Below are 43,418 nucleotides of genomic sequence, written 5' to 3'. Positions count from 1 at the left end.
GGCCGCTGTGGCCGCCGCCTCCGTCCCGCACGCGCGGGCGGAACCCGCCCCGCTGCCCGCGGGGGCGCGGCAGGCGGCCGGGCTGGTCGGCGGGCCTGACGATCTGCTCCCCGCCGTCCGCCGTCTCCTGCGTGACACGGTCGTCGTGGAGAGCCTCGACGACGCGGAGGCTCTCGTGGCCGCGCACCCGGAACTCACCGCCGTCACCGCCGAAGGCGATGTGCTCGCCGCGCACTTCGCGCACGGTGGGTCGGCGGGCGTGCCCAGCCTGCTGGAGGTGCGGGCCGCCGTCGACGAGGCGGCCCGTGAGCTGGAGCGGCTGGCGGCGCTGTGCGAGTCGCTCGCGGAGGAGCAGCGGGAGACGAAGGAGCGGCGCACGGCGTGCGCGCGGACCGTGGACTCGCTGGCGCAGGCGCGGCGGGCGGCGGAGAAGGAGAAGTCGTCGGTCGCCCAGCAGCTGGGGCGGCTCGCCGGCCAGGCACGCGCCGCCGGGGGAGAGGCCGAGCGCAGCGCCGCCGCCGTGGGGCGGGCGGAGGAGTCGCTGGCCGCGGCGATGGAGGAGTTCGAGGAACTGTCGGTGCGGCTGGGGGAGGCCGTGGAGGCACCCGGCGAGGAGGAGCCGGACACCTCCGTACGGGACCGGCTGTCCGCCGACGGGGCCAACGCGCGGCAGACCGAGATGGAGGCGCGGCTCCAGCTGCGCACCCACGAGGAGCGGGTGAAGGGCCTGGCCGGGCGGGCGGACGGGCTGGACCGCGCGGCCCGTATCGAGCGTGAGACCCGGGCCCGCGCCGAGCAGCGCCGGGCCCGGCTGGAGTACGAGGCCCGGGTGGCCGCCGCGGTGCTGGCCGGTGCGCGAGCCCTGCTGGAGTACGTGACGGTGTCGCTGGGCCGCGCCGACGAGGAGCGCGGGGCGGCCGAGCGGGCCCGCTCGGAGCGTGAGGCGCAGCTGGGGGAGGAGCGCCGGCAGGGCCGGGAGCTCAAGGCGGAACTGGACAAGCTGACCGACTTCGTCCACAAGGGCGAGGTGCTGGGCGCCGAGAAGCGGCTGCGCATCGAGCAGTTGGAGACCCGGTCGCTGGAGGAGCACGGCATCGAGCCGTCCGGGCTGGTCGACGAGTACGGCCCGCACCATCCGGTGCCGCCGTCACTGCCCGCCGAGGGCGAGGAGCTGCCCGAGGATCCGGAGCACCCGCGCAACCGGCCGAAGCCGTTCGTGCGCGCGGAGCAGGAGAAGCGGCTGAAGTCCGCGGAGAAGGCGTACCAGCAGCTGGGGAAGGTCAACCCGCTGGCACTGGAGGAGTTCTCCGCGCTGGAGGAGCGCCACAAGTTCCTGACGGAGCAGCTGGAGGACCTGAAGAAGACCCGGCTGGATCTCCTGCAGGTCGCCAAGGAGGTCGACGAGCGCGTCGAGCAGGTCTTCTCCGCGGCCTACCACGACACGGCGCGGGAGTTCGAGGGGGTGTTCTCCCGGCTCTTCCCCGGTGGCGAGGGCCGGCTGATGCTGACAGATCCGGACAATATGCTCACCACAGGTGTGGAGGTTGAAGCGCGGCCGCCCGGGAAGAAGGTCAAGCGGTTGTCGCTGCTGTCGGGTGGTGAGCGCTCGCTGACCGCGGTGGCGCTGCTGGTGTCGATCTTCAAGGCCCGGCCGAGTCCGTTCTATGTGATGGACGAGGTCGAGGCGGCGTTGGACGACACCAATCTGCAGCGGCTGATCGGGCTGATGGAGGAGCTTCAGGAGAGTTCACAGCTTGTCGTCATCACGCACCAGAAGCGGACGATGGAGGTCGCCGATGCCCTGTACGGCGTATCGATGCAGGGCGATGGGGTCTCCAAAGTGATCAGCCAGCGGCTGCGTGAGGGCAAGCGCAAGCTGGCCTAGGCCCATATGCATTCAAGTGCTGAACTCAAGCGGCTGAGCCATGTGCTCATCTGCGCCAGATGGGTTGATAGGCCCCTGTTGACTTCGAAACTTGAAGGCATAGTCTCTGCAGCGTCACTTTTATCTTCGAGTGGTGGCCGTCCGGGGGGCGGCTGACACTGGAGGATCCAGCCCCTCATGTGAGGGCTCACCGCCGAGCCCCAGGAGTCCACGTTGACCAGTACCGAACCTGTGGCCGGTCGGGAAGGCCGTCTGGCCCATCCGGATCACCTCGGCCATGTCATCTTCATCACCGCGGCGGCCGCCATGGGCGGCTTCCTATTCGGCTACGACAGTGCCGTGATCAACGGCGCTGTCGAGGGCATCCGCGGCAAGTACGACATCGGCTCCGGCACCCTCGCCCAGGTCATCGCGATCGCCCTGATCGGCTGCGCCATCGGCGCCGCCACGGCCGGCCGGATCGCCGACCGCATCGGCCGTATCCGCGTCATGCAGATCGCCGCCTCGCTCTTCACGGTCAGCGCCGTGGGCTCCGCGCTGCCGTTCGCCCTCTGGGACCTCGCCATGTGGCGGGTGCTCGGCGGTATCGCCATCGGTATGGCCTCGGTGATCGGCCCGGCGTACATCGCCGAGGTCTCCCCGCCCGCCTACCGCGGCCGGCTCGGTTCCTTCCAGCAGGCAGCCATCGTCATCGGCATCGCCGTCTCGCAGCTCGTCAACTGGGGCCTGCTGAACGCGGCCGGCGGCGACCAGCGCGGGCAGCTGATGGGCCTGGAGGTCTGGCAGGTCATGCTCGGCGTGATGGTCGTCCCGGCCGTCCTCTACGGGCTGCTCTCCTTCGCGATCCCCGAGTCGCCGCGCTTCCTGATCTCCGCGGGCAGGACCGCCCACGCCAAGAAGGTGCTCGAAGACGTCGAAGGCAAGCACATCGACCTCGACGCACGGGTGGCCGAGATCGAACACGCCATGCGCAGCGAGCACAAGTCGACCTTCCGTGACCTGCTCGGCAGCCGGATGGGCTTCCTGCCGATCGTCTGGATCGGTATCGGACTCTCGGTCTTCCAGCAGCTCGTCGGCATCAACGTGGCCTTCTACTACTCGTCCACGCTGTGGCAGTCGGTGGGCATCGACCCGAGCAGCTCCTTCCTGTACTCGTTCACCACCTCGATCGTGAACATCATCGGCACCGTGATCGCCATCCTCCTCGTCGACCGGATCGGCCGCAGGCCGCTCGCCCTGATCGGTTCTGCGGGTATGACCGTCTCCCTGGCACTGGAGGCATGGGCCTTCGCCGCCAAGACCGCCGACGGGACGCTCCCGAACACCCAGGGCACCGTGGCGCTCATCGCGGCCCACGTCTTCGTGCTCTTCTTCGCCCTCTCCTGGGGTGTCGTCGTCTGGGTCTTCCTCGGCGAGATGTTCCCGAACCGGATCCGCGCCGCGGCGCTCGGCGTGGCGGCCTCCGCCCAGTGGATCGCCAACTGGGCGATCACCGCGAGCTTCCCGAGCCTGGCGGACTGGAACCTGTCGGGGACGTACGTCATCTACGCCTGCTTCGCCCTGCTCTCGATCCCCTTTGTGCTCAAGTTCGTGAAGGAGACCAAGGGCAAGACCCTGGAGGAGATGGGTTAGTCCTTGAGACGCGGCAGCACCTGCTCCGCCAGCAGATGCAGACTGCGCCAGCCCTCGTCGACCGGCATGCCCCCGCACAGGGGGTGCAGGACCAGGCTCGCCTGGTCCCCGCCGGCCTCGGCGAGGGCGACGCATTCGTCGGGCGTGACGATCCGGTAGACCCCCTCGCGGCGCAGTTCCTCGACGCCGGTGGCGGCCGAGCGCACGGCGGAGCGGATGTCGGCCGACTGCCAGGAGGCGTACATCCGCGCCTCGTGCAGCAGATGCTCGCCGTACTGCGCCCAGGCGCGGTCGGGGTCCTCGGCGATGTGCAGCAGCGGGACCTTCGCCGGCGGCATCATGCACCAGCCCTCGGTGCCGTACTCGGCGAGCCGCTCCTGGTAGTACGCCTCCAGCTCCGGCAGGTACGCGCTGGGGAAGAGCGGCAGACCGAGCCGGGCGGCACGGCGGGCGGCCGCCTTCGAGCTGCCGCCGACCAGCAGCAGCGGATGCGGCTGGGTGAACGGTCGCGGCGTGACCTGCACCGTCCTGCCGCGGTATTCGAAGGGCTCCCCGGTCCACGCGGTGAGCAGTGTCTCCAGGACCTCGTCCTGGAGCTTGCCGCGGTGCGTCCAGTCCCGGCCGTGCGCGTCGTACTCCGCCTGCCGGTAGCCGATCCCCGCCACCGTGACGAGCCGGCCGCCGCTGAGCAGGTCCAGTACGGCGATGTCCTCGGCCAGCCGCAGCGGATCGTAGAGCGGGCCGATCAGGGCGGAGACGGTGACCGCGATCCGCCGGGTGGCACCGAAGACCGCTCCCGCGAACGTGAGGGGCGAGGGCAGCCACCCATTGGCGGCGCCGTGGTGCTCCTCGGTCTGGACGGTGCCGACGCCGCGGTCGTCCGCGTAGGCCGCCATCTCGAGGGCCGCCTTGTAGCGGGCACTGAGCGACGCGGGCTCGGCAGCGGGATCGACGAGGTTGAAACGGATGACCGTGACGGGCATGGCGGACGCTTCCCTTCGCCGGGATGGACCAGACGGACGCTAACTGACGCAGCGTCAGATTGATAGAGGAGTGGACCCGCGGGACCACGCACGGTTCGCCCGCCCCGGCCCGGCCCGGCCCGGATCGGACGCATGGGGTCGGGATCGCAGTTGGGGGCACCCCCGGCCGAAGGTCGGGGGACCGTAAATAGTCGATTTCGGACCCCCACGCCGGAGAGCCCGGCCCCGACCCGGCAACGGCCCGCACGGGCCGGCACCCGGGACCGGCCCGGAGGGCCACGTTGTCGCGGCCACCCGCGCACGTGACCGATACTGGGAAAGATATGGAAACCGTCATCCTTGCTGTAGTCATCGCCCTGGTCGCGGTCGTCGCCGCCGGCGGACTGGTGGTCGGCAGCCGCCGCAAGAAGCAGCTGCCGCCCGCGCCGCCGAGCACGCCGACCATCACCGCGCCGCCCGCCGAGCCACGCGTCGGGGACGAAGCGGAGGTCCCTCGGGACGAGCCGCGCCGGACGATCGAAGAGGTCGTCCTCCCCGAGACGCCTGGCGCGCCGGTCGCCGTGGAGGAGCTGCCGGTACCCGCGGCTCCCGAACTCGAACAGCCGGAACCCAGCGCCGGCCGCCTGGTGCGGCTGCGCTCCCGGCTGTCCCGCTCGCAGAACACGCTCGGTAAGGGGCTGCTCGCGCTGCTCTCCCGCGAGCACCTCGACGAGGACACCTGGGAGGAGATCGAGGACATCCTCATCACCGCCGATGTGGGTGTCACTCCGACCCAGGAGCTGGTGGACCGGCTGCGTACCCGGGTGAAGGTGCTCGGCACCCGCACCCCCGCCGATCTGCGCGCCCTGCTCCGCGAGGAGCTGCTGACCCTGGTCGACCCCTCGCTGGACCGCGAGCTGAAGACCGAGAGCCACGAGACGACCCCGGCCGTCGTGCTGGTCGTCGGTGTCAACGGCACCGGCAAGACCACGACCACCGGCAAGCTCGCCCGCGTCCTGGTGGCCGACGGCCGCAGTGTGGTGCTCGGCGCGGCGGACACCTTCCGTGCCGCCGCCGCCGACCAGCTGCAGACCTGGGGCGAGCGGGTGGGCGCCCGGACCGTGCGCGGTCCCGAGGGCGGCGACCCGGCGTCGATCGCCTTCGACGCCGTGAAGGAAGGTATCGCCGAGGGCGCGGACACCGTCCTGATCGACACCGCGGGCCGGCTGCACACCAAGACCGGTCTGATGGACGAGCTGGGCAAGGTCAAGCGGGTCATCGAGAAGCACGGCCCGGTCGACGAGGTGCTGCTGGTGCTCGACGCGACCACCGGGCAGAACGGGCTGGTCCAGGCCCGGGTCTTCGCCGAGGTCGTCGACATCACCGGCATCGTGCTGACCAAGCTGGACGGCACCGCCAAGGGCGGCATCGTGATCGCGGTCCAGCGCGAGCTGGGCGTTCCGGTGAAGCTGATCGGGCTGGGCGAGGGCCCGGACGATCTGGCGCCCTTCGAGCCGGAGGCGTTCGTCGACGCCCTGATCGGCGACTGACCCGCACCGACGCGAGCGGTGTACGAGCGGTTGTATACGTAAGGGGCGCCCTTCCCTGGAGGGCGCCCCTTACGCACCTCCCCGGGTGATGGCTTCTCTCCGTGCCGGGTGCGGTGCGGGCTCAGGTCCGTACGAGCCAGGGGCCGGGCGTGCGGTCGCGGTGGCAGACGTACGCCAGGGTGCCGAGCAGTAACCGCGCCTCGGGCGGCTGGTGCACCGAGTCGAGCAGCGGTGACCGCAGCCAGCGCACCGGGCCGAGCCCGCCGAGGTCGGACGGCGGGGCCGTGACGTGGTCGCCGAGCCCCAGGCAGCGCAGGTCGAGGTCGGCGTCGTCCCAGCCCATCCGGTAGAGCAGGTGCGGGAGTTCGGCCGCGGCGCCCGGCGCCACGAAGAACTGCGCGCGGCCCGTGGGGGTGGCCAGCACCGGACCGAGCCGCAGACCCATCCGCTCCAGCCGCACCAGGGCGCGCCGTCCGGACTGCTCCGCCACGTCGATGACGTCGAACGTCCGGCCCACCGGCAGCAGTACGGCCGCTCCCGGCACCTGGTCCCACGCCTCGGTGGCCTGCTCCAGGGTCGCGCCGGCCGGGATCTCGTCGGCGAACACCAGGGGATGCGCCCCCGGTTCCTTGCAGCCGGGGTCACCGCACGAGCAGGCCCCGCCGCCCCGGACGGCGCGCGCTCCCGGCGTGACCGCCCAACCGCACAACCCCGTGTACTCCGCCACCGTGGTGCACGCCGTGGCGCGTTCCCGGCGGCGCGAGCCGGCCCGGATATCCCGAATGCCGCCGATCGTGAAACCCATGACACCCCCAACGGATCGCAGTCGCCGATGGTTACGCCCCTGCCTGACCGGGGTGTGTCAAGTGAATCGTGTACAGCCGCAGACGAGTTCATTCGAAGGGGTGGCGAATGGTGGCGTTTCCGCTGTGGCACTCGCCGGATGGGTGATCGTAGGATTACTTTCGGTTCGTGAGCGCCAGACATGTGTCCCCTCCGGGTATGCCGGAGGCAAGGCAGCAGGGCCTGGACTCAGCGGGCCTTGGCCGTAAGGGCGTTGGGCGACTCGGATGGGGGCCTACCGGTGGGCGGCACACAGGACAAGCAGCCCAACGCGCAGTTGAACTCGTGGTTCGTGCGCAGTGGCTGGTCGAAGGGCGAGTTGGCCCGTCAGGTCAACCGCAGGGCGCGGCAGATGGGCGCCCACCACATCAGCACCGACACCTCCCGGGTGCGGCGCTGGCTCGACGGTGAGCAGCCGCGCGAGCCGATCCCGCGCATCATGTCCGAGCTGTTCTCCGAACGGTTCGGCTGCGTGGTCCCGGTCGAGGACCTGGGACTGCGGTCAGCGCACCAGTCACCGTCGGAATCGGGCGTGGACCTGCCCTGGGCGGGCCCCCAGACGGTCCAGCTGATCAACGAGTTCTCCCGCAGCGACCTGATGCTCGGCCGCCGCGGCTTCCTCGGGGCCTCGTTGGCCCTCTCGGCGGGACCTGCCCTCGTCGAGCCGATGCAGCGGTGGCTGGTGCCCCCCTCGCTCGGCGGCTTCCCGGCGCCGGCCGCCAGTGTGCCCCGGGACACCGGCAACCGGCCGAACCGGCTGTCCGAGCCGGAGCTGCAGCTGCTGGAGACCACCACCGTGATGTTCCGCACCTGGGACAGCCAGTGCGGTGGCGGACTGCGCCGCAAGGCGGTCGTCGGCCAGCTGCACGAGGTGACCGACCTGCTCCAGGAGTCGCACCCGGACGCGGTCGCCAAGCGGCTCTACCGGGTCACCGGCGACCTCGCGGCGCTGGCCGGCTGGATGAGCTACGACGTCGGTCTGCAGCCCACCGCGCAGAAGTACTTCGTGCTCGCGCTGCACGCCGCCAAGGAGGCCGCCGACCGGCCGCTGGGCGCGTTCATCCTCTCCAGCATGAGCCGCCAGATGATCCATCTGAACCGGCCGGACGACGCGCTGGAACTCATCCACCTCGCCCAGTACGGCAGCCGGGACTCGGCCACCGCCACCACCCAGGCGATGCTGCACGCCGTCGAGGCGCGCGCCTACGCCAACATGGGCCAGGTCAGCAAGTGCCACCGGGCCGTCCGGATGGCCGAGGACTCCTTCACCGAGGCCCGCAAGGGCGAGGACCCGGACTGGATCAGCTTCTTCAACGAGGCCGAGCTGAACGCGGAGAACGCCCACTCCTACCGTGACCTCGCCTACGTCGCCGGCCGCAGTTCCACCTACGCCTCGCTCGCCCACCCCGTGATGGAGCGGGCGGTCGAGCTGTTCGGCCAGGACTCCGTCCACCAGCGGGCGTACGCCCTCAACCTCATCGGTATGGCCACCGTCCACCTCCTGGAGCGGAACCCGGAACAGGCCGCCGACATGACGCACAAGGCCATCTCCGTGGCCAGAAAAGTGCGCTCCGAGCGGGTGAACACCCGGATCCGCAAGACCGCCGACACCGCGATGCGCGACTTCGGAGACATCGCGGAGGTCATCGATCTCTCCGAGCGGCTGGCGGTCGAGCTCCCGGAAGTGGCCGAAACCGCCTGACCGGCGGATCCCTCCAGAACCCCGGCCGCGGCAGGCCACCCGATCAGCCCGACTCGGCTCCCCCACGCCTGGTCAACCGGGTGCCTTCCGCGGCCGGTCCCGTATACGGCGCCCGCGCCTGCCGGGAGCGGTTCATCTTCACGTAACACATAGGACTTCTTCGTCACCGCGTCGAAACACCCTGCGGCATCGGGCGAAACCCGGCTGGGACAACCTCTGGGCGATAACCGGCCCACCCAGCACCGTCCCGCAGGGCCGCTCGGATGACGAGGAGACGCCGATGGCACCAGCCATCCTGACGCTTGCCGCTGATGCGCCCAAGCTCGATACCGGAAATACGGCGTTCATGCTGCTCAGCGCCGCCCTGGTCATGGTGATGACACCGGGCCTGGCCTTCTTCTACGGGGGCATGGTCCGCGTCAAGAGTGCGCTGAACATGTTGATGATGAGCTTCATCAGCCTCGGCATCATCACCATTCTGTGGACGCTCTACGGATTCAGTTTCGCCTTCGACTCCGGCAACGGATTCATGGGCGGCACCGACTGGCTCGGGATGCGCAACATCGGCATCGCCGAGCTGTGGCCCGGATACGGGATCCCGGTCTACGTCTTCGCCGTCTTCCAGCTGATGTTCGCGATCATCACCCCGGCGCTGATAAGCGGTGCGCTCGCGGACCGCGTGAAGTTCACCGCCTGGGCGCTCTTCATCACCCTGTGGGCGACGGTCGTGTACTTCCCGGTCGCGCACTGGGTCTGGGGCTCGGACGGCTGGCTCTTCAAGTACGGCGTGATCGACTTCGCCGGTGGTACCGCGGTCCACATCAACGCGGGCGCCGCCGCCCTCGGTGTGATCCTGGTCATCGGCAAGCGGGTCGGCTTCAAGCGGGACCCGATGCGGCCGCACAGCCTGCCGCTGGTCATGCTCGGCGCGGGCCTGCTGTGGTTCGGCTGGTTCGGCTTCAATGCCGGCTCCTGGCTCGGTGCCGACGGCGTCGCCGCCGTCGCGTTCACCAACACGCAGGTCGCCACCGCCGCCGCGATGCTCGGCTGGCTCGCCTACGAGAAGATCCGGCACGGCTCCTTCACCACCCTGGGCGCCGCCTCCGGCGCGGTCTCCGGGCTGGTCGCCATCACCCCCGCCTGCGGTTCCGTCTCCCCGCTCGGCGCGATCGCCGTCGGCCTGATCGCCGGTGTGCTGTGCGCCGCCGCAGTCGGCCTGAAGTACAAGTTCGGCTACGACGACTCGCTGGACGTCGTCGGTGTCCACATGGTCGGCGGCATCGTCGGCTCCCTGCTCATCGGCCTCTTCGCCACCGGCGGCGTCGGCCAGACCGCCAAGGGCCTGTTCTACGGCGGCGGCCTCGACCAGCTCGGCAAGCAGGCGGTCGGCGTCGGCGCGGTCCTGGGGTACTCCCTGGTCGCCTCCGCGATCCTCGCCAAGCTCATCGACCTGGTCATGGGCTTCCGGGTCACCGAGGACGACGAGATCACCGGCATCGACCAGATCGAACACGCCGAGACGGCGTACGACTTCGCGGGAGCGGGCGGCGGCACGGTCCGCACCACCGCGGTACCCGTCCCCGGCAGCACGAGCAGCGAGGCCGGCGCCTCGGACAAGAAGGTGGACGCGTGAAGCTCATCACGGCAGTTGTGAAGCCGCACCGGCTGGACGAGATCAAGGAAGCCCTGTCGGCCTTCGGGGTGCACGGCCTGACGGTCACCGAGGCCAGCGGCTACGGCCGGCAGCGCGGCCACACCGAGGTCTACCGTGGCGCCGAGTACACCGTCGACCTGGTGCCGAAGATCCGTATAGAGGTCCTGGTCGAGGACAGTGACGCCGATCAGCTGATCGAAGTCATCGTCAAGGCCGCCCGCACCGGCAAGATCGGTGATGGCAAGGTGTGGAGTATCCCGGTCGAGACAGCGGTCCGCGTACGCACCGGCGAACGCGGCCCGGACGCCCTCTAGAACTGGTCCGTGCTCATTCGGACCGGATCTGGCAACAAGCGCCCAGCGCTGGAGCACAAGTGACGGAAAGCGTCGAAGCGAAAGCGGACGACGAATCCGCCGCCGGAACCCCTGAGGGTCCCAGCGGCTACGCGGCGGCCCGGCTGCGTCTCCTCAACGAGGAGGCGCGGTCCGGGCCGCCGCGCCGTTCCGCCCTGTCGGGACTCACCGACAGATGGCTGGCGGGGCTGGCCGCGGGCGCGGCCGGGGAGACCGGCGTCGCCGGATACGCCCTGGTCGCCGTCGGCGGCTACGGGCGCGGCGAGCTCTCCCCGCGCAGCGACCTCGACCTCCTGCTGCTCTACGACTCCTCCGTCGCCAAGGACCGGATCTCCGCGCTCGCCGACCGGATCTGGTACCCGGTCTGGGACCTGGGCCTGGACCTGGACCACTCGGTCCGCACCGCCGCCGAGGCCCGCGGGACCGCCGCCGAGGACCTCAAGGTCCAGCTCGGGCTGCTCGACGCCCGGCACATCGCGGGCGATCCGTCCCTCACCGCGTCCCTGCGGACCGCGACGCTGGCCGACTGGCGCAACCAGGCCCCCAAGCGGCTGCCCGCCCTGCACGAGCTGTGCCAGGAACGGGCCGAACGCCAGGGCGAGCTCTCCTACCTGCTCGAACCCGACCTCAAGGAGGCCAGGGGCGGGCTGCGCGACGCCACCGCGCTGCGCGCCGTCGCCGCGTCCTGGCTCGCCGACGCCCCCCGCGAAGGGTTGGAGGAGGCCCGCACCCGGCTGCTCGACGCCCGTGACGCCCTGCACCGGCTCACCGTGCGCGCCGCCGACCTGCGGTCCGTCGACCCGATCGGGGAGGGCCCGGTGACGCTGCTCAGCTGGCGGGTCGCCGCCGAGTACGGTGCGCTGCCGGAGGCCGCCCGGCTCCGTGCCGACCTGGGGCGGGCCTTCGACGGTTCGCTCGACATCGAGGCACGTCTCGCCGAACGCGAGGCGGCCTATCCGCGCCGTCGCACGCTCGCCGCGCCGCCGCCCCGGGTGACGGTCGCCGCCGGCAGCTCCCAGGTCGCCACGGTGATCGAGATCCGCGCCCAGGACGCACCGGGACTGCTGCACCGGATCGGGTACGCCCTGGCCGCGACCGGGGTGAACGTGCGCTCCGCCCGCATCAGCACGCTCGGCGCGAACGCGGTCGACGCGTTCTACGTCGTCGGCGCGGACGGCGCTCCGCTGGGCGAGGTGCGGGCGGCGGAGGTCGCCCGCGAGGTCGAGCGGGCGCTGCGCTGAGCCCCGCGGTCGTCCGTCGCCGGGCAGGCTCAATCCCGCCTGCCCGGCGATGGAGGGCACACCAGCGGATACCCTGGGGGACGACCACCGCCAACCCCTGACGCGAGGACCCGCAACCACCGTGTTCGATACCCTCTCCGATCGCCTTGCAGCGACGTTCAAGAACCTCCGGGGCAAGGGCCGCCTCTCCGAGGCGGACATCGACGCCACCGCGCGCGAGATCCGTATCGCCCTGCTGGAAGCGGATGTCGCGCTCCCGGTGGTCCGTGCGTTCATCAAGCAGGTCAAGGAGCGGGCCTCCGGGCTCGAGGTCTCGCAGGCGCTGAACCCGGCGCAGCAGGTCATCAAGATCGTCAACGAGGAGCTCGTCGGCATCCTCGGCGGTGAGACCCGCCGGCTGCGGTTCTCCAAGCAGCCGCCGACCGTGATCATGCTCGCGGGTCTGCAGGGTGCCGGTAAGACCACCCTGGCCGGAAAGCTCGGCCACTGGCTGAAGAGCCAGGGCCACGCCCCGCTGCTCGTCGCCTGTGACCTCCAGCGCCCGAACGCCGTGACCCAGCTCTCCGTCGTCGCGGAGCGCGCGGGTGTCGCGGTCTTCGCGCCCGAGGCGGGCAACGGCGTCGGTGACCCGGTCAAGGTCGCCAAGGACTCCATCGAGTTCGCGAAGTCCAAGCAGTACGACGTGGTCGTCGTCGACACCGCCGGCCGGCTGGGTGTCGACGAGGAGCTGATGCGGCAGGCCGCCGACATCCGTGACGCCGTCAGCCCGGACGAGATCCTCTTCGTCGTCGACGCGATGATCGGCCAGGACGCGGTCAACACCGCCGAGGCGTTCCGCGACGGCGTCGGCTTCGACGGTGTGGTGCTCTCCAAGCTCGACGGTGACGCCCGCGGTGGTGCCGCGCTCTCCATCGCGCATGTGACCGGCAAGCAGATCATGTTCGCCTCCAACGGCGAGAAGCTCGACGAGTTCGACACCTTCCACCCGGACCGGATGGCGTCCCGCATCCTCGGCATGGGCGACATGCTCAGCCTGATCGAGAAGGCCGAACAGACCTTCTCGCAGGCCGAGGCCCAGAAGATGGCCGAGAAGCTGGCCAAGGGTCCGAAGGAGTTCACGCTCGACGACTTCCTGTCCCAGATGGAGCAGGTCCGCAAGATGGGCTCCATCTCCAAGCTGCTCGGCATGCTGCCCGGCATGGGGCAGATCAAGGACCAGATCGCCAACCTGGACGAGCGCGACGTCGACCGCACCGCCGCGATCATCAAGTCGATGACCCCGGCCGAGCGCCAGGACCCGACGATCCTCAACGGATCGCGCCGGGTCCGCGTCGCCAAGGGCTCCGGCACCGAGGTCAGCGCGGTCAAGAGCCTCGTCGAGCGGTTCTTCGAGGCCCGCAAGATGATGTCGCGGATGGCCCAGGGCGGCGGCATGCCCGGGATGCCGGGGATGCCCGGCATGGGCGGCGGCAACAAGAAGAAGAAGCAGGTCAAGCAGGCCAAGGGCAAGCAGCGCAGCGGCAACCCCATGAAGCGCAAGGCGGACGAGGCGGCGGAGGCCGCCCGCCGTGCCGAGCAGGCCGACAACCCCTTCGGCGCGGCAGCCGCTCCGGAGGCGCAGAACTTCGAACTCCCCGACGAGTTCAAGAAGTTCATGGGCTGACGCCCTCCCGCACCGCAGCGGAAGAGCGCCCCCAGCAGGGGGCGCTCTTCGCGTCCGGGGCATGATGGCGCCATGCGCGTATCCATCCGAGAACCACGACCGGGCGACGCCGACGCGTACGCCACGGCCGTCCTGCGGTCCGCCGATCATCTGAGCCCGTGGAACCCTGTGGATCCGGACGGTTTCCACGAGCTGCTGCGCCGCCAGGGTCCGTCGTTGCGCACGTTTCTGATCATCAACGACGAGGACGGCGGCATCGTCGGCAAGGTCAATGTCGCGAACATCGTCCGGGCCCGGTTCCGCAATGGCGTTCTCGGTTACGACAGCTACCTCCCGTACGCGGGCACCGGCCGGATGACCGAGGGTCTGCGGCAGGTCGTCGACCGCTGCTTCACCAGCTATCCCGACGGTCTCGGGCTGCACCGGCTGGAGATCAACGTGCAGCCGGACAACGGCCGCTCCCTCGCCATGGCCAAGCGGCTCGGCTTCCGCCATGAGGGCTTCTCACCGCGCATGCTCTATCTGAACGACGACTGGCGTGACCACGAGCGCTTCGCGCTCACCGCCGAGGAGTGGCCCGGCGCCTGACCCGTCCCGCCGCCCGTCCGGGCACGGCGCGGCCGCGGACGGCGTCAGCGGAAGTCGGCGGCGTGGTCGGCGGCCCATTCGCGGAACGTGCGCGGGGCGGTGCCGGTGAGCTCCTCGACGGTGGAGGTGACCGGCTCGGGGGACCCTGCCATACCGGCCCAGGCCGTCAGGACCGCGTCCACCCCCGACGGCGGCAGCCAGGCCAGCATCTGCTGCCGCTTCTCCGCGACCGTCATCTCCTCGAACCGCACCGGGCGGCCGATCGCCTCGCCGATGGCGTGCGCCTGCTCGGCCTGGGTCACCAGGGCGGGGCCGGTGAGCACGTACGCGGCGCCCGCGTGCCCGGCGTCCGGGCCGTCCGTCAGTACGCGGACGGCGGCCGCCGCGATGTCCCGCTCGTGGATCAGCGGCCGGGCCAGTGCCCCGTTCAGATCACGGACGACGCTGTCGGCACGGACCTGCTCCGCCCAGCCGAGGGTGTTGGACGCGAAGCCGACCGGGTGCAGGAAGGTCCATTCGAGGCCGGACCGTTCGATCAGCCGTTCCATCCCGCCGTGGAACGCGGTGATCGGATCCGTCGGCCCGTCCGTCCGCTCCTGCGCTCCCGGCATCGAGAGGTAGACGATGCGGCGCGCGTGCTTCCCGACCCGCTCCAGGACGCCGGGCGCCGCCTCGGTGGTGAGGAACGGCCAGACCAGGAAGACGGCGTCGACGCCGTCGAGCGCCGCGTCCAGGCTCCCCGGATCCGACAGGTCCCCGGCCACGGCCTCGACGCCGGCGGGCAGCCGGGCCGCGCCGGGGTCGCGGGTCAGGGCGCGGAAGGCCGCGCCCCGGCCCAGCAGTTGGGACACGACCTGCCCGCCGACTTTGCCGGTTGCTCCGGTGACCAGGATCATGACGCTCTCCTTGATGATCTCTCGCGTGCTGCTCGGTATGTGGTGTTCAGCCTGCGAGTTGAACCAAGGTTGAAGTCAAGCGCCGGGCAGCCGGGACTTTGACGACACGGCCTAGGCGTCGTGGTACGCCTCGACCTCCCACAGTGAGTAGCCGTAGACGGTGCCGCGCCTGGTCAGATAGATCCGCAGGTACCGCCCGGAACCGCTGAGGCCGGTCAGGTTCTGGGTGCCGCCGGAGGCGCTGGTGGTGGAGTAGACCGTGCTCCAGGACGTGCCGTCGTCGGACAGCTGGATCTGGAACGCCGTGGCGTGGGCCGTCTCCCAGGTGAGCTTGACGCGGTTGACGGCCCGGCTGCTGCCCAGGTCGATCCGCAGCCACTGCGGATCGGAATAGGCGCTGGACCAGCGACTGGCGTAGCTGCCGTCCACCGCGCCCTCCGCGGGGAAGGCGGGCGTCTCGGTGCTGGAGACGGTCACCGGGCGGCCCAGGGCCAGGTCGCCGGCGGCGGTGTCGGTGGGCCAGCCGGGCGGGCGGCCGACGGTGGTGACGATCGGCTGGAACTCCGCCAGCGTCGGGACGAGTCCTGGGGAGCCCCAGGTCTGCTGCGCGAGGGCACGCATCGGGGTCATGATGCCGGCCGCCGTCTGCTGCTCGGTCTCGGCGTTGGGGTTGTCGCACCAGACGTGCAGCACCGAACCCCGGTTGCGGGACGGGTCGGTGAGGGTGGTGCCGCCCTGGAAGATCTCGGGGTTCCAGGTCTCGTACATGTACGGGGTGTTGGGCTTGTCGCCGCCGTACACGTAGTAGGTCGGCGTCCAGCTGGAGTTCATGACGGTGTGGCCCGCCGCGACGAGCTGCTGCGGGGTGAGCCCGTAGTTGAACCAGTAGTCGACGGTGATGTCGGCGTTCGGGGTGATCGTGCCGTCGCCCTGCTTGATGCCGTCGTTCCACATCCGCATCGTCTTGCCGCCGGCCCGGACGATGCCGTCGGCCCAGTTGACGAAGCCGTAGTAGACGTCCTTGGCGGTGGCGGCGGGCCCGTAGTGGGCGCGGGCGTAGCTGAGCAGCTGCGGGTAACTGGCGTAGTTGGTGACGTACTCGTCCGCGCCCAGGTGCCAGTACTTGGCGGGGAACAGCGGCAGGTACTCGGTGATCAGATCCTGGATGAGGGTGTAGGCCGCCGGGTTGGACAGGTCGATGTACTGGTTGCTCGGTGTGCCCGCGCTGTTGACGAGCCGCAGTTCGGGATGGGCGGTCAGCGTCGTGTTCATATGGCCCGGCACGTCGATCTCGGGCACGACGGTGACGTGGTACCGGGCGCCGAGCGCGATGAGATCGGTGATCTCCCGCTTCGTGTAGTGCGCGGCGGAGGTGATCTCGGGGTGGCTGGTGCTCTCCAGCCGGAAGCCGTAGGTGTCGGACAGGTGCAGGTGGAAGTAGTTCATCTTCAGATAGGCGAGGTCCCTGATCTGGCCCTGGAGCCAGGGCACGGTGAAGTACTTGCGCCCGACGTCGACCATCAGCCCGCGCTCGGCCTTGGCGGGCCAGTCGCGTGCCGTCCCGGCCGCGATGGTGGGGGACTGCTTGAGGAGCTGGAGCACCGAGCGGGTGCCGTAGAAGGCCCCGGCGTCGGCCCGGGCCCGGACGGTGACGGACGAGCCGACGGTGAGGGCGTAGCCCTCGGTGCCGAGCGTGGTGTCCGTGGAGCCGAGGGTGAGGAACAGGTCACCGGGCCGCACGGCGGAGGCCGGGCCGCTGACCAGGGTGACGGTCCGCCCGGTGAGCTGTGTCAGATCGTCGGCGAAGACCCGCCCGGTGGTGCCGAGCGCGGACGAGTAGGCGCTGTCGGCCACGACCCGGCTGGCGGGGCCGAAGGTGTACGCACCGCTGCCGGCGGTCCACTGCTGGAGGGCGGGGATGGTGCGTGGCACGGCGCCGGCGGCGTGCGCCGGCCCCTGTGCGAGCGGTACGGCGAGGGCGAGCAGCAGGCCGAACAGCACGCCGAGAACGGCGGCCGGCCCGCGGGAGAAGCGGGCGTGGGGGGAGAACCGCATGGTCGAGGACTCCTGCCTGAGAGGGATGACGCGGGAGTGGTCTGGACAACTCGGTGCCTCACCAAGTGCAGCGATGCCTCCTGTACATGTCAAGAGTCCCGGATATGCGGGCGTCGGTGGTCAGACCGGCGGACTGCCGGGGATCTTCGGCGCCAGATAGCGGGCGGTGATGCTCCGCGGCGACCGGGCGACGAGCGCGGGAACCCCTTCCGCGACGATCCGCCCGCCCCGGTCGCCGCCCCCCGGACCCATGTCGATGATCCAGTCGGCACCGGCCGCCACATCCATGTCGTGCTCGACCACGACGACGGAGTTCCCCGCGTCGACGAGCCCGTGCAGCCGGCGCATGAGCAGTTCGGTGTCGGCCGGGTGCAGCCCGGTGGTCGGCTCGTCCAGCAGATAGAGGGTGTGCGAGCGCGCCCCGCGGCCCGCGCGCTGCAGTTCGGCCGCCAGCTTGATCCGCTGGGCCTCCCCGCCGGACAGCTCGGTGGCCGGCTGGCCGAGCCGCAGATAGCCGAGCCCGACCTGTTGCAGGGTCCTCAGCGGCCGGGCCGCGGCGGGAACGTCGGCCAGGAAGTCGTACGCCGCGTCGACCGTCATCGCCAGGACGTCGGCGACACTCGCGCCGCGGTAGGTGATCTCCAGGGTCTCCGGCCGGTAGCGGGCACCGTGGCAGGTCGGGCAGGGGGCGTAACTGCCGGGCAGGAAGAGGAGTTCGACGGCGATGAACCCCTCGCCCTGGCAGGTCTCGCAGCGGCCGGTGGCGACGTTGAACGAGAAGCGCCCGGCGTTGTAGCCGCGCTTGCGTGCCTCGTCGGTGGCCGCGAAGAGCTTGCGTACGGCGTCGAACAGACCCGTGTACGTCGCCAGGTTGGACCGTGGCGTGCGGCCGATGGGCCGCTGGTCGACCCGTACCAGCCGGCCGACGGCCTCGAGGCCCGTCACCGAGGTGGCGTACGAGGCAGCGCTTCCCCCGCCGGCCGGGACCTCGTCCGCTCCGGCCTCCTCCGGATCCTCCTCGGCGGACGTTCCCAGGTGTTCCGTCAGGACATCGGCCAGCACCTGGCTGACCAGCGTCGACTTCCCGGACCCCGAAACACCGGTCACCACCGTGAAGACCCCGAGCGGCACCACCGCGTCGAGGCCGCGCAGATTGTGCCGGGTGACACCGTGCAGCCGCAGCAGGCCGGACGGTTCGCGCGGTACGCGCGCGGCGGCCGGCGGCCCCTCGGGGAACAGGAACCGGCGGGTCTCCGATTCGGCGACCGACGCCAGCCCGGCCACCGGACCGCTGTGCAGCACCCGGCCGCCGTGCTCGCCCGCCAGCGGCCCGACATCGACGACCCAGTCGGCGCGCGCCACCACCGCCATGTCGTGCTCGACCACGAAGAGCGAGTTCCCGGCCGCCCTGAGCCGGTCGAGCACCGTCAGCAGCGCCTCGGTGTCGGCCGGGTGCAGCCCGGCCGACGGCTCGTCGAGGACGTAGACGACGCCGAACAGCCCCGAGCGCAGCTGGGTGGCGAGCCGCAGCCGCTGCAGTTCGCCCGCCGAGAGCGTCGGCGTCGGCCGGTCCATGCTCAGATAGCCCAGCCCCAGCTCGCCGAGCGCCTCGATCCGGGACACGAGGTCCCCGGCGATCGTGCCGGCCACGGAGCCGGTCCCATGCGGGGTCTCCCGCAGCAGCCGGGCCAGTTCGGTGAGGGGCAGGGCGGCCAGGGCGGCGATGTCCCGGCCGGCGAAGGTGACCGCCAGCGACTCCGGGCGCAGCCGCCGCCCGCCGCACACCGGGCAGGGCGCGCTCGTCATGAACCGCCGGACCCGTTTGCGCAGCGCCTCGCTCCGGGAGTCGGCGAAGGTGTGCAGCACATAGCGCTCGGCGCTCATGTACGTCCCCTGGTAAGGGCGTTGGATGCGGTCGGCGTCCCGCACCGGGTGGACGGTGACGACCGGCTGCTCCGGTGTGAACAGGATCCAGTCGCGCGCCTCCTGCGGCAGCTTGTGCCAGGGCGCGTCGATGTCATGGCCGAGCGCGTCGAGGATGTCGCGCAGGTTCTTGCCCTGCCAGGCCCCCGGCCAGGCGGCCACCGCACCCTCACGGATGCTCAGCGACGGATCGGGGACGAGCGAGTCCTCGCTGACCCGGTGCACCGTCCCCAGCCCGTGGCACTCCGGACAGGCGCCCGCCGGGGTGTTGGGGGAGAACGCGTCGGAGTCCAGCCGCTCGGTGACGCCCGGCGGATAGCTGCCGGCGCGTGAGTACAGCATGCGCAGCGAGTTCGACAACGTGGTGACCGTGCCCACCGAGGAGCGCGAACCCGGCGCGGACCGCCGTTGCTCCAGGGCGATGGCGGGCGGCAGACCGGTGATCTCGTCGACCTTGGGTGCGCCGATCTGGTGAATCAGCCGCCGCGCGTACGGGGCCACGGACTCGAAGTAGCGGCGCTGCGCCTCGGCGTAGATCGTGCCGAAGGCGAGCGAGGACTTGCCGGAGCCGGAGACCCCGGTGAAGGCGACCAGCGCGTCCCGCGGCAGGTCCACATCGACCCCGCGCAGATTGTGCTCCCGCGCGCCGCGCACGCGGAGGTACGGATCGGTCATCGGGCTCCTCTCCGTCCCATCGGGGGGTGCGGCGGCAGGAAGCTACCGGTTGTGACCTGATCGTACGATTTACTCCGGAATTGGCGCGAGCGGCGCTGGCATCGGAGTGCCATGGGTGCTGCCACGGAGGCGCCGAACCGGGTGCCGCCCCGTCAGAAGCCCCGGTGTCCGGGGCGGTCGGCGTGGTCCGCGGATGTGCCGTACGCCCGCGGGGTCGCCTCCCCGCCGGCGTACGGCACGGAGTTCAGACGCGGGCGACCACGTACCGGAAGACGTTCTCCATCCGGACCGTCCCGTCGGCCCGCCGGTACGGGTGCAGCGCCTCCGCCAGCTCCTTCTCCACCTGCGGCTGGTCGGTGGCCTCCGCGGCCGGGTCGAACAGACCGGTGGAGAGCAGTCCGCGGACCGCGCTGTCCATGTCCGGATAGCCGAAGGGGCAGGCCACCCGGCCGGAGCCGTCCGGCCGCAGTCCGGCGTCCCGGGCCAGCTCCTCCAGGTCGTCGCGACCGCTGAGCCGGCTCCTGACCGTGTGGCCGCGCGGCTCCGCCAGCCGCGCCGCGACACACAGCACCCGGAAGGTGGCACATCGCTCGGAGGGACCCCAGCCGGCCAGCACCACGGGACTGCCGCGCTCCGTGAGCCGGGCCGCCGCCGTCAGGTCGGGCCGCAGTTCGTCGCAGGGCGACGCCGGATCCAGCGCCGTCACCATCGTGAACGGCGCGGCCGCCCGGTCCGCCGGGCGGCCGGGTCCGCCGAAACGTAACTCCGCGCGGGCCCTGCGCCGGGCCGGAGCGCCCCACCGCGGTTCGGGGAGCAGCCGCTCACGGGCGAGCGCGAGCCGGCGTTCGTCGGGATCGCAGCCGGTGACGGCCGCGCCGCGGGCCGAGGCCATCAGCAGCGCGAGGCCGGATCCGCAGCCGAGCCCGAGCAGCCGGGTGCTGGGGCCGACGTCGAGCCGGTCGTACACGGCCTCGTAGAGCGGTACCAGCATCCGCTCCTGGATCTCGGCCCAGTCCCGCGCCCTGGTATCGGCGCGTGTTCTGGATCCGCGAACGAGCGTGGGTGTCATCGGAGCCGCCCCAATCAGCCGAGTCGCCGTCCTCGTGTGCCCCCCGGTGCTTTGTGCATGTCCCCGAAAGCCAGACAACTCCGGTTTTGGGCTCCCGTCCAGAGGGCGGCCCGATTCACGTCCGGCGGTCATCGCCCCGTAACATCTGCGGCATGGCAAAGCCCCCCGTTCTCACGCCTCAGGCGGTCGACTTCCCCCGCTGGTACCAGGACCTGGTCAACAAGGCCGAACTGGCCGACAACGGCCCGGTGCGCGGCACGATGGTGATCCGGCCCTACGGATACGCCCTCTGGGAGCGGATGCAGCAGGAGATGGACGCGCGCATCAAGGACGCGGGCGCCCAGAACGCCTACTTCCCGCTCTTCATCCCGCAGTCGTACCTGACGCGCGAAGCCGAGCACGTGGAGGGCTTCGCCCCCGAGCTGGCGGTCGTCACGCACGGCGGTGGGAAGGAGCTGGACGAGCCGATCGTCGTCCGCCCCACCTCCGAGACGATCATCAACGAGTACTTCTCCAAGTGGGTGCAGAGCTACCGCGACCTGCCCCTGCTGATCAACCAGTGGGCGAACGTCGTCCGCTGGGAGATGCGTCCGCGGATCTTCCTGCGCACCACCGAGTTCCTCTGGCAGGAGGGCCACACCGCCCACGCCACCTACGAGGACGCGCGTGCCTACGCCGCGCGGATCCACCAGGACGTGTACGCCGATTTCATGGTGAACGTCCTCGGCATCGATGTGGTGCTCGGCCGGAAGACCGCCAAGGAGCGCTTCGCCGGCGCGATCAACACCCTCACCCTCGAGGGCATGATGGGCGACGGCAAGGCCCTGCAGATGGGCACCAGCCATGAGCTGGGCCAGAACTTCGCGAAGGCGTTCAACACCTCGTACCTGTCGGGCGAGGGCAAGCAGGAGCACGTCTGGCAGACCTCGTGGGGCGTCTCGACCCGGATGGTCGGCGGCCTGATCATGTCGCACGGCGACGACAACGGCCTGCGCGTCCCGCCGCGGCTCGCCGCGGTCCAGGTGGTCGTGCTGGCCATCAAGGGCGACGACACGGTCATCGCCAAGGTGCACGAGATCGGCGCCCGCCTCAAGGCGGCCGGGATCCGCGTCCAGGTGGACGCCCGTACCGACACGCCGTTCGGCCGCCGGGCCGTGGACTGGGAGCTCAAGGGCGTTCCGGTGCGGGTCGAGGTCGGTCCGCGCGACCTGGAGAACGGCACCGCGATGCTGGCCCGCCGGATCCCCGGCGGCAAGGAGCCGGTGGCGCTCGACGCGCTGGAGGCCCTGATCCCCGGGATCCTTGAGGAGGACCAGGCACAGCTGCTGCGGGAGAGCCTGGAGCGCCGCGAGTCGCGCACCGTGGACGTGGCGACCATCGGGGAGGCGGCCGAGGCCGCCGCCACCGGCTGGGCCCGCATCCCGTGGGCCGATCTCGGTCCGGAGGGCGAGGCCAAGCTGGCCGAGCAGAGCGTCTCCGTGCGCTGCCTGATCGCCGAGGACGGCACCGTGCCGGACTCCGACGACGCCCCGGGCACGCTCGCGGTCGTAGCCCGCGCGTACTGAGTCCTGCGCACCGATCCCACGTACTGAACTCTGTACGGATCGGTACGGAGTTCCGTGCGGAGCTCGCGGGCTGGGCCATTACCGCTGGTCGCTGACGGTCCTCCGTCGGTAGCCGAAGGTAGCTGGCCGGAAACGGTCGTAATTTTTCGGTGATACGTCCCGACTTCGGGGCGGGTGTTCGGATTCTCCACTATCCTCCGCTCCCGCCCCGCGCCGGACGCATCCTCCGGAACTGACCGATGAGTGCAAATTATTTGGGGTGGCCCGGAATCGGAACACTGGGCCACCCCGGCTCGTTGTCACGGCGTGAGCACGACACCACCAGTTCTCGCCGCCGAGCTGGCAGTCGCGTGGGCCGACATTCAACGGCACCACCCCGAACTGCCGGATCTGGCCGCGCCAGAGTCCCTTATCGGAGAGTCCTCGTCCGCCTGCGGGACCGAGCTCTCCTTCGAAAGGCTGCTCCACGAGGCCGTGCACGGAGTCGCCGCAGCACGCGGCGTCCGTGACACGTCGCGAGCCGGCCGCTACCACAACCGCCGTTTTCTGGCGATCGCCGATGAATTGGGCCTCGACCATGCCGAGGAGCCGCATCCCAGCAGCGGCTTCTCCCTGGTCGGTCTGCGCCCCGACACCAAGAAGCGCTATCGAGCCACCATGGACCGGCTGCACCGGGCCCTGAAGGCACACACCGTCGCGACCACCGCGGACACGGGACGCAGTTTCCGCGGTCCGGCGGCGCGGCACGGTTCGTCCGGTGGGGGAGTGCGGGTCAAGGCCGTCTGCGACTGCGGGCGCAACGTCCGCGTCGTACCGTCCGTCCTCGCCCAGGCGCCGATCATGTGCGGGGCCTGCGGACAGGCGTTCCGGATCCCGGAGGTCGTCGGCGCCGGCGTCGGGTGAGGTGAGCCGAAGCCGCTGGGCCGCTCGGATTAGCCGGGCGTGTCACCGTGTGGCAGAATAGCCAGCTGAGAACTCGACAGCCGTGCAGGAACCCTCTCTCCTTCGGCTGACGCGTCCGCTGGGCGCACGAATCCCACAACCCCACGTGGGTGTCCGCTGTGCCCAACCTCGTCAATTCCAGGAGAACCCACTCCCGTGGCAGTCAAGATCAAGCTGAAGCGTCTGGGCAAGATCCGTTCGCCTCACTACCGCATCGTCATCGCCGACTCCCGTACCCGCCGTGACGGCCGGGCCATCGAGGAGATCGGCCTGTACCACCCGGTGCAGAACCCGTCGCGCATCGAGGTCGACACCGAGCGTGTCCAGTACTGGCTGGGTGTCGGCGCACAGCCGACCGAGCCCGTGATGGCCATCCTCAAGGTCACCGGCGACTGGCAGAAGTTCAAGGGCCTGCCGGCCCCGGCTCCGATGCTCGTCGCCGAGCCGAAGGCCGACAAGCGGATCCTCTTCGAGGCCGCTGCCAAGGACGCCGGCAACGAGCCCAAGGGTGAGGCAATCACCCCGAAGGCCAAGAAGGCGGAGAAGGCCGAGAAGAAGGCCGATGACGCTGTCGAGGCCGCTGTTGAGGCCCCGGCCGAGACCACCGAGGCCTGAGCATGCTCGAGGAGGCTCTCGAGCACCTCGTGAGAGGCATCGTCGACAATCCCGATGATGTGCAGGTGTCTGCGAAGACCCTGCGCCGCGGGAGCGTCCTCGAGGTCCGGGTCCACCCGGACGACCTCGGCAAGGTGATCGGCCGCAACGGCCGCACCGCACGCGCTTTGCGTACTGTCGTGGGCGCCCTCGGCGGCCGTGGCATCCGCGTCGACCTCGTCGACGTGGATCAGGTCCGCTGAGACCAATGCAGTACCGGCACGGGCCGGGGGCGGCGATTGCCGGCCCCGGCCCGTTGTCGTGTTCCGGGACGGATCGTCGTGAACGGATCCGTCCTGCGGGAACAGGTTCTTCCGTGCGTGAACAGATTCTTAGTGAAGGGCAAGCAGAGTGCAGCTGGTAGTCGGCCGGATCGGGCGCGCCCACGGCATCAAGGGTGAGGTCACCGTCGAGGTGCGCACCGACGAGCCGGAGGTACGGCTCGGACCGGGCGCGGTACTGGCCACGGACCCGGCCACCGCCGGCCCGCTGACCATCGAGTCCGGCAAGGTGCACAGCGGCCGTCTGCTGCTGCGCTTCGAGGGCGTACGGGACCGCAACGGCGCCGAGGCGCTGCGTAACGTCCTGCTGATCGCCGAGGTGGACCCGGCGGAGCTGCCCGAGGACCCCGAGGAGTTCTACGACCACCAGCTCGTCGACCTCGACGTGGTGACCGTGGACGGTACGGAGGTCGGCCGCATCCTGGAGATCTCGCACCTGCCGGGACAGGACCTGCTGATCGTCGAGCGCCCGGACGGTACCGAGGTGATGATCCCGTTCGTCAGCGAGATCGTCCCGGAGATCGACCTGGAGAACCAGCGGGCCGTGATCGACCCGCCGCCCGGCCTGCTCGACGAGGCCGAGGCCGAGATCGCCAGCACCCGCGACACCGAGGGCGGCACCCGCGACTCCGACGGCGCTGACGGCACTGCCTGATGCGTATCGACGTCATCACGATCTTCCCTGAGTACCTGGAACCGCTGAACGTGTCGCTGGTAGGCAAGGCGCGGGCCCGCGGGCAGCTCGATGTGCGGATCCACAACCTGCGCGACTGGACCCACGACCGGCACAACACCGTGGACGACAGCCCGTTCGGCGGCGGCCCCGGCATGGTGATGAAGCCGGAACCGTGGGGCGAGGCGCTGGACGCGGTGACCTCGGAAGCGGGGGAGGAGCGGCCGGTGATGGTCGTCCCGACGCCCAGTGGTCTGCCGTTCACCCAGGAACTCGCGGTCGAACTGTCCGAGCGGCCCTGGCTGGTCTTCACGCCGGCCCGCTACGAGGGCATCGACCGCCGGGTCATCGAGGAGTACGGCGACCGTTTCGACGTGCGCGAGGTCTCCATCGGCGACTACGTCCTGGCCGGTGGCGAGGCCCCGGTCCTGGTGATCGTCGAGGCGGTGGCCCGGTTGCTGCCCGGCGTGCTCGGCAACGCCGAGTCGCACCGCGACGACTCCTTCGCGCCCGGCGCGATGGCCGACCTCCTGGAGGGGCCGGTCTACACGAAGCCGCCCGTCTGGCGGGAGCGCGAGGTGCCCGAGGTGCTGCTGAGCGGCCACCACGGCAAGGTCGCCCGCTTCCGCCGTGACGAGGCGTTCCGCCGCACCACCGCCAACCGGCCGGACCTGATCGAGCGCTGCGACCCGGCCGCGCTCGACAAGCTGGACCGCAGACTCCTGGCGGAGCTGGGCTGGGATGAGCTGCCGGACGGCCGATTTGGGCGCTCGGCCTCCGCCGTGGAAGAATAGGCGCCTGCTGTACGTCCGGCGGCGCCCCTGCCACAGGGGGACCGACGTTCGCCCGACGGAGCGGCATTCCGAATCATCATCACGACAGTTCCGCCGATGACCTGTGGCATGGGCGAAGGAAGCAGAAGATCTTCATGCATATTCTCGACTCCGTCGACAACGCCTCGAAGCGTGACGACGTCCCGGCGTTCCGCCCCGGTGACACCATCAACGTCCACGTGCGTGTCATCGAAGGCACCCGCTCGCGTGTGCAGCAGTTCAAGGGCGTAGTCGTCCGCCGCCAGGGCGCCGGCGTCCGCGAGACCTTCACGGTCCGCAAGGTCAGCTTCAGCGTCGGCGTCGAGCGTACCTTCCCGGTGCACAGCCCGATCTTCGAGAAGATCGAGATCGTGACCCGCGGTGACGTCCGTCGCGCCAAGCTGTACTACCTCCGTGAGCTGCGCGGCAAGGCCGCGAAGATCAAGGAGAAGCGCGACAACTGAGCCCATCGCGGGGCCGTATAGGCTCTCCGCTCGATGGACACGGACGCAGAACTCCCGGAGCGCGATCGCTCTTCCCCCGCTGAACAGCAGGGGAAGCGGCGGTCGCGCTTCGCTGTGTCCCCGTCGTCCCTGCCTCCGTGGTGGTCCGTGGCCCGCTGGTGGCGTACGGCGCTGCCCGCCGTCGCCTGTGTGGCCGCCCTCTTCCTGGCGAACGCCTTCCTGGTGCAGCCGTTCCTCGTTCCGAGCGGATCGATGGAGGGGACGCTGCAGATCGGGGACCGGGTGCTGGTGAACAAGCTGGCGTACCGTTTCGGCCGGGAGCCGGAGCGGGGCGACATCGTCGTCTTCGACGGTGACGGATCGTTCCTCCGGACCGGCGGGACCGACTATGTGAAGCGGGTGATCGGTATCGGCGGGGACCGGGTCACCTGTTGCGACGCGCTGGGCCGGCTCATGGTGAACGGTCATCCGCTGGACGAGGGCTATCTGTATCCGGGCGATACACCCTCCCAGGTACCGTTCGACATCCAAGTGCCGGCAGGGAGGCTGTGGGTGATGGGTGACCACCGTGGCGACTCCCGGGATTCCCGGGATCATCTCGGCGAGCCCGGCGGCGGCACCGTCCCGCTGGACGAGGTGATCGGGCGGGCCGACTGGATCGGCTGGCCGATCGGGCGTATGCGGTCCCTGGACCGTCCGGCGGTCTTCGCCGCCATACCCGAACCAGGTCGGGGCCGTGGGTAACCGCGGCAGGCCGCGGTACGGGCACCACCGGCCGGGCGCGGTCCGGCCGGTCCGTGCCGGCATGCATGCCGGCACGGACGCCCGGACGGGCCCGGGGCGCGATTCCGGCAACGGATCCGGCACCGGCGATGGCGGCGGCGATGGCGGCGGATCCGGCGACGGCTTCGGCTACGGATCCGTGCCGCGCGGCGGGCCCACCCGGGCGGAACGGCGCAAGCTGGCCCGCAAGGTCAAGCGCAAGCGGCGCCGGTCGGCGGCACGTGAGGTACCGCTGCTGCTCGTCGTGGCGCTGCTGATCGCCCTGGTGCTCAAGACGTTCCTGCTGCAGGCCTTCGTCATCCCGTCCGGTTCGATGGAGCAGACCATCAGGATCAGCGACCGGGTGCTGGTCGACAAGTTGACTCCGTGGTTCGGCAGCACGCCGCAGCGCGGCGATGTCGTGGTCTTCAAGGACCCGGGCGGCTGGTTGGCGAACGAGCCCAAGCCCAAGCCGGATCCGGTGGTGGTCAAGCAGGTGAAGGAGTTCTTCACCTTCATCGGACTGCTGCCGGCCTCGGGCGAACAGGACCTGATCAAGCGGGTGGTCGCGGTCGGCGGTGACACCGTGAAGTGCTGCGACAAGGACGGCCGGATTACCGTCAACGGCACTCCGTTGATCGAGCCGTACATCAATCCGGGTGATATCCCCTCGCAGTCGCAGTTCAGTGTGAAGGTGCCCATGGGGCGGGTGTGGGTGATGGGGGACCACCGCTCCAACTCCGCCGACTCCCGTTTCCACATGGACCAGGCAGGTCAGGGGACGGTGCCACTGGATCTGGTGGTGGGCCGGGCGTTCGTCATCGCGTGGCCGCTGGGTCATTGGCGCAAACTGGAGGAGCCGGGGACGTACGCCTCGGTGCCCGACGCGCGGTCGACCGGCACAAGTGCACTGGAACCGCCGACTAAGGTGGGCACGGCCAACAATGAGCAAGGAACGAACCCCCTCCCGACTCCTGCGGAACTCCCGCTCGTTATGGGAGTGGTGGGCCTGCGTCAGTCATGGCGCAGGCGGCAGCGTGGAATGAGGAGTGAACGTGGGGGACCTGGCGGTCGGCGCACGATCCGGATCCGGCGAGCCCGAAGACGGGGACATCCCGGCGGGCTCTGTCCAGAAGACGGCGGACGGCGGCTCGGCCCCCGATGCGGGGCACGAGAACGAGTCCGGGCACGAACCCGCGCCGGAACCCGGTGCGGCCGGTGGCGAGGACAGCGGCGCGGCGGGCCGGCGCCGTAGGCCGGAGCGCAAGCAGCGGTCGTTCTGGAAGGAACTGCCCCTGCTCATCGGCATCGCGCTGGTACTGGCGCTGCTGATCAAGACGTTCCTGGTGCAGGCGTTCTCCATCCCGTCGGACTCGATGCAGAACACCCTGCAGGAGGGCGACCGGGTTCTGGTGGACAAGCTGACCCCGTGGTTCGGCTCCGAGCCCGACCGCGGCGAGGTCGTCGTCTTCCACGACCCGGGCGGCTGGCTGCCCGAGAACCCGCCGCCCAGCGGCAACGCGGTGTCGCGGGGGCTGCAGTCGGCCCTCAGCTTCATCGGTCTGATGCCCTCCGCGCAGGAGAAGGACCTGATCAAGCGGGTCATCGGCGTGGGCGGCGACACCGTCGAATGCAACGGCACCGGTCCGCTGAAGGTGAACGGCAAGGCGCTCGTCGAGCCGTACGTCTACCCGGACAACACTCCGTGCACGATGGACAAGCCGTTCAAGGTGACGGTGCCCAAGGACCACATCTGGATGATGGGCGACCACCGCCAGAACTCGCTGGACTCCCGGTACCACATGGACCAGCCGGGCAACGGGTACGTCCCGCTCGACGATGTGGTCGGCCGTGCCTTCGTGAAGGCCTGGCCCATCAACCGCTGGGGCATGCTGCCCATCCCCGACACCTTCGAGCAGCCGGGGATCAACGCGGCGGGCGCCGCGCTGCCGGCCACCGCCGGCCTGGTGGGCGCGCTTCCGCTGGTGCTGATGCGCCGGCGCCGGCTGACCCGCAAGGGCGCGGAGGCCGCTGAGGGCTCCGCCGGCTGACCAGCCGGAAATGCCTGCCGGGGACTGCTGACCTCGGCGGGTACCGCCGGGTAGGGTGCGGATCCATGAGCAGCAGTTCCACGAGCAGCAGTGCGATACGTAGGGATGACGGCCGGCTCGGACACATACTGTCCGGGCTGGCCGTAGCCATGGGGTGTGTGCTGTTCCTGGGCGGCTTCGCCTGGGGAGCGGTGACCTACCGGCCCTACACCGTGCCGAGCCAGTCCATGCAGCCGACCGTGGAGCCGGGGGACCGGATCCTTGCGCAGCGTGTCGACGGGTCGGACGTCCGCCGCGGCGACATCGTGGTCTTCCAGGACCAGTTGTGGGGCAGCGCGACGCTGGTCAAGCGCGTCGTCGGCGTGGACGGCGACGTCATCACCTGCTGCGACAAGCAGGGCCGGATGCTCGTCAACGGCAAACCGGTCGAGGAGAGCTATCTGCTGCACGGCGGACCGGCGTCGATCACGCCCTTCAAGACCACGGTTCCCAAGGGGCAGCTCTTCCTCCTCGGCGACAACCGGGCCGAGTCGCTGGACTCCCGTGTGCACATGACCGGCGGCGAGACCGGTACGGTGCCGCGCGGCGCGGTCCGGGCCCGGGTGGACGCCGTGGCGTGGCCGCTGGGGCGGCTCGGCATGGTGGACCGGGCCAAGAACTTCACCGCGCTGCCCGGCGGGGTCTCCCAGCAGGGACCGCTGCGCTGGATCACCGTCGCGGTGTTCGCCGGAGCGGTGCTGATCCTCGGCGGCGCGGCGTACGGTCCGATCGCCCGCAGACTGCGCCGCCGCCGGTGATCAGGCGCCGCGCGGCCCGGGTCGTCCTGCTGGATCCCGCCGACCGCATCCTGCTGCTGCACGGCTGCGAACCGGCCGACCCTTCGACGACCTGGTGGTTCACTCCGGGCGGCGGGGTCGAGGAGGGCGAGAGCCTGGCCGCGGCGGCCCGCCGGGAACTGGCCGAGGAGACCGGGATGACCTCGGTGGAACTGGGGCCCGTGCTGTGGGAGCGGACGTGTTCGTTCGCGTTCGACGGGCGCCAGTGGGAGCAGGACGAGTGGTACTACCTGGCCCGCACCAGCACCACCGAGTTCGACACCGGTGGGCACACCGAACTGGAGCGGCGCAGCGTCACCGGGCTTCGGTGGTGGACCTGCGAGGAACTTCTGTCCTCTCGTGAGACGGTGTACCCGATCAGGCTCGCCGGGCTGCTGCGTACGCTGCTCGACGAAGGACCCCCACAATTCCCGATCCCGCTGGGGACGGAGCGTGACTGACGCACAATGGGGGGACGTACGGCTGAAGGGGAACATGCGATGAGCGCCGAGGACCTCGAGAAGTACGAGACCGAGATGGAGCTGAAGCTCTACCGGGAGTACCGCGATGTCGTCGGGTTGTTCAAATATGTGATCGAGACCGAGCGGCGTTTCTACCTGACCAACGATTACGAGATGCAGGTGCACTCGGTTCAGGGTGAGGTTTTCTTCGAGGTGTCCATGGCTGACGCCTGGGTGTGGGACATGTACCGGCCGGCCCGCTTCGTGAAGCAGGTCAGGGTCCTCACATTCAAGGACGTGAACATTGAAGAGCTGAACAAGGCCGATCTCGATCTGTCGTCCGACGAAGCGGGCTTCAACAGCTGACCCCGGGTGGGGATGACGGCCCGCTGACCGGCCTCTCCGACCGGGTTATCCACAGGTAAGTTCAAGATCATCTGTAGTGCACCACCTCCGTCACAGTGAGTGGCGGAGGTGGTGTGCGTGAACGCACGAGCAGCCCGTGGCAGGTACGGCGAGGAACTGGCGGCCCGCTGGCTGGCCACGGCCGGCCTGAGAGTGCTGGAACGGAACTGGCGGTGCCGCCGCGGCGAGGTGGACATCGTCGCGTCCGAGGGCGACGCGCTGGTGATGTGCGAGGTGAAGACCCGCACCGGCGGTGACTACGAGCACCCCATGGCGGCCGTCACCCCGCGCAAGGCGGAGCGGCTGCGGCTGCTCGCCGAGTACTGGCTCAGCGAGCACGGCGGCCCGCCCCCCGGCGGGGTGCGGATCGACCTGGTCGGGGTGGTCCTGCCCGGCCGCGGCGCGGCCCGGGTCGAGCATGTGCGGGGGGTGGCCTGATGGGCTTCGCCCGCACCTGCTCGGTGGCCCTGGTCGGCGTGGAGGGCGTGGTCGTCGAGGTCCAGGCCGACCTCGAACCGGGGCTGGCCGCGTTCACCCTCGTCGGACTGCCCGACAAGAGCCTGAGCGAGAGCCGCGACCGCGTCCGGGCGGCGATCGTGTTCCCTGTCAAGTTGATGTGTTCAGATTTTTCACCCTTCTGAGTGCTGCCGTGAGAGTGGTCATCGGAGCGACTGTTGCGGTGGCGGCTGCCTGTCAGTCGGACTCCGTGTCGCTTCAGAGCCTGTTCCTGGACTGGCTCGCCAAGTAGGTTTGGGCCTTGCGCTGGTGCGGTGTCCGAGAGCACCGAACGGGTCGGAGAGCGGGTATACCGGGACTGTGGCAAACGGCTGAGGCCGGAAGCCCGATCCGCGACGCGCTGTTCTGCTCGGCAGCGTGTCAACTATGCCGTGGAGCAAGCAGATCCATGGTCGATCGGGGGCGCGCACCATGGATGTATTAGTGGGTCTGACGCCAGGCAGCGAGGTGGACGCAGCGGAGAGCGAGCGGCTGATGATGCGGCTCCGCGCCGAGTTGCGCGGGCTCGATATCTACACGCTGCGTGTGCTGGCTGACGGCGCCCCACCCGACCTCGCCAAGGCGGGTGACGCGGTCACTGCAGGCGCCGTCGTCCTGGCACTGAGTGCTCCGGGCGGAGCACTCACCTCACTGGTCGGGTGGTTGCAGGACTGGCTCGGTCGGCAACCCGCCCGGCACCGAGTCTCGGTCACCATCGACGGCGACACGATTGAGGTTTACGCGACCCCCGAAGAGAGCCGACAATTGATCGACGCGTTCGTGCGGCGTCACGGGGCGCGTGGGGAGTAGCCATGGGACGCCAGCTGGCCCTGCTGATCGCCACGTACGTGTACGAGGACGAGGAACTGCGGCAGCTGACCGCGCCCGGCCACGACGCTGAAGCACTGGCCGAGGTGCTGCGCGACCCGGACATCGCCGGATTCGAGGTGACCATTCTCGTCAACGAACCGCACCACCGGGTCGGCGTGGCCATTGGCGAGTTCTTCAGGGACCGCTCCCACGACGACCTCACCCTGCTGTACTTCACCGGGCACGGTCTTAAGGACGAGGAAGGCCGTCTCCACCTGGCCACGGCCGACACCCGCCGCACCAACCTCATGTTCACCTCCCTGTCCGCGGAGCAGATCGACCGGGCCATGAGCGCCTGCATGTCGCGGCGGCAGGTGCTGATCCTCGACTGCTGCTACAGCGGCGCCTTCCCGGCCGGCCGGCTTACCAAGGGCGACGCAGATGTACACACGCTGGAGCGGTTCCAGGGCAAAGGCCGTACCGTGCTGACCGCCTCGGACGCCACCCAGTACTCCTTCGAGGGCGACCAACTGCACGGCAGCGCCCCCAGGTCGCTGTTCACCGGGCACCTAGTGCAGGGGCTGCGCGACGGCAACGCCGACCTCGACGGTGACGGAGACATCACCCTCGACGAGCTCTACACCTACGTCCACGACAAGGTCGTCACCGAAATGCCGCAGCAGCGGCCCAAGAAACAGGAGAACGTAGAGGGCCGTATCGTCATCGCTCGGAACGTCAACTGGTCCCTTCCCACCCGCCTGCAGAGCGTTCTGAGCAGCCCGTATGCGACTGAACGCCTCGGGGGCGTGGAGCAACTTGTGCACCTGTACCGCATTGGCAACGAGACGGTCCGTGCTCGTGCGGCGGAGCAACTCCGGCTCCTCATGGGCGACGACAGCCGCGTCGTGTCCGCCGCTGCAGCAGCTTCCATGGGGGAGGTCGTCGAACACGTCCCACCCGCTGGTCCAGGGCCGGTAGACCTTGAGAGTCTGCTCGAACAGGCGACTGAAGAGCGTGACGGAGGCGCACTCGAACAGGCCGAGGAGCACTACTGGTCGGCTCTCGACCTCGCTATACAGCACCGCGCCAGGCGGAATGAAGGCTGGGCCTGGGACGGCCTCGGCTCCTGTCGCTGGAGAGCGGGGGACTTCGAAATGGCGCTGAAGTTCTTCATCCGGGCCGATCGCATCGCCGACGAGACAGGCGACGCACTCCTGAAAGCCTGGTGCCTGCACAACTTCGGCGTGCACCGGCGTGAACATGGTGACGTGGTGGCGGCCAAGGACTTTTTCGAGCAATCCCTGGGGGTATCGGACATCCCTCAGTGCTACACGGCTGCAGGCTGGACCCACCACCAGATGGCCGAGCTGGCACATGAGGAGGGAAACGCCGACCAGGAGCGGGAGCATTACGCAGCCGCAGTGCGGGCCGGCCAGGCTTCTGGCAACGAAACTCTGGTGGGCTGGACCCTGATTCGCGTCGCGAAGTCCGCAGAGCGCTCCGGCGACTCTTCACAGGCGGGCGAACACTATGCGCGCGCCCTGGAGATCGGTGCCCGAATCCGCCATCAATGGATGGTCCACGAAGCCGAGGAGGGGCGCGTGCGGATCGCCGATTCGGCAGACCACGCGGCGTATCGCGACGAGGCCGGATCCTGACCCTCGGTCAGCGCGCAGCGCACGGCGGAGTACCGCATACGTGATGCCGTAGTCACGGGCGAAAGCGGCGGGTCCGATCTCGGCGAAACAGCCCCCCGGGGGATCCAGTCCCCGAGGGCGGCCAGGCTAGCGGCGGCGTCCGAACCGGCCGCGGTTCTTCTCCGCTTCGGCCGTCTCACGCCTGGTGCTCTGGCGGCGCGCCGCGTTGTGCACAATGCGACGCAGTTTCACACGCGGGCGGTGCGCACGGTCGGCACCGGGTGCGGCGTGCTCTCCGGCCGGTCACGATGTCGTGGACTTTCCGTGGTGGTGCTGACCGAAGTGCGCACCTCCGCACTCGCCGCGAACCGGTGCGGTACATCGCCAGGGTGCGCCGCACTCATCCCTGACGGTGTCGGAGCAGGCGTGCGGACCGCCATGGGTTCGGCCGGCCGCCGGTGTACTGCCGTGAGCAGCGCCGGACCGGCGGCGGCTTCGGCGACGGGTACAGCGTTCGCAGCCGGGCCGCGTCGGTGAGCTGCTGCAGGCGCTCCAAGCACTCCGGCGAGAGGTACGGCCGAAGCCACGGTCCGGGTCGACTGAGGAAGACCCACATGCTGAAGGCCCCGACACAGATCCTGCGTGTCGGGGCCTTCGGTGGCGGTTCACCAGGCGCGTAGCTTCTTCACTTTGTCCTCCGCCACGTGCACGGTGCTTAGCAGTTGTTCGGCCGCGCGGGTCTGCTGCTGTGCGCGTGCTACGTGCTCGGTCAGCAGCAGGTGCGGCGGGATCCCGACGACAGATGTGGCCCCCATGTACGCGGCCTCGACGTCGTTGCTGGCCGCAGTCGCAGCATCGGCGTACACGGTTATCCGGGTGCTGACGTCGATGAGCATCGAGCGCAGCGAGCGAAGGCGCCGACCCTTGACGCACCGGTCGGCGGCGCGCTGGGCACAGAGCAGCAGGCCGCGCAGGTCGGTGAAGTCGGCTGTGGTGAGCGCCCGGCCGGCAGCGGCGAGCCTGCGGGCTTCCAGGTCCAGGCGCCCGAGGGTCTCGGCGGTCTCGGTGAGATCCGCGCGCCGGTGGTCGCGGCGCCGGTACCACGCGTACAGCAGCCACCCCACGATGGCGAGGAACGCTGGGGTTGCGTACGGCAGGACCTGCCCGATGAACGGGGCGCTGCTGGCCGACGGTGCGGTGGCCTGTGCCCGGTGGGCGAGGGGGTGTAAGCCGTCTGCTCCGATCAGGTTCAGCTTCTGTGCGCGAGCGGGTAGAAAGGACATGTGCCACTCCAGTGGTACGACGACGCCCGCCGCTCGGACCAGGAATCCGATGAGCAGCGGGCGTCCGTGTTTGTGTGTGCTGCTTACCTCCTTGTGTGTTCTGCGAGGGCGGAGTTGTGAGGTGTGTCTGCCGACTGGTCGGCGCGGTGAGCGGAGCGGGTGAAGGAGATCCCGGCCATCAAGCCGGCGCAGGCGATGCCGGTGATGACGATGAACACCAGGGCGAGCAGTAGTTGCGTCTTCAGCACTGCAGTGGTGGCCCCGCCGACTCCCAGCATGCCGATGGTGCCACTGACGGCGGTGGTGGTGTTTCCGTTCGTGGGCCGCGATGGCCTAGGTGCATTGCTGGGGGTGGCCGGGGTGCCGTAGAGCACGCCGGAGCGGTCGAGAATGTAGTGCAGGTACTGGTCATGGGCGGTTCGGTGCCACGGAAGCAGCCGCAGGTAGCGGTGCCGCTTCGTTCGGTGTAGCGATGACATTTGACTGACTCCCCTAAAACGGTGGCCTCACGTGATCAATCTTTTTCTGGCTCGGGATGTCTGCGTAGAAGTAGCTCCCGACTCGGGCCCTCGGGATGGTTGGTGGACCAGACCGCCCATACCGAGGACCCGGGACGGGATCTACTCCTCCGGGACCGTCCAGGTACTGCTCTTGGGGTCGTACGGGTGCGTGCGGCGCCGATAGCGCAGGCGGATCCAGGCCATGAGGACCGGCTTGTTGCGGATCTTCCTCATCGCGGAGGCGTGACCCTGGCGCACGGCCTGCTCGGACCTGCCGAGAACCTGCGCAATGTGCTCGTACTCCAGGTCGACGTGATGGCGCAGGTACAGCACGTGCGTCTCGTACTTGGTCAGGATGTTGATGCACCGTTGGAAGAGCGTGGGCAGATCGCCGTCGGCCACGTGCGCCCAGGCTGACTCCGCGTCCTCCCGAGCGGCGAGGAACTCATCCCCGTCGGCGAGGTAGCCGCGATCCGCAATCTGCTTCCGGACCTGGCCAACCAGTTTGTTGTAGGCGATCCCGTACATGTACTGGCGCCACGTCGTCCTGGGGTTGCCGCCCTTGAACATGCTGACCAACAGAGCCTCGAAGGTGTCGCTGGTGAGCTCCTCCGCCGTGTGCGCGTCGAAGCTGCCACGCTGGAGGAAATACCGCGCCACACGGTGTCGGTCGTAGATCAGATCTTCGAATTCTTCGCGAAGGGAAGCGGGAAGATCAAGGTAGGTAGACGTCTTGGGTGCCTCAGCCGGTTCGACTGAATGCTGCGTCTCCCTCTCGCCCGCCGGTACGACCGCCCCGTTCACGTGCGGATCGTTCTTGGGGACATGCGGTCGACGGGGCTTGGGGACCCCGTGGACCTCCTGGTTCTCAAGATGCTCGGACATCGGTCTTGCGGCTCCTGGCTAGTGATCCAATACAGCGCGATCCCGTACCCCCCTGGGAGTACGTGCGCTACAGGAGCCGCCGTGTGAGGTGTTTCCGAAAAAAGATGTGAAACCTCGGTGGGCCCTGGACTCACGGCTGGAGGACTCGGCCGGGGGCGGCTGCTCGTGCTCCTGGCGGTGCGGGTCGGCCAGGTCGGCGGCCGGGGGCTGGGAGCTCCCGGTCCTCGATGGCCCGGCGGCGAGCGTCCGCCTCGCGGGTGAAGTCGGCGAGACGGCTGAGGTTCTCCGGCGAGTGCACCCACGTCGCCGAGTCCGTCGTGCGGCCCCCAGCAGCTCGGGCATCGCGGCCTGCTGGTGAACATGGACGGCGGCGGCCCGCTGCGCTGGGGTGAGCGCGGCGGGCCGGTCCGGGTGGTCGAGGCGTGCGGCGCGGCCGCCGCCTCGAAAACAGGCACTCATCAAGCTTTCGGCGACCACCGGGACGATGCCGACCGAAAGAGAGCCAGGGGCGCCCGGAGCGTCCGCCTCGGTGGTGCACTGTCCGACGCGCCGTCGGTCGCGGACAGCGTGATCACGCCGGCTTGCGAATCTGCGCTACAACTCCGGCGACATCGACATGGATTTCGTCGTCCTCGCTGACTTTGTGGAGCATTAGCATCACTTCGGCGTGATGGTGATCCTCGCGCATGATCGCTTCGGCATGTTGGTTGTGCTGCTGCTGCGTCTCCCGAAAGTGGTGCAGGAGCACCAACAGAAGTGGCCGTAAGGACGCCAACACCATGACCACCCCGCTCACCGCGACAGCCGCAAACGACGGGGCATCGGTGATGAATGGTGCAAGCAGCGGGACGGCACCCGCTGCCGCTGGTACAACGACGCGATGCCGTGCGATGTCAGTGGTCGCAGGATTTCCCATCAGCAACTCCTCTTGCTTCATGCGACGCCACGTTTTCGCGACGCATGAGTCGAGGTTGGGATAGAACGCCTAAGCAGAGCGAGGTTCGTCTGCTACGGCCATCGTCGTCCTTCGAAGCCATCCAACACGACGGACCACCCGATGAGGTGAACATTGTGAATCGACATTGACTTCGTCCGCGCCGGGGTGCATCACTTGCGCTATTGAGGACGCTACTTGAGGGGAGTTGCGCTCATGCGAGCGACGGACGCGACACCGGCCGAGTGGGAGAAGTGGCGGCTCCAAGTCGCAGGTGACGATGACGAGGACTTGTCCAAGGTCTTCAAGCAGGTAGGCCGCAGTAAGAGGAGCGACACCCGGGCCGAGTGGGCGCGGGACTGGCGGACGCGGACGTTCTGTGATCTCGCGTTGCACCTGATCTATGAACGTCATATCCGCGGGGTGCCGTCGGAGAGCGAAGAGGAGTCGCCGATCTTTGCCGAGGCTAAGGCGAGCGCCCTGCGGAATCACGCCTCTCGGGGGTTCTTCTCTGAAGCAGATTTCCAATCGCTGACCGTTGACCGATTCAACGCTACCTGGGGCCAGCAGCCGGCCTTCTGTAAGGACTTGGTCGAGTATCTCTTTCGGCCAACGCCGTACTTGCGTCGGATCGATCAACTGCACCCACGGCTGATCGTCAAGACGGAGGAGCTGACGCTGGCGGAGTGGCTCCGATACATCTCAAAGGCTGAGCTTGATTCGGCTTCGGTACATCCACTGGTAGCTCTGCACACGTTGGTGGAAACCGGGCGACCGTCCGATCCCGTAATTAAGAAACATGTGACTGGTCTTCGGAAACTCCGGATGCAGAGATGGGCTGACTTGCACGAGCGCGTCTTCACTGCGTATGGAGCCGCGCTTCGAGGTGATCCAGATCTTGACTGGCTCGGCCTTGCCGAGAGCTTTTCGTCTGCTGCTGGAGGTGCATTCCTGCGCTCTCAAACTCGAACTGCGGGTGCCATGGCAGGCGTTGACGGGAGGGTTCTCGGTAATACTGTCGTCAGTATCGTCCCGGCCTTCGTCTCCATCGACAACGAGGAGATGGAAACGCGGCGTCTGCAAAGGCCTGTCGTATTGGCCTGACCAGGGACTCGTTCACGCGGCGATGCCGAGTTCTTTGCGGGTCCCGTGAGGGTCTCGGGGACGGCTGGTTCGTCGCGCCAGGGGGTGGTGCTGAACTCGCGGACGTTCGCCGGTGAGGATGTCGACGGACCAGTTGCCCAGCTAAGGGCAGTTGCCGAGGTCGTGGGTCTAGGGGTGGGCGGCGGCGATGATGGCCAGGCGCGTGCTGATCGACCGGGTGAACCCCCAGTTCGGCACCACTGCGGCCTGCCGATTCCACGCGAGGGCGGCTTTGGGGTTCCTCAGGTCGCGATAGACCTCGGCGGGGTCCGCCGACAGGCGGGCGCGTGATCATAGAGGTCGATGGCCCGGCTCGTCGGCGCGGTCGCGTGCCCGGCCCGCTGAACCCCAACACCCGGCGCCAGGCGGCCGGCAGCCCCGCGTGTGCCAGCCACCCTGGTGGGCGAAGCGCACCGCGACCTGTTTCGCACCTCGCGCTTGCCTGAACGGCGGACGGGTATCGTTCCCCCGTCGTAGGCTCTCCAATGACCTGCGGAACTGACAAGCCATTGTGCTCGTCGTGGCTTCGTGTGAGTGCGCTGTGCTTCCATCCCGCAGGGGCCGATGCATCAGATTTGGGGGTCCACATGGCACCGATAAAGACGCTCGTTTGTCTGGCAAATTCTCGCAAGCTTTCGGGTCGGTGCGTGGCAGGCATGGTTGACGACGGCTCAGGAGAGTGGGTACGCCCGGTCAGCGCCCGCCCAAACCGCGAAGTCTCGGATCGCGAAAGACAGTACGAAGACGGAATTGACCCGAGCGTCCTTGACATTTTCTTGGTGCCACTTCTACGGCCTCAGCCGAACGATTTCCAGACTGAGAATTGGCTCCTTGATCACCGATACTACTGGATGAATACAGGCAGGGTTGGGTGGAGTGGATTGCTGAGGCTGGAACAGCGGCCTAGCGCTTTGTGGATTAACGGGGCCAGCACCTATCATGGCAACAATGACCGGATTTCGACTGAAGAAGCAATCGCTCTGCCGGATTCGCTCAAGCTAATACGCGTCACCAACCTGGCATTACAAGTTCACATCCCTGCAGCGATATTTGGAGATCAGAGGCTGGTTCTGCGTGCCCACTTTTCTTATGCAGGACATGCATATATACTGCGGGTGACCGATCCCGAATATGAGCTACAATATCTGGCCAAGCCGCAAGGAGTCTACGAACTGGGTGAATCCTTCCTTACGGTGAGTCTCGGGGAACCATACGAAGGCTACGTCTATAAATTAGTTGCAGCTATTATTGAGCGAGCGAAGATCCAAACAGGCAGCAGGCGATGACACTTCATACCGTATTCACTGTCGGCCACTCCACGCATAGCAGCACTGGTTTTCTGAGCCTGCTACAGAAGCATGGAATCACGGCGGTCGCCGATGTGCGCTCTATGCCCGTCAGCCGATTTACCCCCCAGTTCAATCAGTACGCTGTGGAGCGTCTCTTGTCGGACGTTGATATCAAGTATGTCTTCCTGGGAAGGGAACTGGGCGCGCGTACCGAGGACCTCACTTGCTATGTCGACGCACGAGTGCGGTATGACCTTCTCGCCCGGACCTCGGAATTCGTTAGCGGCATCAAACGCCTGCGGAAAGGTTCGCAGAGCGAGCGAATCGCTATCATGTGCACCGAACAGGAACCACTCGACTGTCATCGTTGCGTCCTCGTCGCGCGCGTCCTCGACGAGGACGGAATCGCAGTCGAACACATTCATGGTGACGGGCACATCGAGGGCCATGCCTCGGCAATGCGACGCCTGATGGCTAATTTCGGACTGGATCAGGAAGATCTCTTTCGGACCTCAGCCGAGCGGCTCCAAGAAGCGCTCGACCGGCAGGAACAACGAATCGCTTACGTCAATGAAGAGCTTCGCGTCGATGGGACACCGGAAAGATGAAACTCTACACCATCGGGTTCACGAAGAAGTCCGCCGAAAAATTCTTCGGGCTATTGCGCGAAGCCGGAGCGACAAGGCTGGTAGATGTTCGACTCAATAACGTCTCCCAACTGTCCGGTTTCGCCAAGCGTGATGATCTGAGGTACTTCCTGGGTGAGATCTGCGGTGCGCAGTACAGCCATCGTACTGAGCTGGCCCCGACCAAGGACATGCTCGACGCCTACAAGAAGCGGGATATCGGCTGGGCGGCCTACGAAGAACGATTTGTCGAATTGATGAAGGTTCGTCAGATTGAGGACATCATCCGGCGGGAAACGCTCGACAACGCAGTCCTTCTCTGCAGTGAGGACAATGCACGGCATTGCCACCGCCGACTGGTCGCGGAATATCTCGCACAGCAGTGGGACGATGTCGCAATCGAGCACCTGGCGTGAGCGACGGCGCTGCTGTCAACTGCCATCGTCCCATAACCACAGTCGCCTGAGATGGCACTGGTAGAGCCGCTCTCTGCGGGCCGTCGGCTTGAAGATGAACTCCATCCTTAGCTCGCTCACTCTCACGAAGATCAGGTTTCCTCCCCTGGTTCTACGATAGCCGTTCTACCGATCTGAGCGGAGGACGTGATGTGGGGGCGTTGGCCTGCAGTGCCTGAGCGAATAGGAATTACTGACGTAGGCGCGGACCATGTCCGACTATGCGCACAAAGGGGAATCAGGCGATGAATAGCGAGCAGGAGCAACTCGGAGAGCGTGTTTTGGCTCAGGCTGCCGCCATTTTCGCTGCTCGCTCAGATATCGGCGCGACGGAAATACTTCGCGCGGTTGAGCGGATCGAATTCGAGCAGACGGAGGAAGGCTACACGACATCCAGTAACTGGAACGATTACTACTGGGCCGCTGTCCTTTACATCGACGCAGTAGACACTCCCAGCTTCGATGACGAGGTCTTGGACCACTTGCTGCCTACGATCGCTGAGGTGGCCGCCCAGAATGACCGACCTGCTGTCAATCGAACCCTGGTCAGGCCAGTCCTCCGTCCGCCGGACATGAACTGGCGGCAGGCGTTGGAGGGAGGCCAGGAGTCGAAGCTTTTCCAGCCGCAAGACACACGTATAGACGACGGCAAGTCCGCCCGCATCACCGAAGTCACCCGTATGCGACTCTTCGATACCCTCCGACTTCATAATACCGACTGGGCTGGGAGGCTAGAGGAGGCAGAGTTCCTCAAGCGCATCTTCAAACTGGATGCATTCGAAAGCTACGACTCGCGTTTCAAAACGGCTGAAGGCGACATTTACCAGCATCGTGTAAACAACGATGATTGGGAAGTGGACTGGGTCTTCACAGACGAACGATTCGGATTGGGGCGCGGCCCGGACTCGGTTCTCCTACGATTCCTCTCTGAAATACTTCACCCTGTGGTGCGGACTGACGAAGCAGAATTGCTAAAACTGCTAGAGCTCTTCAATTCGCTATTGGCCCGCGATGGTTATGCACTCGTGCCCGTAGACTCGATCAGTGGCCACATAATTTACGGTGGGCAACGTATTCCCGTACAGGCCCGACCCATGGCCCCGGCCCCGGGGACACGCATCCGTGTCTCTGGAGCGAAGGACGCTGCTGTTAACTCATATGATTTGGTCCGCGCTCAGGCTCGCGGGGAGCGGAGGGACTATCGTCTCGATCGCCTCCCCAAAGAAGAGGGCGGACAGGCACAGATCTTCCGAGCCGTTCACAAGCCAACCGACGTCGAAGTCGCCTTCAAGCGCAGAACATCGCAGCGAGATACCCCCGCCGCTCGGATGAGACGAGAGATTGAAATCTCTCAACTGCTTGGCCAGCACGCGCACTACATGCCCATCCTCGACTCCAACCCTGCAGATGGTTGGCTCGTCATGCCGATGGCGCAGGCTACCGCAGAGCAAAGGTGCGACAACCTAAGTGACCCTGTACAGCTGCGAGCTCTGGTCGAGGCGCTGATGGATGTACTGGAACTTGCTCATGCACACGACTGGCTACACCGCGACGTGAAACCGTCTAACATCCTGCTGCTGGATAACCAATGGACTCTCGCGGACTGGGGAATCGTTCGGCGACCGCGAGGTCAGACTACGCAGGCAGGACGTACCCGCTTCGAGCTCGGCACCGAAGGCTTCGCAGCGCCTGAACTTTTCGTTGCTGCACACGAGGCCACGGCAGCAGCCGACATCTACGGCATCGGGCGGGTCATTGCCTGGGCGCTCACCGGCGAGTATCCGCAGATGAACGTGCCACTCTTCCCTCCTCCAGGACCGTGGAGGAACATCACCCGAATTGCTACACACGCCGATCCTCGGCAAAGGGTGCAGAGCATCGAAAGCCTCCGAAATTTGATCAACCGCGAGCTTACTGAGCCAGCTGAGCCTTCGGCTGAACAAGCGAAGCGCCTGTTGGAACGGACGCGCGCCGGCGATCCAGCGGCCGTGGGGTCCTTGCTCGAACTGATCGCAGATCACCCCGAAGACTATGAGCTGTATGTCCGCACGCTTACAGCTCTCTCCGCCGAACAGGCAGGACCTTGGTTGTCCCGCGACCCGCGAGCCAGCGGTCGCCTCTTCAAGGCTATGGCCGACCATGTTGATGGCGAAGAAACGCGACGGGTCCAGTTCGCTGAGGCTGGCCGAGTCGCTGTATGGCTTCATGCCATCGCGAATTTTGCCGCAGCCAAGGACGACTGGGATGTCCTCGAAGAGGCCGCCCGCACGATGTGCACCTGGGATGCCGCATGGGATCAGTGGAGTGCCCAAGATCGCATCGCACCATGGCTGCGCTCACTGTCAGGCCAGGCGGCACAGCTGATAGCGGCGGTTCTGCGAGATCACCCGCGCTCTGCACGGCACTTTTCCGGCTTGGCACAGGACGGAACCGTGGACCTTCGGCTTCGCGCGGCAATCCAGGCAGCTGCGGTGACGCCGTAGCCTTAAGAATGGTCGATCGCGTGGGCGTGTGCTTGCGGTCGAGCTGATGTCCTCTCCAGGCTGGCGTTATGTCGCCGGGAAGTTAGAAACCGACGACCGCTCGGCGAATGTCCTGATGGCCAGCAGCGAGCGCAAGTTGTTGGTGGACTGCTGGGCCCATGGAGTCCCATGGCCTCAGGGCTTGATCAAGTTCCTTAGGTGACCGGTTCGTTGGTGATGCCCAGGATGGGGAGTGCTCGTTGGGGTTCGTCGCGGATCGCCCGGGTGGTCTTGGCGATGTTGTCGGCTCCGAGGGTTTTCAG

At 68.3% G+C, this 43,418-nt stretch carries 40 protein-coding genes and 2 pseudogenes; 32 read left to right on the top strand and 10 right to left on the bottom strand.

Annotated features, from left to right (window positions below; all coding sequences use genetic code 11):
• Positions 1–1,885 (top strand): AAA family ATPase (locus O3W51_RS38090; RefSeq protein ID WP_269288577.1); only part of this gene is annotated, 1,885 nt, incomplete at its 5' end.
• Positions 1,886–2,098: 213 nt separating this feature from the next.
• A complete protein-coding gene (locus O3W51_RS38085) occupies positions 2,099–3,517 on the top strand; it encodes a sugar porter family MFS transporter (protein ID WP_138356461.1) in 1,419 nt (472 codons plus the stop codon).
• Here the strand turns inward: O3W51_RS38085 and O3W51_RS38080 are convergent.
• Entirely contained in the window at positions 3,514–4,500 is a 987-nt protein-coding gene (locus O3W51_RS38080) for an LLM class flavin-dependent oxidoreductase (protein ID WP_138356460.1), read from the bottom strand. The two genes, O3W51_RS38085 and O3W51_RS38080, sit on opposite strands and share 4 nt — an antisense overlap.
• Before the next feature lie 323 nt (positions 4,501–4,823).
• Between O3W51_RS38080 and ftsY the strand changes: the two genes are divergently transcribed.
• Positions 4,824–6,029 (top strand): signal recognition particle-docking protein FtsY, encoded by a 1,206-nt coding sequence (gene ftsY, locus O3W51_RS38075; RefSeq protein WP_138356459.1) that lies wholly within the window; start codon positions 4,824–4,826, stop codon positions 6,027–6,029.
• Positions 6,030–6,150: 121 nt separating this feature from the next.
• Here the strand turns inward: ftsY and O3W51_RS38070 are convergent, their stop codons facing one another.
• Complete coding sequence (locus tag O3W51_RS38070) at positions 6,151–6,834, bottom strand: bifunctional DNA primase/polymerase (RefSeq protein ID WP_198359009.1); 684 nt, start codon at positions 6,832–6,834, stop codon at positions 6,151–6,153.
• 279 nt (positions 6,835–7,113) lie between these two features.
• Between O3W51_RS38070 and nsdA the strand changes: the two genes are divergently transcribed.
• The 7 genes and pseudogenes from nsdA to O3W51_RS38040 all read left to right on the top strand — a co-directional run bounded on the left by nsdA (position 7,114) and on the right by O3W51_RS38040 (position 14,073).
• Positions 7,114–8,574, top strand: a complete 1,461-nt coding sequence (gene nsdA, locus O3W51_RS38065) for a transcriptional repressor NsdA (protein ID WP_138356457.1) — start codon at positions 7,114–7,116, stop codon at positions 8,572–8,574.
• Positions 8,575–8,854: 280 nt separating this feature from the next.
• Entirely contained in the window at positions 8,855–10,207 is a 1,353-nt protein-coding gene (locus O3W51_RS38060) for an ammonium transporter (protein WP_138356456.1), read from the top strand.
• Positions 10,204–10,542, top strand: a complete 339-nt coding sequence (locus O3W51_RS38055; RefSeq protein ID WP_138356455.1) for a P-II family nitrogen regulator — start codon at positions 10,204–10,206, stop codon at positions 10,540–10,542. Before O3W51_RS38060 ends, O3W51_RS38055 begins: the two co-directional genes overlap by 4 nt.
• 59 nt (positions 10,543–10,601) lie before the next feature.
• Positions 10,602–11,366, top strand: a pseudogene (locus tag O3W51_RS49060) (nucleotidyltransferase domain-containing protein); the annotation flags it as partial.
• Positions 11,352–11,822: an ACT domain-containing protein gene (locus O3W51_RS49055; protein WP_443048388.1), complete on the top strand. Its 471-nt coding sequence runs from the start codon at positions 11,352–11,354 to the stop codon at positions 11,820–11,822. The pseudogene O3W51_RS49060 and the gene O3W51_RS49055, both read left to right, overlap by 15 nt.
• 121 nt (positions 11,823–11,943) lie before the next feature.
• Positions 11,944–13,485, top strand: a complete 1,542-nt coding sequence (gene ffh / locus O3W51_RS38045; RefSeq protein ID WP_138356453.1) for a signal recognition particle protein — start codon at positions 11,944–11,946, stop codon at positions 13,483–13,485.
• Positions 13,486–13,557: 72 nt separating this feature from the next.
• Positions 13,558–14,073, top strand: coding sequence for a GNAT family N-acetyltransferase (locus tag O3W51_RS38040; protein WP_138356452.1), 516 nt, complete (start codon positions 13,558–13,560; stop codon positions 14,071–14,073).
• 44 nt (positions 14,074–14,117) lie between these two features.
• Here O3W51_RS38040 and O3W51_RS38035 read toward each other — a convergent pair whose 3' ends face one another.
• From O3W51_RS38035 to O3W51_RS38020, 4 genes are all read right to left on the bottom strand, one after another.
• The gene (locus O3W51_RS38035; protein WP_138356451.1) at positions 14,118–14,969 is read right to left on the bottom strand and encodes an NAD(P)H-binding protein; all 852 of its coding nucleotides are present in this window, start codon (positions 14,967–14,969) and stop codon (positions 14,118–14,120) included.
• 111 nt (positions 14,970–15,080) lie between these two features.
• Complete coding sequence (locus O3W51_RS38030; protein WP_138356450.1) at positions 15,081–17,024, bottom strand: family 20 glycosylhydrolase; 1,944 nt, start codon at positions 17,022–17,024, stop codon at positions 15,081–15,083.
• A 120-nt stretch (positions 17,025–17,144) separates the two neighbouring features.
• Positions 17,145–19,622, bottom strand: a complete 2,478-nt coding sequence (locus O3W51_RS38025) for an excinuclease ABC subunit UvrA (protein ID WP_269288574.1) — start codon at positions 19,620–19,622, stop codon at positions 17,145–17,147.
• Between the two features lie 244 nt (positions 19,623–19,866).
• Positions 19,867–20,691: an SAM-dependent methyltransferase gene (locus O3W51_RS38020; protein WP_269288573.1), complete on the bottom strand. Its 825-nt coding sequence runs from the start codon at positions 20,689–20,691 to the stop codon at positions 19,867–19,869.
• Positions 20,692–20,843: 152 nt separating this feature from the next.
• On the opposite strand from O3W51_RS38020, the gene proS reads away from it, so the two are divergent.
• The 17 genes and pseudogenes from proS (at position 20,844) to O3W51_RS37935 (ending at position 33,539) form a co-directional block, all read left to right on the top strand.
• Complete coding sequence (gene proS, locus O3W51_RS38015) at positions 20,844–22,256, top strand: proline--tRNA ligase (RefSeq protein ID WP_164298539.1); 1,413 nt, start codon at positions 20,844–20,846, stop codon at positions 22,254–22,256.
• A gap of 306 nt (positions 22,257–22,562) precedes the next feature.
• On the top strand, positions 22,563–23,159 hold the full coding sequence (locus O3W51_RS38010; protein WP_138356446.1) for a hypothetical protein: 597 nt from the start codon (positions 22,563–22,565) through the stop codon (positions 23,157–23,159).
• Positions 23,160–23,354: 195 nt separating this feature from the next.
• Complete coding sequence (rpsP, locus tag O3W51_RS38005) at positions 23,355–23,813, top strand: 30S ribosomal protein S16 (RefSeq protein ID WP_138356445.1); 459 nt, start codon at positions 23,355–23,357, stop codon at positions 23,811–23,813.
• Positions 23,814–23,815: 2 nt separating this feature from the next.
• Positions 23,816–24,055, top strand: coding sequence for an RNA-binding protein (locus O3W51_RS38000; protein ID WP_138356444.1), 240 nt, complete (start codon positions 23,816–23,818; stop codon positions 24,053–24,055).
• Between the two features lie 148 nt (positions 24,056–24,203).
• A complete protein-coding gene (gene rimM / locus O3W51_RS37995) occupies positions 24,204–24,788 on the top strand; it encodes a ribosome maturation factor RimM (RefSeq protein ID WP_269288572.1) in 585 nt (194 codons plus the stop codon).
• On the top strand, positions 24,788–25,600 hold the full coding sequence (gene trmD, locus O3W51_RS37990; protein ID WP_269288571.1) for a tRNA (guanosine(37)-N1)-methyltransferase TrmD: 813 nt from the start codon (positions 24,788–24,790) through the stop codon (positions 25,598–25,600). The genes rimM and trmD overlap by 1 nt, the downstream gene beginning before the upstream one ends.
• Positions 25,601–25,734: 134 nt before the next feature.
• Positions 25,735–26,082 carry a 50S ribosomal protein L19 gene (gene rplS / locus O3W51_RS37985; RefSeq protein WP_138356441.1) on the top strand — a complete coding sequence of 116 codons (348 nt, stop codon included), beginning with the start codon at positions 25,735–25,737 and terminating at the stop codon, positions 26,080–26,082.
• 33 nt (positions 26,083–26,115) lie between these two features.
• Entirely contained in the window at positions 26,116–26,826 is a 711-nt protein-coding gene (gene lepB, locus O3W51_RS37980) for a signal peptidase I (RefSeq protein ID WP_138356440.1), read from the top strand.
• Positions 26,819–28,099, top strand: a complete 1,281-nt coding sequence (lepB, locus tag O3W51_RS37975; RefSeq protein ID WP_244809453.1) for a signal peptidase I — start codon at positions 26,819–26,821, stop codon at positions 28,097–28,099. The genes lepB (O3W51_RS37980) and lepB (O3W51_RS37975) overlap by 8 nt, the downstream gene beginning before the upstream one ends.
• A 34-nt stretch (positions 28,100–28,133) precedes the next feature.
• Positions 28,134–28,895: a signal peptidase I gene (lepB, locus tag O3W51_RS37970; RefSeq protein ID WP_138356498.1), complete on the top strand. Its 762-nt coding sequence runs from the start codon at positions 28,134–28,136 to the stop codon at positions 28,893–28,895.
• 65 nt (positions 28,896–28,960) lie between these two features.
• On the top strand, positions 28,961–29,692 hold the full coding sequence (gene lepB / locus O3W51_RS37965; protein WP_138356438.1) for a signal peptidase I: 732 nt from the start codon (positions 28,961–28,963) through the stop codon (positions 29,690–29,692).
• Positions 29,692–30,171: an NUDIX hydrolase gene (locus O3W51_RS37960; protein WP_138356497.1), complete on the top strand. Its 480-nt coding sequence runs from the start codon at positions 29,692–29,694 to the stop codon at positions 30,169–30,171. The genes lepB (O3W51_RS37965) and O3W51_RS37960 overlap by 1 nt, the downstream gene beginning before the upstream one ends.
• 39 nt (positions 30,172–30,210) lie before the next feature.
• On the top strand, positions 30,211–30,537 hold the full coding sequence (locus O3W51_RS37955) for a DUF2469 domain-containing protein (protein ID WP_138356437.1): 327 nt from the start codon (positions 30,211–30,213) through the stop codon (positions 30,535–30,537).
• A gap of 117 nt (positions 30,538–30,654) precedes the next feature.
• The gene (locus tag O3W51_RS37950; protein WP_269288569.1) at positions 30,655–31,014 is read left to right on the top strand and encodes a YraN family protein; all 360 of its coding nucleotides are present in this window, start codon (positions 30,655–30,657) and stop codon (positions 31,012–31,014) included.
• Positions 31,014–31,211: pseudogene (locus O3W51_RS37945) on the top strand (magnesium chelatase domain-containing protein); the annotation flags it as partial. The gene O3W51_RS37950 and the pseudogene O3W51_RS37945, both read left to right, overlap by 1 nt.
• Positions 31,212–31,458: 247 nt before the next feature.
• Positions 31,459–31,881 carry an effector-associated constant component EACC1 gene (locus O3W51_RS37940; protein ID WP_269288568.1) on the top strand — a complete coding sequence of 141 codons (423 nt, stop codon included), beginning with the start codon at positions 31,459–31,461 and terminating at the stop codon, positions 31,879–31,881.
• A gap of 2 nt (positions 31,882–31,883) precedes the next feature.
• Entirely contained in the window at positions 31,884–33,539 is a 1,656-nt protein-coding gene (locus O3W51_RS37935; protein ID WP_269288567.1) for a caspase, EACC1-associated type, read from the top strand.
• A 644-nt stretch (positions 33,540–34,183) separates the two neighbouring features.
• Here the strand turns inward: O3W51_RS37935 and O3W51_RS37930 are convergent.
• From O3W51_RS37930 to O3W51_RS37915, 4 genes are all read right to left on the bottom strand, one after another.
• Positions 34,184–34,801 (bottom strand): hypothetical protein, encoded by a 618-nt coding sequence (locus O3W51_RS37930; RefSeq protein WP_269288566.1) that lies wholly within the window; start codon positions 34,799–34,801, stop codon positions 34,184–34,186.
• 83 nt (positions 34,802–34,884) lie between these two features.
• Positions 34,885–35,280, bottom strand: coding sequence for a hypothetical protein (locus tag O3W51_RS37925; RefSeq protein ID WP_269288565.1), 396 nt, complete (start codon positions 35,278–35,280; stop codon positions 34,885–34,887).
• Between the two features lie 141 nt (positions 35,281–35,421).
• A complete protein-coding gene (locus tag O3W51_RS37920; protein ID WP_269288563.1) occupies positions 35,422–35,961 on the bottom strand; it encodes an RNA polymerase sigma factor in 540 nt (179 codons plus the stop codon).
• A gap of 796 nt (positions 35,962–36,757) precedes the next feature.
• The gene (locus tag O3W51_RS37915; protein WP_269288562.1) at positions 36,758–37,123 is read right to left on the bottom strand and encodes a hypothetical protein; all 366 of its coding nucleotides are present in this window, start codon (positions 37,121–37,123) and stop codon (positions 36,758–36,760) included.
• 213 nt (positions 37,124–37,336) lie between these two features.
• On the opposite strand from O3W51_RS37915, the gene O3W51_RS37910 reads away from it, so the two are divergent.
• From O3W51_RS37910 to O3W51_RS37890, 5 genes are all read left to right on the top strand, one after another.
• Positions 37,337–38,224: a hypothetical protein gene (locus O3W51_RS37910; protein WP_269288561.1), complete on the top strand. Its 888-nt coding sequence runs from the start codon at positions 37,337–37,339 to the stop codon at positions 38,222–38,224.
• Positions 38,225–38,748: 524 nt separating this feature from the next.
• Complete coding sequence (locus tag O3W51_RS37905; RefSeq protein WP_443048387.1) at positions 38,749–39,549, top strand: dual OB domain-containing protein; 801 nt, start codon at positions 38,749–38,751, stop codon at positions 39,547–39,549.
• Positions 39,546–40,160, top strand: coding sequence for a DUF488 domain-containing protein (locus O3W51_RS37900; protein ID WP_269288559.1), 615 nt, complete (start codon positions 39,546–39,548; stop codon positions 40,158–40,160). The genes O3W51_RS37905 and O3W51_RS37900 overlap by 4 nt, the downstream gene beginning before the upstream one ends.
• Positions 40,157–40,594 carry a DUF488 domain-containing protein gene (locus O3W51_RS37895; protein ID WP_269288558.1) on the top strand — a complete coding sequence of 146 codons (438 nt, stop codon included), beginning with the start codon at positions 40,157–40,159 and terminating at the stop codon, positions 40,592–40,594. Before O3W51_RS37900 ends, O3W51_RS37895 begins: the two co-directional genes overlap by 4 nt.
• A gap of 284 nt (positions 40,595–40,878) precedes the next feature.
• Positions 40,879–43,116: a protein kinase domain-containing protein gene (locus tag O3W51_RS37890; protein WP_269288557.1), complete on the top strand. Its 2,238-nt coding sequence runs from the start codon at positions 40,879–40,881 to the stop codon at positions 43,114–43,116.
• Positions 43,117–43,418 lie beyond the last annotated feature (302 nt).

The sequence above is a fragment of the Streptomyces sp. H39-C1 genome, assembly GCF_027158125.1.
Classification (GTDB): domain Bacteria; phylum Actinomycetota; class Actinomycetes; order Streptomycetales; family Streptomycetaceae; genus Actinacidiphila; species Actinacidiphila fildesensis.
The sequence above is the reverse complement of the archived record's forward strand: the minus strand, read 5'-3'. Positions and strand labels throughout refer to the sequence as shown.

Coding starts and splice junctions, on each gene's coding strand:
- O3W51_RS37940 (WP_269288568.1), top strand. CDS start 31,459: ATGCCGTGGAGCAAGCAGATCCATGGTCGATCGGGGGCGCGCACCATG.
- O3W51_RS38080 (WP_138356460.1), bottom strand. CDS start 4,500: ATGCCCGTCACGGTCATCCGTTTCAACCTCGTCGATCCCGCTGCCGAG.
- rplS (WP_138356441.1), top strand. CDS start 25,735: ATGCATATTCTCGACTCCGTCGACAACGCCTCGAAGCGTGACGACGTC.
- O3W51_RS37900 (WP_269288559.1), top strand. CDS start 39,546: ATGACACTTCATACCGTATTCACTGTCGGCCACTCCACGCATAGCAGC.
- proS (WP_164298539.1), top strand. CDS start 20,844: ATGGCAAAGCCCCCCGTTCTCACGCCTCAGGCGGTCGACTTCCCCCGC.
- O3W51_RS37910 (WP_269288561.1), top strand. CDS start 37,337: ATGCGAGCGACGGACGCGACACCGGCCGAGTGGGAGAAGTGGCGGCTC.
- O3W51_RS38035 (WP_138356451.1), bottom strand. CDS start 14,969: ATGATCCTGGTCACCGGAGCAACCGGCAAAGTCGGCGGGCAGGTCGTG.
- O3W51_RS38000 (WP_138356444.1), top strand. CDS start 23,816: ATGCTCGAGGAGGCTCTCGAGCACCTCGTGAGAGGCATCGTCGACAAT.
- ftsY (WP_138356459.1), top strand. CDS start 4,824: ATGGAAACCGTCATCCTTGCTGTAGTCATCGCCCTGGTCGCGGTCGTC.
- O3W51_RS37930 (WP_269288566.1), bottom strand. CDS start 34,801: ATGTCCTTTCTACCCGCTCGCGCACAGAAGCTGAACCTGATCGGAGCA.
- O3W51_RS38060 (WP_138356456.1), top strand. CDS start 8,855: ATGGCACCAGCCATCCTGACGCTTGCCGCTGATGCGCCCAAGCTCGAT.
- O3W51_RS37925 (WP_269288565.1), bottom strand. CDS start 35,280: ATGTCATCGCTACACCGAACGAAGCGGCACCGCTACCTGCGGCTGCTT.
- O3W51_RS37890 (WP_269288557.1), top strand. CDS start 40,879: ATGAATAGCGAGCAGGAGCAACTCGGAGAGCGTGTTTTGGCTCAGGCT.
- O3W51_RS38025 (WP_269288574.1), bottom strand. CDS start 19,622: ATGACCGATCCGTACCTCCGCGTGCGCGGCGCGCGGGAGCACAATCTG.
- O3W51_RS37895 (WP_269288558.1), top strand. CDS start 40,157: ATGAAACTCTACACCATCGGGTTCACGAAGAAGTCCGCCGAAAAATTC.
- O3W51_RS37905 (WP_443048387.1), top strand. CDS start 38,749: ATGACCTGCGGAACTGACAAGCCATTGTGCTCGTCGTGGCTTCGTGTG.
- lepB (WP_138356440.1), top strand. CDS start 26,116: ATGGACACGGACGCAGAACTCCCGGAGCGCGATCGCTCTTCCCCCGCT.
- O3W51_RS37915 (WP_269288562.1), bottom strand. CDS start 37,123: ATGAAGCAAGAGGAGTTGCTGATGGGAAATCCTGCGACCACTGACATC.
- O3W51_RS37955 (WP_138356437.1), top strand. CDS start 30,211: ATGAGCGCCGAGGACCTCGAGAAGTACGAGACCGAGATGGAGCTGAAG.
- O3W51_RS38020 (WP_269288573.1), bottom strand. CDS start 20,691: ATGACACCCACGCTCGTTCGCGGATCCAGAACACGCGCCGATACCAGG.
- lepB (WP_138356438.1), top strand. CDS start 28,961: ATGAGCAGCAGTTCCACGAGCAGCAGTGCGATACGTAGGGATGACGGC.
- O3W51_RS38040 (WP_138356452.1), top strand. CDS start 13,558: ATGCGCGTATCCATCCGAGAACCACGACCGGGCGACGCCGACGCGTAC.
- trmD (WP_269288571.1), top strand. CDS start 24,788: ATGCGTATCGACGTCATCACGATCTTCCCTGAGTACCTGGAACCGCTG.
- O3W51_RS38070 (WP_198359009.1), bottom strand. CDS start 6,834: ATGGGTTTCACGATCGGCGGCATTCGGGATATCCGGGCCGGCTCGCGC.
- O3W51_RS38030 (WP_138356450.1), bottom strand. CDS start 17,024: ATGCGGTTCTCCCCCCACGCCCGCTTCTCCCGCGGGCCGGCCGCCGTT.
- O3W51_RS37935 (WP_269288567.1), top strand. CDS start 31,884: ATGGGACGCCAGCTGGCCCTGCTGATCGCCACGTACGTGTACGAGGAC.